This window comes from Sphingomonas faeni (assembly GCF_040407505.1).
Lineage (GTDB): Bacteria > Pseudomonadota > Alphaproteobacteria > Sphingomonadales > Sphingomonadaceae > Sphingomonas > Sphingomonas faeni_E.
The window spans coordinates 1-55,880 of record NZ_JAPZPQ010000010.1 but is presented as its reverse complement, the minus strand read 5'-3'; the positions used below and the strand labels follow the sequence as shown (position 1 = coordinate 55,880).

Sequence of the window (55,880 nt, the reverse complement as noted above, 5' to 3'; positions counted from 1 at the left end):
CAACCTGATCTCGGGTCAGGTCTCGATCAAATACGGCCTGCGCGGTCCGAATCACGCGGTCGTCACCGCCTGCTCGACCGGCGCGCACGCCATTGGCGATGCAGCGCGGATGATCGCGATGGACGACGCCGACGTGATGCTCGCGGGGGGCGCGGAGGGCACGGTCTGCCCGCTCGGCATCGCCGGGTTCGCACAGGCGCGTGCGCTGTCGACCAACTTCAACGATTCGCCAGAAAAGGCCTCGCGTCCGTATGACAAGGACCGCGACGGCTTCGTGATGGGCGAGGGCGCTGGTGTGTTGGTGCTCGAAGAGTACGAGCACGCCAAGGCGCGCGGCGCGAAGATGTATGCCGAGGTGATCGGCTACGGCCTGTCGGGCGACGCGTACCACGTGACCGCACCGCATCCGGAAGGCGACGGCGCGTTCCGCTCGATGCAGATGGCGATCAAGAAGTCGGGCCTCAAGCTTGAGGACATCGATTACATCAACGCGCACGGCACTTCGACGCCGCTCGGCGACGAGCTCGAACTGGGCGCGGTCCGTCGCCTGTTCGGCGATGCGATCTCGGGTCTGTCGATGTCGTCGACCAAGTCGGCGATCGGTCATCTGCTTGGCGGTGCCGGCGCGGTCGAGAGCATCTTCTGCATCCTGGCGCTGCGTGACCAGATCGTCCCGCCGACGCTGAACCTCGACAATCCGAGCGACAGCTGCGTGGGGGTCGATCTCGTGCCCCACGTGGCCAAGAAGCGTGAAGTCCGCGCAGTCCTGAACAACTCGTTCGGCTTCGGCGGCACGAATGCGTCGCTGGTGATGACGAAGGTCCGCTAAAAACCTTGTTCCCCCGCGAAGGCGGGGGCCCAGACTGGGTCCCCGCCTCGCGGGGATCCAAGGAGTACCAATGCGTAAGGTCGGCTGTCTCGGATTGATCATTGGCCTGGCGGCAGTCGTAGCGCTGTTCCTGGTCGTCCAAGGCTGGGGCGGCGCTGGCCCAGCACCGCGTACGCTGACGGTGCAGATCGGCGAAGGCAGCACATTGGCCGGCGCTGCCACCGAACTCGAAAAGGCCGGCGCGATCCCGTCGGCCCGACGCTTCCGTTTGTATGCGCGCGTGTTCGGCTCAGGAGACCCGATCAAGGCCGGCGAATACCGCATCGCGCCACACACCAGCCAGTCCGATATCCTCAAGCTGATGCAGGGCGGCAAGGTCGTCCAGCGCCTCGTCGTCGTCCCCGAAGGCTATCCTTCCGTCCTCGTCTACGACGCGTTGATGAAGGCCGACGGCTTGACCGGCACCGTACCCGTCCCGGCGGAAGGCTCGATCCTCCCCGACAGCTACGCCTTCCAGGCCGGCGACACCCGCGCATCGGTCGTCACGCGGATGCAGGCGGCGATGAAGACCTACCTCGCCACCGCTTGGGCCGCGCGCAAGCCCGGTATCGCGGTGACGACGCCCGAACAGGCGATCATCCTCGCCTCGATCGTCGAGAAGGAAACCGGCAAGCCCTCCGAACGCCGCACCGTCGCCGCGGTCTACGGAAATCGCCTGCGGGGCGGCATGCCGCTTCAGGCGGACCCCACGGTGATCTACCCGATTACCAAGGGCCGCCCGCTAGGTCGCCGCATCCTGCGCTCGGAGCTGCACGCAAAGAACGGCTACAACACCTATGCCGAAGCCGGCCTGCCGGTCGGCCCGATCGCCAACCCAGGCCGCGCTTCGATCGACGCGGTGCTCGACCCGGCGCAGACCCAGGCGCTTTACTTCGTAGCAGACGGCACCGGCGGCCACGTGTTTGCGAACACGCTGGCCGAACACAACGCCAACGTGAAGAAATGGTACGCCATCCGCAAAGCCCGCGGCGAAATGTGATCCGCCCGTCGCTTCTATCGAGCGACAGGTATAGTCACGCTAACCGGCTGCACCGGTATGATGGCCGGGATCGCGATGATCCCTGCCATCATACCCGCGGCGCTCCACCAGAAGCGCCGCTGCTTGAAATCGATCACGGCTTTGGCAAAGCAATACAACGCTACCAAAGCAATGAGACCGAACAGCATCACGACTGGCGTAACGCGTTAGCCGCACGAGCCTTGATCTCGATCTCGGCCATGGTCCCGCCGGTCACCCAGCTTCCTCCCACACACAACACCGGCTTGAACGCCAGCCACTCGGGCGCGCTCGCCTCGGTGATACCGCCGGTCGGGCAGAAGCTGCACTGATAGAACGGCGCGGCGAGAGCCTTGAGCGCCTTCAACCCGCCATTCGCTTCGGCCGGGAAGAACTTGAAGTGCGTCAGGCCCAGGTCGAGCCCGGTCATGATATCCGCCGCGTTGGCGATCCCCGGCAGGAACGGGATGCCGCTCTCGATGATCGGCGTGGCGAGGCGTTCGGTCAGCCCCGGCGACACGATGAATTCCGCACCCGCATCGCGGACCTGCGCGAACTGCTGCGTGTTGACGACGGTCCCCGCGCCGACGATCGCGCCCGGCACCTTCTTCATCTCGGCGATCGCCTCTAGCGCGGCGCCGGTGCGCAACGTCACCTCGAGCACGCGCAAGCCGCCCGCGACCAGTGCCTCGGCGAGCGGTCGCGCGAGCGCGGCGTCCTCGATCACCAGCACCGGGATGACGGCGCTGGTCTGCATGATGTCGGAGATAGTGGCGGTCATTGGGTATGTTCCTGTGCGAAGGCGGCCGCGGCGCCGAACAGGCCGGGCTGGGGATGGGTGATGAGCTTGACGGGCATCGCCGCCATCATGCCCTGGAAGCGGCCCTTGGCGACGAAGCGCTGGTCAAAGCCCGAGCGAATCAGGCGATCCTTGATCCGGAAGCCGAGCCCGCCTGCGATCACGACCGCCTTGGCGCCCTGTGCGAGCGCGAGATCGCCCGCAACCGCGCCGAGCGCGAGGCAGAACCGGTCGAGCGCGGCGAGCGCGATCGAATCGGTGCCGTCGATCGCCTCGGTCCAGATCGTCTTGTCGTCATGGCTGGGAACCGCGCGGCCCTCCAGCGCGGCAAGCGTCTCGTAGATCGCGACGATGCCGGGTCCGGCGACGACGCGCTCCGCCGAGACGCGCGTGAACGTCTTTCGCAGGCGCTTCAGCAACGCGTCCTCGATCCCGTCGAGCGGCGCAAAGTCCATATGCCCGCCCTCGGTCTCGAGCACCTGATAGCCGTCCTTGCGTCGCAGCAGCTGCGCGACGCCGAGCCCGGTGCCGGGTCCGCAGATCGTCGTGATGCCCTCGGACGGCAGCGGCGTATCGGGCCCGCAAAGGTGGATGAAATCGCTGCTCGGCACCTGCGCGACTGCATGGCCGACCGCGCCGAAATCGTTGACCACCACCCACTGGTCGGCCTTCAGCCGCTCGGTGATCAGCGACTTGCGGATGATCCACGGGTTGTTGGTCAGCCGGATCACGTCGTTCGCGACCGGCGACGCGACCGCGATCGCGAGCGCGCGGGGGAGGGGGCGGCCAAGGCCAGCCTCGAACGCCTGATACGCGGTCTGGAGCGAAGCGTGGTCTGCGGTCTTCAGCGTCGCCGGCTCGCCGAGCGACACGACGCGGCCGTTCTCGACCTCGGCGATCGCGAAACGCGCGTGCGTTCCGCCGATATCTGCCGCTACGATTTCCATATCGTCTCTCCTAACCCCCTGCCGTTCGTCCCGAGTAGCCATCGAGCTTGTCGAGATGGCATATCGACGGACATGCCACGGGGGTGTCCTTCGATACGAGCTCTCGACTTCGCTCGATCCCTACTCGGGACGAACGGAATTGTTACAGCCCGGCGCCCGCCAGCATCGCCGACGCGCCCTTCTCGGCCTCGTCGGCAAGCCCGCGGAACATCCCGAACAGCTCGCGGCCCATGCCGCTCACCGGTGGCGGTATCGCGACCATCTCGCGCGTCGCCCACACGTCCGCGTCGACCAGCGCCTCGAGCGTCCCGTTGACGGCGTCCACCCGGATCATGTCGCCATCGCGGATCAACCCAATCGCGCCATCTAGTAGCGCCTCGGGCGAGCAGTGGATCGCGCACGGCACTTTCCCGCTCGCGCCCGACATCCGGCCGTCGGTGACCAGCGCCACCTTGAACCCGCGATTTTGCAACACCCCCAGCGGCGGCGTCAGCTTGTGCAGCTCTGGCATCCCGTTAGCGCGCGGCCCCTGGAAGCGGACGACGACGACGACGTCCTTCTCCAACTCGCCTCGCTTGAACGCCTCGATCACGTCGAGCTGGTCGTCGAACACCATCGCGGGCGCCTCGACGATCCAGCGTTCGCGCTCGACCGCCGACACCTTGATGCACGCGCGGCCGATATTGCCCGCAAGAATCCGCATGCCGCCATCCGGCGAGAACGGCGCGGTCGCAGGGCGCAGGATCGTCTCGTCGCCGCTGTCCGGCGTATCGCGCCAGCCGAGCGTGTCGCCCTCGACGACTGCAGTCTTCGCATAGGCCGACAAATCCTCGCCACCGATCGTCATGATGTCGCCGTGCAACAACCCTTCGCCGAGCAGTTCGCGGATCACATAGGGCATGCCGCCCGCTGCCTCGAACGCGTTCACGTCCGCCGAGCCGTTGGGATAGACGCGCGCGATCAGCGGTACTGCGCAGGAGAGGCGGTCGAAATCCTCCCAGTCGATGATGATCCCCGCCGCGCGAGCGATCGCCGGCACGTGGAGCAGATGGTTGGTCGAGCCGCCCGTCGCGAGCAGGCCGACTGCGGCGTTCACGATCGCCTTCTCGTCGACGCAATGCCCGAGCGGTCGATACGAATCGCCCCGCGCGCCGATCTTCGCCAACCGGTGCACCGCCGCCCGCGTCAGTTCCTGCCGCAGCTTGGTACCCGGATTGACGAACGCCGCGCCCGGCATGTGGAGGCCCATGACCTCCATCATCATCTGGTTGGTGTTCGCGGTGCCGTAGAAGGTGCACGTGCCCTTCGAATGATACGCGCCGATCTCGGCTTCGAGCAGTTCGTCGCGCCCCACCAGCCCCTCGGCGAATTTCTCGCGGACGGCGGCCTTGGCCTTGTTGGGAAGCCCGGTCGGCATCGGGCCGCCGGGGATGAGCACCATCGGCAGATGCCCGAAGCGCAACGCCCCCATCAGAAGCCCGGGGACGATCTTGTCGCAGATGCCGAGCAACGCGGCACCCTCGAACGTGCCGTGCGACAGGGCGATCGCCGTGCTGAGCGCGATCGTATCGCGGCTGAACAGCGACAGCTCCATGCCCGGATAGCCTTGCGTCACGCCGTCGCACATCGCTGGCACGCCGCCCGCGACCTGCGCCGTCGCGCCGGCCTCGCGCGCCCAGATCTTCATCAGCTCGGGGTAGCGATAATAGACGGCGTGTGCGGAAAGCATGTCGTTATACGCGGTGACGATACCGATGTTCATGCCGGCATCGGCCTTCATCGCGTCGCGGTCTTCCTCGGTTCCGGCATAGGCGTGCGCGAGGTTCGCGCAGCCTAAGCCCGGACGACGGACCTGCGCCGCCGCTTCGCGCTCGATCAGCGCGAGATAGGCGGCGCGGCTGTCGCGCGAGCGCTCGATGATCCGGTCGGTGACCGCGGAGACGACGGCGTTCAGCATGGTCACGGCGCCCAGTGCACGTCGACCGGCAGCTCGACTTCGGCGAGCACGCGGCCGATCGGATAGGACGACGATGGCCCCTGTTCGATCGCCTGCTCCAGCACCTTCTTCTTCGCGTCGCCGGTGATCATGATCATCAGCGCCTTCGACGATGCGATGGCGGCAGCCGACAGCGTCACACGCGCCAGCGGAGCCTCGGGCGGCAGCGGGTCGGGCATCACGCCGAGCGCACGGCGTTCCTTGGGACCGCTCAGCGCCTCGTCGTAATCCGGACCGGGGAAGATCGACGCGGTATGCCCGTCGCCGCCCATGCCGAGCAGGCAGAAGTCGAGCGGCCAGTGCAGGTCCTGCATCAGCGCATCCGCCGAACGGCCGGCTGCCTTGTAGTCCGACATCGCCTCGGGAACGATCGGCTTCACGCGCGCGCCCTTGGGCAGGAAGATCTTCGCCAGCGCGGTGACGTTGGACAACGGATCGCCGAGCTTCACGATACGCTCGTCGCCGGGAATGATCGTGACCTTCTTCCAGTCGAGCTTGGCCTGCGCCAGCTTTTCATATGCGGCGAACGGCGTCTTGCCGCCCGCGAGCGCGATCACCGCCGAGCCGCGCGCGTCGAGCGCACTCTCGATGACGAACTGGATATCGCCCGCGACTGCGTTGGCGAGCTCGTCGGAATCCTCGTAATCCCACCATTCGATTTCGGTCATAAACTTGAACTCACTCAGAAAATTGCTGTCAAAAATGCCGTTCGTGCCGAGTAGGGATCGAGCGAAGTCGAGATACCGTATCGAGGTACAATGCCACAATCGGGCCGATCCCTCGATACGCCTTCTCGAATTCGCTCGAAGGCTACTCGGGACGAACGGAAGAAAACAAACTCAGTCGTCCTGCCAGGTCACACCGTCGCGCTCGGTCAGTGCGATCGCCGCCGACGGACCCCAGCTACCCGACGCATAGCTTTTGGGCTTCATCGCGTTGGCCTTCCAGCCCTCGCGGATCGCGTCGATCCAGGTCCATTGCGCCTCGACCTCGTCACGCCGCACGAACAGCGTCTGGTCGCCCTCGATCAGGTCGAGCAGCAGCCGCTCATACGCGATCCGCCTACGTGAGCCGGCGAACTCGGCATCCATGCTGAGGTTCAGCGGCACTTCGCGCAGGCGGACGCCCTCGCGGTCGAGACCCGGTTCCTTCGCCATCACCAGCAGCTGGATATACTCTTCTGGCTGGAGGCGGATGATCAGCATGTTGGGCTGCAACAGCCCGCCACGGCCTGCGAACATCGAGTGCGGCACCGCCTTGAACTGGATCGCGATCTCGCTGCGGCGAGTCGCCATGCGCTTGCCAGTGCGCAGATAGAACGGCACGCCCTGCCAGCGCCAATTGTCGACATGCGCCTTGATCGCGACGAACGTCTCGGTGGTGGAGGGTTGGCCGAGTTCGTCGGAGTAGCTCTTGACGAACTTCCCCTTGACCGCGCCTTCGCCATACTGGCCGGTGACGGTGACGTGCGGCACTTCCTCGGGCTTGATCATGCGCAGCGAGCGGAACACCTTCGACTTTTCGTCGCGGACGTCGGTGCCCTCGAAGCGTGCAGGGGGCTCCATCGCGATCAGCGCGAGAAGCTGGAGCATGTGGTTGGCGACCATGTCGCGCAGCGCACCCGCGGTCTCGTAATAGCCAGCGCGCTCTTCCAGCCCGACGGTCTCGGAGATCGTGATCTGGACGTTGTCGATCCCTTGCGCATTCCACACCGGCTCGAAGAACGAGTTGCCGAAGCGCAGCGCAAGGATGTTCTGGACGGTTTCCTTGCCGAGGTAATGATCGATCCGGTAGGTCCGGTCCTCAGGAAAGGCCTTCGCCACCGAGTCGTTGATCTCGCGGCTTGTCTCCAGGTCGTAGCCGAGCGGCTTCTCAAGGCCGACACGGACGGTCTCGCCAGCCAGGCCGACCTTATGCAGTCCCTCGATCGCGGCTTCGAACAGCGACGGCGCGGTCGAGAGGTAGATCGCCAGCCCGCCCGAGATATCGCCGATCTTGTCCGCCAGCGGCTGGAAACTCGCGGGATCGGACAGGTCGGTCGGCTGATAGAAGATCCGGTCGAGGAATGTCCCGATCGCAGTTTCGTCCTTGCGATCCTCGGGCAGGAACTCGTCGAGCGCCTTCTTGGCGAACTTGCGGTAATCCTTGTCGTCATGCTCATGACGCGCGGCGCCGGTGATCGTCAGCTCCTCGGGCAGCAGCCCGTCGGCGTGCAGGCCATAGAGCGACGGCAGCAGCATGCGCTGCGCGAGATCGCCGGTCGCGCCGAACAGGAGCAGCTTGGCTACGGGATTACGGTGCATGGAAGCTCCTGGATTTGCCGATGGACCGGGCGGAAAACGCCGGTCCTAGAAAACGAGACCGGCTACGGGATCGACCCCGGCCATGATGTTGAGGTTCTGGACCGCAGCACCGCCGGCGCCCTTGCCCAGATTGTCGAGCGTCGCGACCAGCCGCGCATGACCGACCGCGTCGTTGCCGCAGACACGCAGCGTCAGACGATCGGTGCCTGCGTTCTCCTCGATATCGACCGAGCCGATATCGCCGGGAGCAACCGAAACGAGCTTCGAGCCATCGAATGCCGCGCGCAGCACGTCTTCGATCGCGGCGAGCGTTGGGCAGCCGGGCAGGGCGTGCAGATGTAACGGCACTTCGACTACCATGCCGCGATAGGTGTTCGCTACGGCAGGGGCAAAGATCGGCGCGTGGTTGAGACCCGCATGCTGCGTCATCTCTCCGATATGCTTGTGCGCGAGGCCTAGCGCATAGGCGCGGAAGGCCGTCGCCGGCTCGCCATTCTCGAACGCCGCGATCATCGCCTTGCCGCCACCGGAGTAACCAGAGGTCGCATTGACGCTTAGCGGGAGGTCGGCGGGGATAAGACCGGCCGCGACCAGAGGCGCAACGAGCGCGAGGAAACCAGTGGGATAGCAGCCGGGGTTCGACACGCGCATCGCGGTAGAAATCTTCTCGGCCTGGCCTGGCAACTCGGGGAAGCCGTAGGTCCAGCCGGCAGCGACGCGGTGTGCGCTCGATGCGTCGATCACACGCGTGCGGGCATTGTCGATCAGCGTGACGGCTTCACGCGACGCGTCGTCCGGCAGGCAGAGGATGACGAAATCGGCATCGTTCAGCGCCTCGCGCCGTGCCGCCGGATCCTTGCGCCGGTCCTCCGCCAGCAACGCCAGCGTGATGTCGGTCCGCCCGGCAAGCCGTTCGCGGATCTCGAGACCGGTGGTGCCGACCGCGCCATCGATGAAGACAATGGTCATGCCGCGTCCGTCGTCGAAAGATCGAGTGCCGCTGTCTCGACATAACCGACCAGCCCGCTCGGGCGCGCAACGCCCCAAGCGGAAACGCCGGCAATCTCCAGCACTTCGAAACTGTCGCCAGGGTTGAGGTCGACCATCGTATCGCTCGCTTCGTCTCGTCCGCTGCGCAACAAAGCTGTGCGCGCGACGGGCCGTATCATCGGCACGGCATAGTGTGGAGCGAATACGTATTCGGCGAGGCGAATGTCGGCGATATCGCGGCGAACCGCGTGGGTACGCGGATCGAGGTCGACCGAGCGGCCCGTCAGCGAAAAGCTCGTGCGGGCCTGGTCGTCGAACGGCTCAAGCGTGAGCGGTTGCGTGCCCATTGGAGCTGGCTGGGGCGGGGCTGTCGCCGATGAATTGCCCGAACTCTTCAAGAAAATCTGCCCCTTCGGTCGTGCGCGCGACGAAGATGTTGCGCTTGTCGCTATCGTCGCGTTGCCGGCGCAGATAGCCGAGGGCACCCAATCTGTTCAAGGCGCGCGTGACGACCGGCTTCGATACGTTCAGCGCACGGGCCAACCCGCGCACCGTATGCGGCCCCGGTTTGAGATAAACGAGCAAAAGAAGCGCCATCTGACGATTGGTCAGATCGGGTTCACCCGAGCGGACATAATCCACCAGAGCGGTCATCCAGGTCGATAAGGTATTGGCTGCCATTGATGCCACAGCGTTGATCCGCCATCTGAATTTATGTGCACGATACCCAGTCATGAGCGTCATTACGGGTTCACAACGCCGCCCGGACGTCATGTTTCCGTAGTTTTGCGATTGCCTTGCGATATGCGGAGGCAGCGCCGCGGTCGATCGCCCGGTTGATCGAAACCGCGACGTCGCCTATGTGCGCGCCTTCGCAAAAGTTCCGGGGTTTTCCGCGCAATGTTCGCCTTTCTGCTCGTCATCCACGCGATCATCGCGGCCGCCCTCGTTACGGTGATCCTCATGCAGCGCTCGGAAGGCGGCGGTCTGGGCATGGGCGGCAGTCCGTCGGGTCTAATGTCGGCCCGCGGCGCGGCCGATTTCCTGACCCGCGCGACCGGCGTCCTCGCGACGATGTTCGTGCTGTTCTCGATCCTGCTCGCGGTCCTCGCGGCGAATCACCGGACGACCACGATCGACACGTCGCTCGCCCGCACCCCGGCGGCGGCAACGGCCGTTCCGACCGCGCAGCCCAAGGGTGATGCGGCTCCGTTCGCCGGTGGCGCCGAGAACGCCGGCGTCCCCGCCGGCACGACCAAGCCGGCCGACAACGGCGCGGTCCCGCTAGCCAACTAAACACTCCATTCGCCGATAAAAGGCCCCTGCGTGATCCGCGGGGCTCTTGTCGTTCGTCCCCAACACACGCTACGAGACTCTTCCCATGGCTCGGTACATTTTCATCACCGGGGGCGTGGTTTCGTCGCTCGGTAAAGGTCTCATGGCGGCATCGCTTGCCGCTCTCCTCCAGGCGCGCGGGTATACCGTCAGGATTCGGAAGTTCGATCCGTATCTTAACGTCGATCCCGGCACGATGTCGCCGTATCAGCACGGCGAGGTCTATGTGACCGACGACGGCGCCGAGACCGATCTCGACCTCGGCCATTACGAGCGCTTCACCGGCGTTCCATCGCGCCAGTCGGACAACGTGACCTCGGGCCGCATCTATCAGCAGATCATCACGCGCGAGCGTCGCGGAGATTACCTCGGCGCGACCGTGCAGGTCATCCCGCACGTCACCGACGCGATCAAGGCATTCGCGCGCGCCGAGACCGACGATATCGACTTCGTCCTCTGCGAGATCGGCGGCACCGTCGGCGATATCGAATCGCTGCCGTTCATCGAGGCGATTCGTCAACTCAAGAACGAGGAAGGTCGCGGCAACGCGATCAGCATCCACGTCACCCTGGTGCCGTACATCGCCGCCGCCGGCGAGCTGAAGACCAAGCCGACGCAGCATTCGGTCCGCGAACTCGCCGCGCTGGGTGTGCAGCCCGACGTCCTCGTTTGCCGCTGCGAACATCCGCTGCCGCCGTCGGAACGCGCCAAGATCGCGCTGTTCTGCAACGTCCCCGCCAGCGCCGTCATTCCCGCGCTCGACGCTAAGAGCATCTACGCGGTGCCGCTTCAGTATCATGGCGAAGGACTCGACATCGAAGTGCTGCGCGCCTTCGGCATCGAACCCGCCGAGGCGCCGGACCTGTCGCGCTGGACCGAGATCATGGACCGCCTGACCAATCCTCAGGGCGAGGTCACGATCGGCGTGGTCGGCAAATATGTCGGCCTCCAGGATGCGTACAAGTCGCTCAACGAAGCTTTGGTCCACGGCGGCATCGCGAATCGCGTGAAGGTCAACGTCCGCTGGATCGATGCCGAGCTTTTCGAGAACGCAGAGAGCGACATCGCCGGACAATTGGAACCCTGCGACGCGATCCTAGTCCCCGGCGCGTTCGGCGAGCGTGGCGCGGAAGGCAAGATCGCATCCGTGAAGTTCGCCCGCGAGCGGAAAATTCCGTATTTCGGAATCTGCTTCGGGATGCAGATGGCCTGCGTCGAAGGCGCGCGCGATCTCGCCGGGATCCCCAATGCTTCATCGACCGAGTTCGGCCCGACCGACGAACCGGTGGTCGGCATGATCACCGAATGGATGGGCCGCGAAGGCCTCGAGACGCGTGCGGCCGAAGGCGACATGGGCGGCACGATGCGGCTCGGCGCCTATGACGCGAAGCTCGACGGCAACAGCGTGGTGGCGTCGATCTACGGCGGCACCGAGATTTCGGAGCGTCACCGTCATCGCTACGAGGTGAACACCGGCTACAAGGAAGCGCTGGAGCAGGGCGGCCTCGTCTTCTCGGGCATGTCCCCCGACGGCACTCTACCCGAGATCGTCGAACGTCCGGATCATCCCTGGTTCGTCGGCGTCCAGTTCCACCCTGAGCTGAAGTCCAAACCCTTCGACCCGCACCCGTTGTTCGCGAGCTTCATCGAAGCCGCCGTCAAGCAGAGCCGCCTGGTCTAAAGGGCAATCCTCCCCCGCCAGGGGGAGGTGGCTGGCACTTGCCAGACGGAGGCGGAGGAAAGGGACCACGTTGGTGGCGTGTTCCTCCCCCTCCGTCACCTTCGGTGCCACCTCCCCCTGGCGGGGGAGGATCAGATAGAACCTCAGAGTAGCTGGGAATTCGGCCGAGCCCCTCCGTCATGCCGGGCTCGTTCCGGCGTCCACGACCCCGCACAACCGAAAGCCGTTAGTTCGCGGAACCGTGGACCCCGGAACCAGTCCGGAATGACGGATCACTCTTGGCATCGTCCAGTCAAAAAAACCTGAACCGCGAGCGCCGCGAAGCCCGGCTTTCTTCCCCCCAAGACAAGCCCGCATTGAACATCCCCCGAATTAATAGACTTTACGCGCAAAGGTTCAGGGGAAAACATTCATGTCGCTTACGCTTGCGCTGCTGCTGGCCGGTCAGGTCGCCACCGTCCCAACGCCGTCCGACCAGTCGACCGTTCCGCAGGCGCCCGCTGGCGACCAGGCGAGCGGACAGGCTAGTGGCCGCCTCGGCAACCAGCAGCAGGGCGCCGGCGGAGATGTCGTCGTCACCGCGCGTCGTCGCGCCGAGACGATCCAGACCGTCCCCATCGCGATGTCCGTCATCGGCGGCACCGCGCTCGCCGAGACCGGCGCGTATAATGTCAGTCGCCTGACCCAGCTACAGCCTACGCTGCAATTCTACTCGACCAACCCACGCAACTCTGCGGCCAACATCCGCGGCCTCGGCGCGCCGTTCGGCCTGACCAACGACGGGATCGAGCAGGGCGTCGGCATCTATGTCGACCAGGTTTATTACAGCCGGATCGCCTCGGCGACGTTCGACTTCACCGACACCGAGCGGATCGAAGTTCTGCGCGGGCCTCAGGGCACGCTCTACGGCAAGAACACCACCGCCGGCGCGATCAACATCACGACCCGCAAGCCCAGCTTCACGCCCGAGGCGCGGATCGAACTGACCACCGGCAACTACCAGTTCATCCAGGCCAAGGCGTCGGTGTCCGGCCCCCTGATTCCCGACAAGCTCGCGATCCGACTGTCGGCTTCGGTAACCGAGCGCGACGGCACGATCCACAATGTCGCGACTGGCAAGGATCTCAACGCGCAGGATAACAAGAGCGTACGCGGACAGCTCTACTGGAAGCCGACCGACAATCTCGATCTGGCCTTGTCAGGCGATTACGGCCAGCAGAACCCGAATTGCTGCGTGCAATACTACGTGCGCACTGGCGCGACGCAGCGGCCGCTTACCCGGCAATATGCCGCACTCGCCGCCGCACAGGGCTATGTCGTGCCATCAACCAACGCGTTCGACCGGGTGACCGACGTCGACACGCCGTTGCGCGCGAAGCAGGAACTGGGCGGCGTGTCGCTGCTCGGCAATCTGGATTTGGGCGCGTCGACGATCACCTCGGTCAGCGCATGGCGGTTCTGGAACTGGGATCCATCGAACGACCGCGATTTCATCGGCCTGCCAATCACCACTGTGTCCGCCAATCCATCGCAGCAGACCCAGTACAGCCAGGAACTGCGGATCGCCTCGAACGGCAAGCACACGCTCGATTACGTGCTCGGCGCATTCTACTTCTACCAGACGATCGACACGCAGGGCTTGCAGGTTCAGGGGCCGGCGGCGAGCGCATTCTTGCTCAACCCGACCAGCGCGGGCGGCCGCAATCCGGCGACGCTGAACGGCCTGACCTCGCGCAATACGATCGGCTTCAAGAATACCAGCGCGGCGCTATTCGGCAAACTCACCTGGAACGTCAGCGACCGGTTCCAGATCGCGCCGGGCCTGCGCTTGAACTACGACAAGAAGAAGGGCGACTACGTCTCGGTCGTCACCAACGGCACCGGTACGGCGCTGACCGCGGACCAGCGCGGCGTACTCGCGCCGCAGAGCTATCAGCCCGACTTCGATAACTGGAACCTGTCGGGCGACGTCACGGCGGCCTACACCGTGACCTCTGACATCCACGCCTACGCGACCTACGCGCGGAGCTACAAGTCCGGCGGGATCAACCTGTCCGGCTTGCCGCTCGACGGCAGCAACAATCCGATCCTCTCGGCCGCAACGGTGAAGCCCGAGAAGGTCAATCATTACGAGCTCGGCCTGAAGACGCAGTTCCTTGATCGCCGATTGACACTCAACCTCGCCGGTTTCTGGACCGAGATCAGCGATTACCAGGCGACCGTCACCAACGGCCAGCTCGGGGTGTTGCGCGGCTATCTTGCCAATGCCGGCAAGGTGCGGACCCGCGGACTCGAATTCGATTCGGCGTTCCGTCCCACCGATCGGTTCAGCGTCTACGCGAACGGTGCGTACACCGATGCGAAATACGTCAAGTTCGTCGATGCGCCGTGCCCGCCCGAACTGTCCGGCGGGACCACCGCCGATGCGACGCATCCTGCGAGCCCTGCCGGTCAGGCAGGAACGTCGACGACACCGTCCTACAGCCCCGCCAACTGCGACATCTCCGGCCAGCGGCTGCCCGGCGTGTCGAAATGGGCGTTCTCCTACGGCGCCGAATATGATTTGCCGGCCACGATCGGCGGGCTCGATGGTCAGGTGTATTTCGGCTATGACGGCAGCTACCGTTCGACCTTCTCGTCCAACCCGTCGCGCTCGCTCTATACCGACATCAAGGGCTACGCGCTCAGCAACTTCCGCCTGGGGTTCAAGGCGAAGGACAGCTGGAACGTGTTCGGCTGGCTGCGTAACGCATTCGACCACAACTATTACGAAGTGCTCGCGCTACAGTCCGGCAGCACCGGTCTGGTCGTCGGCCAGCCCGGCGATCCGCGTACCTATGGCCTGACCGTGTCGCGATCGTTCTGATCGCGACACGTGTTTCGTCACGACGCGTTCAGGTTGGGTGCGATAGGTGTTGAATACGGACCGGAGGGACGTCGCAGTCGGAAGCTCCCGATGTCCCTTCGGTTCCGGATCCACGACATCTTGCTGCGTATCAGCGGCCTCTTGCGCACCGCCTTCACTGCGCGCAGTCTGTTGCCACGAAACAGGCAGGGGCGGCGACATGTTCTTCGTACGACAGGGGCCCTTGTGGTTTCGCATGACGACGGGCGTGCTCGTTCTCTGGGGTCTCGTCGGATGTTTCATGTGCCTGCAACAGCTTAGGCTCGGCGCCGACGCGATGGGGCAGGCGAGCGCCTATGACCGCGCGCTCTACGCAGCGTTGCCTAATTGGTATGATCCGTTGTTTGCCGTCGCGGTCCTGACCGGCCTGATCGGTGCGGTGCTGCTGTTCATGCGGCGCGCCAACGCGCGTCCGTTCCTGATCGCGTCGCTGGTGGCGACGATCGCGCAGTTCGGCTGGTTGTTCACCTCGACCGACATCGTCGCGCACAAGGGTGCGAGCGAGACGCTGGGCTTGCCCCTCGTCATCATCGCGGTCGCGGCGTTCACGCTCTGGCTCGTCGGCCATGCGCGGCTAAAGGGCTGGGCAGTATGACGCGCACGACACTGGGCGAGCGCGACGCCGCACGCTATTAGCGCCGCCATGTCCACGACCTACACCCTCGACACCGCGACGAGTCGCGCCAACCCGACGCCCGCGCCGCTCAAGCGCCTGACGATCCCCGCGATCCGCCGCCAGAAGGGCAAGACGCCCCTCGTCATGCTCACCGCCTACACGGTGCGGACGGCGCAACTTCTCGATCCCCACTGCGACATGCTGCTGGTCGGCGACAGCCTGGGGCAGGTGATCTACGGCCTGCCCTCGACCGTGCCCGTCACGCTGGACATGATGGCGGCGCACGGCGCTGCGGTGGTGCGCGGCAGCTATCACGCGGTGGTGGTGATCGACATGCCGTTCGGCAGTTACGAAGCATCGCCCGAAAAGGCGTTCGAAAGCGCGGCGTTTCTCCTGAAGCAGACCGGTGCGGCGGCGGTGAAGCTCGAAGGCGGTACTGCAATGGCGCCGACCGTCAGGTTCCTGACCGAGCGCGGCATTCCGGTGATGGGTCATGTCGGCCTGACTCCACAGGCGGTCAACGTCCTCGGTGGTTATGGCGCGCGGGGCCGGACGCCCGAGGAAGCCGCCAAGATCGTCGCAGACGCGCAGAGCATCGCCGAGGCCGGCGCGTTCTCGCTGGTGATCGAAGGCGTGGTCGAGCCGATCGCGATCGAAATCACCAACTCGATCGCGTGTCCGACGATCGGCATCGGTGCATCGGCGCAGTGCGACGGACAGGTGCTGGTGACCGAGGACATGCTCGGGATGTTCGAGCGTACCGCGAAGTTCGTGAAGCGGTTCGCCGACATCGCCGACACGATTTCCTCCGCGACGCAGACCTATGCCGACGATGTCAGATCGCGCGCATTTCCGGGCGCCGAGCAGGTCTACGCGCCCAAGGATTGATCCGCTTCCGTTTCGGTTCCGGCGCGGCTAAGGTCCGCGCCGCCCACCCCCTCACTATTTCCGGAGCATTCCTTGGCCCTCCCGCCGAAAACCGATCAAGCATTCCTGCGTGAGGTCGACGAAGAACTGCGACGCGACCAGCTCGCCGGGTTTTGGACGAACTGGGGCATCTGGGTCGGGGCCGCCATCGTCGCGGCACTCGCCGCACTCGCCTGCTTCCTCTACTGGCAGCATTACAATGGCGAGGCCGCGGGCGTCGAGGGCGAGCAGCTCCAGGCCGCCTACGACTCGCTTGGCGCGAACAACGCCGCAGCCGCTGCGAAGCCGCTTGCCGAACTCGCCAAGTCGAACCGCGACGGCTATCGCGCGCTGGCGATGTTCACGCAGGCCGACGTCCTCCTCCAGAAGGATGACCTGAAGGGCGCCGCCGCCAAGCTGGGCGCGATCGCTGCGGACACGTCGCTGGCAAAGCCGTTCCGCGATCTCGCGCTGGTTCGCCAGACCTCGGCTGAGTTCGACACGCTGAAGCCACAGGTCGTCGTCGAGCGGCTTCGGCCGCTGGCCGTGCCCGGTGGTCCGTGGCTCGGCAGCGCGGGCGAGATGGTCGCGATTTCCTATCTCCGCATGAACCAGCGCCAGCAGGCGGGGACCATGTTCGGCCAGGTCGCGCGCGATACCGGCGTGCCCGAGACGATCCGTCAACGCGCGGTTCAGATGGCTGGCGTACTGGGTGTGGACGCTGTTGCCAGCACGGGCGCTACTGCCAGGGTGATCACCCCGGCTGCATCAAACGAGGATACCAAGGCGCAATGATGAAGACATATCGGGTGACGGTCGCCGTCGCCGCGCTGGTGGCGCTCAGCGGTTGCGGGATTTTCAAGGGCGGCGGCAACAAGAAGACGCCGACGGTAGGCGACCGCGTTTCGATCCTGGTGTCGGAGAACGAGGTCGAGACCGACAAGACGATCGCCGACGTCCAGGTCCTGTTACCGGCCCCCGCGGTCAACGACGCCTGGGCCCAGCCCGGCGGCAACCCTGCCAAGTCGATGGGCCAGCTTGCGCTCGGCGATCAGCCGAAGCGCGCCTGGCAGATGACCATCGATGGTGGCTCGAACCGCGAACGTCTCGGCGCGGCGCCGGTCGTTGCCGACGGCAAGTTGTTCGTCACCGACGTCACCGCGACGATCCATGCCTTCACCGCCGATACCGGCGCCTCGCTGTGGAGCGCGGGGATCACCGAGGGCAAGCTCAACAAGGCGGCACGCTTCGGCGGTGGTGTCAGCTATGACGACGGCAAGCTCTACGCCACCGACGGCGTCGGCGACGTCGTCGCGATGAGCGCTGCCGACGGCGCGATCTTGTGGCGTGCCAAGCCCGGCGCGCCGCTCCGCGGATCGCCGACCGTCGCCAACGGCGCGGTCTATGTCCTGACGCAGGACAATCAGGTCTTCTCGCTCAACCAGGCCGACGGCAAGGTCCAGTGGGTCCAGTCGGGCACGCTCGAGACACAGGGCGTGTTCGGCGTCGCGGCCCCCGCCGTGAGCCAGGGTACCGTCGTCGCCGGCTTCTCCAGCGGCGAACTCAGTGCGTATCGGTACGAGAACGGCCGTATCCTGTGGCAGGACGCGCTGTCGCGCACCTCGGTCACTACGTCGGTGTCGAGCCTGTCGGACATCGACGCCGCGCCGGTGATCGACGGCGGCCGCGTCTATGCGGTCGGGCAGGGCGGCCGCATGGTCGCGCTCGAGCTGTCGACCGGACAGCGTCTGTGGGAGCAGAACTTCGCCGGCATCTCGACGCCGTGGATCGCGGGCGAATGGCTGTTCGTGGTGACCGACGATGCCAAGCTGGTCTGCTTGTCGCGATCGAACGGCAAGGCTCGCTGGATCGCCCAGCTGCCGCGCTTCCAGAACGAGAAGAAGCGCAGCAACGCGATTACGTGGTTTGGTCCGATCCTCGCCGGCAACCGCTTGGTCCTGACCAACTCGCGCGGCGAGATTAATTTCGTCTCGCCGACGGACGGTACGGTAAGTTCGACGATCGAGACCAAGACGCCGTTCTCGCTGCCACCGATCGTGGCGAACTCGACGCTCTACACGCTCGACCAGAAGGGCAAGGTCACCGCGTACCGGTGATCGAAGCTCCCTCTCCCCGTCGGGGAGAGGGAAGGGGCCCGCACGGCGAAGCCGGGTGGGAAGGGTGAGGGGAGTGAGGCTCGGATCGCTCCCCTCACCCTTCCGTCGCCCAAGGCTCCTCCCTCCCTCTCCCCGAAGGGGCGAGGGACTAGGTGACCTTTGGCGCGACACGCGCTAAGGCCCCCTCATGTCCAAACTCCCCGTGGTCGCAATCGTCGGCCGCCCAAATGTCGGCAAGTCGACCCTGTTCAACCGCCTCGTCGGCAAGAAGCTCGCGCTGGTCGATGACCGGCCCGGCGTCACGCGCGACCGTCGCGAAGGTGACGCGTCGCTGATCGGCCTCGAATTCCGCATCATCGATACCGCCGGCTACGAAGACCACGACGCGCAGACTCTGCCCGGCCGGATGCGCCAGCAGACCGAAGCCGCGGTCGAGCAAGCCGACGTCGCGCTGTTCCTCTTCGACGCGCGCGCCGGCATCGTGCCACTCGACGAGGAGATCGCGCGCTGGCTCCGCACCGCCGACGTCCCCGTTCTTCTCGTTGCCAACAAGGCCGAAGGTCGTGCAGGCGAAGACGGTATTCTCGAATCGCTCGCACTAGGCTTCGGCGACCCGGTCCAACTGTCGGCCGAGCACGGCGAAGGTATGGGCGACCTGTTCGAAGGCCTGCTCCCGCTGCTCGAAGGCAAGGAAGAGCCGCCCGAGGAACAGCCGGACAACGAATATGAGGGCCCGCTGAAGCTCGCGATTGTCGGCCGCCCGAATGCGGGCAAGTCGACGCTCGTCAACCGCATTCTCGGCGAAGACCGCATGATCACCGGCCCCGAAGCCGGCATCACGCGCGATTCGATCAGCGTCGATTACGACTGGCACCCGACCGGCGGCGAAGCGCGCAAGGTTCGCCTGATCGACACCGCGGGCATGCGCAAGCGTGCCAAGGTGCAGGACAAGCTCGAGAAGATGTCGGTCGAGGATGCGCTCCACGCGGTCGACTTCGCCGAGGTCGTCGTGCTGCTGCTCGACGCCACGCTCGGCCTCGAGGCGCAGGACCTCCGCATCGCCGACAAGGTGCTGCAGGAGGGCCGTGCGCTCGTCATCGCGCTCAACAAATGGGACATCGCGGAAAGCGCGTCGTCGTTGTTCAACGGCGTCAAGCGTGCGCTCGAAGATGGACTGAGCCAGGTCAAGGGCGTCACCGTGATGACCGTGTCCGGTGCGACCGGCAAGGGCATCGACCAGTTGCTGCAAGCGTGCTTCGACACGCGCGACGCATGGTCGAAGCGTGTCGGCACCGGTGAACTCAACCGCTGGTTCGAGCGCGCGATCGAGGCAACGCCGCCACCTGCTCCGGGCGGCAAGCGGATCAAGATGCGCTACGTCACCCAGGTCAAGACACGCCCGCCGAGCTTCGTCATCTTCGGCACGCGCGTCGATCAGCTCCCGGCTAGCTACGAGCGCTATCTGGTCAATTCGATGCGCAAGGATCTGGGCTTCGGCGCGGTTCCCGTCCGGTTGATGTTCCGCGCGCCGAAGAATCCGTACGACGACGGCAAGGGCGGCGGCGGCCACTAGGCGTGGTGTCGGGCGAGGTCCGTATCGACGCCAGGGGCATGCTTTGTCCTTGGCCTGCGGTGCGGCTCGCCCGCGCGTTGCGCGTCGGTGCGACCCGCGTCGAGGTGATAGCGGATGACCCTCAAGCCCCGACCGAACTCGCGGCGGTCGCGGCGTCCGCCAATGCGACGATAGAAATCGTTTTGGATGTATCCAATTCAATCTTTGTCGTAACTTGTCGTTAGTATCACAACACTGTGTTTACCTAGGTTATGTATGATACAGCTCTGACCTTCATGGCGCTATTTGCTTAACGGGAGAAGGCGACAGTGGCGTTCGAGGGAAGCACCCTGATCAATTGGCCCGCGTTCGTGCAGGCCCGCAACGAACTGGGCGCGGGATTTGGCCGCATCCTCGGATATTTTCGTGAGGACGGCGTGAAGTCGGTTGCCGCGATCGAGGCGGGGATGCGCGCGCTCAATGCGGCGGCAATGGTGATTCCCGCGCATACGCTCAAGGGTGAAGCACGACAGTTCGGAGCGGAGCCGCTCGCCGATCTGGCCGAGGCTATCGAGACGATCGCGCGCGATTGTTTGGAAATGCAGGACACGCCCGACGAGGCGCTGGAGCATATCGTCCGGTTGCGGCCGCTGTTCGTCGAGACGCTGACGCTGCTGGAGCGCGAGGCCAATCCGGTCGCAGTGCGCAAGCCCATTGCGGGCGGTGGGTTTGGTCGTCGCGCCGTACCGACCGGGTTCGGCGGGGAATAAATTCGTCGCCAACTGGCGGACAATGCTGCCCTGTCACCCCACCTTTCGGCGAGATGACAGGGGGGTGGGTCAGGCCTTCAGATACGGCGCCGCGCCAGCTTTGGGCGAATCATGTTCCGAGATCGAGTTGAGCTGGATGTAGTTGTGGATGCCCATCCGCGCGATCATCTCGAACTGACGCTCGAGCGTATCGACATGCTCTTCCTCGCTAGCGAGGATGCGGGCGAACAGGTCGCGGCTGATATAGTCCTTGACCTCTTCGCAGTACGAAATCGCACCCTTGAGCTGGACGGTCGCCTCGACTTCGAGCGCGAGGTCCGACTTCAGCACTTCCTCGACGGTCTCGCCGATGCGGAGGCGGCCGAGCAGCTGGAAGTTCGGCAGGCCATCGAGGAATAGGATGCGCTCCGACAACCAGTCGGCGTGCTTCATCTCGTCGATCGATTCCATCCGCTCGTACTGGGCGAGCTTGTAGACGCCCCAATGCTCGAGCATCCGGTAATGGAGCCAATATTGGTTGACCGCGGTCAGCTCGTTCTTGAGCGCCTCGTTCAGGAATTCGATTACTTGGGGGTCGCCGCGCATGGCCATATCTCCGTCACCTCTGAGGAGCATGTAGCGGGCTGACCCAGATTAGCACAACCCCCAAAAATGGCGGTTTTCCGGGCTTTCTTAGCTGTTGCGACGCTTATGCAGCCGCGCGTTCCTCGTCGATAATCGCTCGCGCTATCGATGTGCACTGGCCGCATTTCGGTTTCCGGCCCATCGAACGGAAGGCCTGGCACGGTGTCGTGCAACCGCCGCGTGCGCAGTTGCGAACGTCGGATTCTCGTATGGCATTGCAAACGCAGACGACCATGGGAACTCCCTAGTTGTAAGCACGGGATACGGATAATGCGAACCACTCGCAAGCCCTTTTGCGTCTTATTCGCAAATAGCGTCATCGGTTGGCCGTGAATGCCGAACCGCGCATCGGCTGCCACGCGAAGCGAGAGAGGCTGCGCCATAGCCATTCGAGCGGGCCGTAGCGGAAGCGGTCGAGCCACGGCTTCGACCAGAGTAGCATCAGCAACCAGATCGGCACGACGACGAGGTATAGCTGAGCGCGGGAGAGGTCGCCGTACAGTCCGAAGCCGTAGCCGTAGAAGATGGTGGTGCAGATCAGCGTCGTGCCGAGATAGTTGGAGAACGCCATCCGTCCTGCCGCGGAGACGCGAGTCGTCAGCCAGCCGCCGGGTCGTGCGAACAGGATGATCGCGGCCGCATAGCCGATGATCGTAAGTGGCCTGAGCGGGGTGGCAAGCGTCAACCACGACAGGGCGACATAGCGCGCGTCGAACCCGTGGGCGATGTCGAACGCCGCGATGGCCGCATAGCAAATCCAGCCGAGTCCGATCCCGACGACCGCAATCACCGTGTAGCGTCGCCGCGACCATTCCCCCGTCAGGAACCCCGATCGCAGCCCCGCCATGCCGAACAGCATGAAGCCTAGCGTTTCCGGACCAGTGGCGGTGAGGGACGTGATCGGCCCAGCGGCGTGCGTCCAGCGCCACGCGACCAGATCGCGCCATCCGCCACGTCCGATGGCGAGTTCGCGGGTGACGGAGGCGGGGGAGGGCTGGCCGAATTGATCCGCCAACAGCTGCCAGTTCGTGATTACGCGCGCCGTTGCGCCCGGCCGGTGCGCGGCGCCGTGGAGGTCGAACGTGTAGGCGACGAGCGTCGTCAGCTCGACCGTCTGGAACGCGATGCAGGCGAGCCCGACGCCGATCATCCAGCGGATCGGCAACCGGGCGAACATGTACGCGATCGCGCCGACCAGTGCGTAGTGAGCTAGGATGTCGCCCCACCAGAGCATGTACAGATGCGCGATGCCGAACACGAACAGCCATGCCATGCGGCGTAGGTGGACGGTCGCCGGGTCTTCGCCGCTCGCCTCGGCCCGGTCGATGACCAGCAGCATCGACGCGCCGAACAGGAACGAGAACAGCCCGCGCATCTTGCCGTCGATGACGATGAAGGTGGTGGTCCAGGCGATCAGGTCGGGCGTGCTTGGCCAGCCCATCGAGGCGGGGGTCATGTAGGCGAATTCGGGAAAGCCGAATGCGGCGATGTTTGAGGCGAGGATGCCCATGACGGCGATGCCTCGGATGAGGTCGAGCGTTGCGATTCTTGTGGGGGCGGGGGTCATGCGGAACGCCGGAAGTGCACGAAGTGCAGACGCTGGTGCAGCATTTCGCGGGAGCGTTGTGCTGGTTGGAATGCGGGGCTTTTGATGCCGGCGGTCGTCATGGCGTCGGCGCCGTGGAGGACGTTGAGCGTGGCCATTTTGGAGGGGGTGGGGGTCATGCGAAATGTCGGAAGTGCACAAAGTGCAGAGGCTGGTGCAGTATTTCGCGGGGGCGTTACAGGGGGTGAGCCATGACGTGGTCGCGTTTGGCTGCACTGTAAGAGTGGTCGGTGTTGGGTGGGTCGGACGGACTTGGGCGGTGCTTGATCGACGCTTGGGTTCGGGCTCGGCGTCTTGGTAGCGCGGCAGGAGAGTAATGCGGTCATGGTTCGACGCTGGCATATCGCGGTGGTGTAGGACAGGGCGGTTTGACGGGTGTCTTAGGTAGCGTGGCGTGTCGTTTTGGTGGATCCGTCAGCTGGTCGGTGATGTGATCCACTTGTCGTTTCTGCGTGATGCCCTGCCGCACATCGCCTGTCGTTCTCCGAGCCGCTCCGCCTCCGCCGTCACCCTAGCGGAAGCTGGGGTATTGCTGTTGGCGAGCGCTGTGGTCCGATGTGGGAGATCCCATCTTTCGCTGGGATGACGGAGCGGGGGGCGCGCCGAACTCTGCTTTAGCTCGATCGGACGACATTCTTGGCTTGTTGTTCTCCCGCGAAGGCGGGAGCCCAGACTGGGTCCCCGCCTTCGCGGGGAAACATTCTATGTTTGAGGTTGGTGTCTTACCGCAAAGGACAACCACCCCGGCGGAGGCCGGGGCCCAATTGGGGGACGGTTGTAACTGGGGGCAGCGCTTCGTTACTGCGGCTCTCCCAGTTGGGCCCCGGCCTTCGCCGGGGTGGTTCCTCCTTGTTGGGCGCGCGCGCTCAATCGCCGCCGCCCAGCACATCATGCCAGTGCTGCATCCACGCCCATCAGCTTCGGGAAGAACCCCTCGTGCGCGGTGCGCAACGTATCCAACGCGATCACGTCGTCGCGGTCGGGGCGTTCGAAGATCAGGCGCTTGCCGCCGGTGCGCCCCAAGGGTTCGGCTTCGACGTCCGCCGCATGCGCGGCGCCGAGGAAGTCGAGCAGCGAATGATCGTCGACGGTGACGATATAGACGCCCTGATCCTCCGCGAAGAACGAGCGTGCGCAGTCGAACGGCTGCTTACGGTCGATCATTGCGCCGATCCCGCCGGCGAGTGCCATCTCGGCCAGCGTCACGGCGATGCCGCCGTCGGAGACGTCGTGGACCGCGGTCAGATGGCCCAACGCGATCGCTTCGCGGATCAGGTCGCCGACACGGCGCTCGGCAGCGAGATCGACCGGCGGCGGCGGGCCGGCGTCGAGCTGTTCGCGGCCGTGGCATTCGCGTAGCCAGAGCGACTGGCCGAGATGGCCGCCGCGCGTGCCGACCGCGAGGATGATGTCGCCCGAGCCCTTGAACGCGATCGTCGCATTCTTCTGCCAGTCCGCCAGCAGGCCGATCGCGCCGATCGCCGGCGTCGGCAGGATCGCCGAGCCACCGCCGGTCGCCTTCGATTCATTGTAGAGCGAGACGTTGCCCGACACGATCGGGAAGTCGAGCGCGATGCACGCGTCGCTCATGCCTTCGAGGCAACCGACGATCTGGCCCATGATCTCGGGGCGCTGCGGGTTGGCGAAGTTGAGGCAGTTGGTGACGGCGAGCGGCAGTGCGCCGACCGCGGTCAGGTTGCGCCACGCTTCGGCGACCGCCTGCTTGCCGCCCTCGACCGGGTCGGCGAAACAGTAACGCGGCGTGCAGTCGGTGGTCATCGCCAGCGCCTTCTGCGTGCCGTGGACGCGGACGACCGCGGCATCGCCACCGGGGCGCTGCACCGTGTCGGCACCGACCATGTGATCGTATTGTTCCCAGATCCAGCGGCGCGAGGCGACGTCGGGCGAGCCCATCAGCGTGAGCAGGTCGGCGGCGATGTCGCTGCTGTGCGGCGCGTTTTCGAGCGGCGCGGGCTTGGGCGTCGGGACGTGCGGGCGATCGTATAGCGGTGCTTCGTCAGCTAAAGGCCCGAGCGGGATGTCGCAGACGGTCTCGCCCCTGAAATTCAGCACCATCCGGCCGGTATCGGTGACGCGGCCGATCACCGCGAAATCGAGCTCCCACTTCTTGAAGATCGCCTCGGCCTCGGCCTCGCGGCCGGGCTTGAGGACCATCAGCATGCGCTCCTGCGATTCCGAGAGCATCATCTCGTACGGCGTCATGCCGGTCTCGCGCTGCGGCACGTCGTCCATCGTCAGCTCGATGCCGACGCCGCCCTTCGACGCCATCTCGACCGCGGACGAGGTAAGGCCCGCGGCGCCCATGTCCTGGATCGCGACGATCACGTCGGTCGCCATCAACTCAAGGCAGGCTTCGATCAGCAGCTTCTCGGTGAACGGATCGCCGACCTGCACGGTCGGGCGCTTGGCGTCCGAATCCTCGCCGAAATCGGCCGAGGCCATCGTCGCGCCGTGGATGCCGTCGCGGCCGGTCTTGCTGCCGACATAGACGATCGGATTGCCGATGCCGCTGGCGGCCGAATAGAAGATCTTGTCCTGGTCGGCGATCCCGACGGTCATCGCGTTGACCAGGATGTTGCCGTCATACGCCGAGTGGAAGTTCACCTCGCCGCCGACGGTCGGGACGCCGACGCAATTGCCGTAGCCGCCGATGCCGTGGACGACGCCTGAGATCAGGTGGCGCATCTTGGGGTGATCGGGCCGGCCGAAGCGCAGCGCGTTGAGGTTGGCGATCGGCCGCGCGCCCATCGTGAAGACGTCGCGCAGGATGCCGCCGACGCCGGTTGCCGCGCCCTGATATGGTTCGATATAGGACGGGTGGTTGTGGCTCTCCATCTTGAAGATCGCCGCCTGGTTGTCGCCGATATCGACGACGCCGGCGTTCTCGCCGGGGCCGCAGATGACGCGGGGGCCCTTGGTGGGCAGTTTCATCAGGTGGATCTTGCTGGATTTGTAGCTGCAATGCTCGGACCACATGACCGAGAAGATGCCGAGTTCGACCATGTTCGGCTCGCGGCCGATGGCGCGCAGGACGCGCTCATATTCTTCGGGGGACAGGCCGTGGTCGGCGACGATCTGCGGTGTGATCTCGGTCATGGGGCGGCAGATAGCGGTGCCGGCGGTCCGCGTCACCCTTTGTACGTCAGATTCCTGTGGCGGAGCAGCGCGAAAGGTTTCGGGGGCAGTCCATACACGTCTCGACCGGTTCGTTTCGGACCCAATCCCGCTGGACTCGACAGTCGTCCCGTGAGGAACTCCAGTAACGGATCAGCATGGATCCGGAGGAGGAAATACTCATGACCGAGCCGGTTGGATATTACCAAGTAAAGCTGGACGTCAAGCATGGCGGATTTGCAGGCGCGCCGACGCTTCATCTCGATCTCGGCGTGAATGCACCGACCGGACAAATCTCCGGATCGGCGCAAATCACGCAAGCATTGCCACCACCTTACGGCACGACCGTCATTCCCCATGTCATGGGTGCGATCCTGCACACCGGGTTCGGGCACGACACCTTGCTCGTGCACGTCACCGGACAATATGTCGTGTCGGTGCCACCACCCGGAATCGGATCGTATCTCGCCCACTTCAGCGCCGCGCTGGCCGTGGCGAAGGATTGGAACGGCAAGGGTTCGTTCGAATATAGCGGCCACGTCATCACCGACTGTACGGTGAAGAACGTGTCCGCAGGCTGACGTTATACGTAAGGCGGCTGCGTGTAGCCCTTGGGGCTGAGCGTGAAGATCTCGCAGCCGTCTTCCGTAATGCCGATCGAATGCTCGAACTGCGCGGACAGCGAGCGATCGCGCGTGACCGCGGTCCAGCCGTCATCGAGCAGCTTCACATCGGGCCGGCCGATGTTGATCATCGGCTCGATCGTGAAGATCATGCCGGGGCGAAGCTCGGGGCCGGTGCCGGGCTTGCCGACATGGACGACCTCGGGGGCGTCGTGGAACAGGCGGCCGACGCCGTGGCCGCAGAAATCGCGGACCACGCCGTAGCGGTGCTTCTCCGCGTGACGCTGGATCGCGTTGGCGACGTCGCCCATGCGGTTGCCGGGCTTGGCGTGCTCGATGCCGATCATCAGGCACTCGTAGGTGACTTCGACGAGGCGGCGCGCCTTGATCGGCACGTCGCCGATCAGGTACATCCGGCTCGTGTCGCCGTGCCAGCCGTCGAGCAAGGGCGTGACGTCGACGTTGACGATATCGCCCGATTTCAGAATCTTCTCGCTCGGGATGCCGTGGCAGACGACGTGGTTGATCGAGATGCAGACGCTGTGCGTGTAACCGCGATAGCCGAGCGTCGCGGGGACGCCGCCGCCGGCGACGATGAAGTCATAGATCAGCCGGTCGATCTCGGCTGTGGTCACGCCCGGCACCATGTGCGGGACGATCATGTCGAGCGTCTCGGCGGCAAGCCTGCCCGCCTTCATCATGCCTTCGAAGGCGGCGGGGCCGTGGAGCTTGATCGCGCCGGTGCGCGCGTCGGGCTGGTCCGAGGTGACGGTTACATATTCGGTCATGACGCGCGATATAGCGTGGCGGGCGCGGTTTTGCGAGGCTATGCGAGGGGCATGACCCAAGACCCGGCACAAGAACGCATCTGGACGGCCGCGCTGACGATCATCGGCGACGAGATCCTGTCGGGCCGCACGCAGGACAAGAACGTCGCGCAGATCGCGGCCTGGCTCAACGTGCAGGGCATCCGCCTCGCCGAGGTGCGCGTGGTCGCCGACAAGACCGAGGCGATCGTCGAGGCGGTGAACATCCTGCGCGCGCGCAACGATTACCTGTTCACGACCGGCGGGATCGGGCCGACTCACGACGACATCACGGTCGATGCGATCGCCGAGGCGCTGGGCGTCGCGGTCGAGCATCATCCGCGCGCGATGGCGGTGCTTGAGGCGTATTACGCGACGCGTGGCGGGCTCACCGAAGCGCGCGCAAGGATGGCGCGAGTACCGGTCGGGGCGGACCTGATCGACAACAAGGTGTCGGGCGCTCCTGGCATCCGGATCGGCAACATCTTCATCATGGCGGGCGTGCCGCACATTACGGCCGGAATGCTCGATGCACTGACGGGTACGCTGGAGGGCGGGCGCCCGGTGGTCTCGAAGACGATCGGGTGCTGGGTCGCAGAGAGTGAGGTCGCGGATATCCTGCGCGATGCGGAGAAGACGCATGAGGGCGTCGCGATCGGGAGCTATCCGTTTTTTCGCGACGGCAAGACGGGCGCGAACTTCGTGGTGCGGAGTTCGGACGAGGCGCTGGTCGACCGCTGCCTCGCGGACCTGACGCGTGATCTGGAAGCGACCGGTCGCGTGGTCACTGCGCAGGGTATCTAGTTAATCCCACTTCGGGGGGAATGCGTCACGCGCCCCATTCGGGACCTTCGGGGTCGGGGTAGAACGCGTCGGGATCGAACGACGTCGGGCCAGATCTTGTCGGCGTGGGCGCTTCGGGATCCGGCAGGGTCGGCGCGCCGCCGCCGAAGCGGATGCGGACATAGCCGAAGCTGCCGATCAGGGCTTGGAATACGGCGACATGCTCGTCCTCCTGCATGCGCCGTCCGATCAGCGGTGCGCGTTCGGCCGAGAGATAGCCCATCTGCACGCCTCGCCCGCTGAAGACGGCAACGGCGTTGGCATCATGCGGGTTCTTCGGTTCGCGACGCAGGTCGACCGGTTCGCCGGGCGCGCAGAGCATAAGTTACATGCGGCGGTTGCTCTTGCTCCGGTCCGCGTTCGGGAAGTCGATGCCGACCACGTTGCACGTCAATTCATCCATGCCACGTGATAGCTTGGTAACGGCGCGTGCGTAAGGCGTGGCGCGAAGCGTCCGCGGGGCAAGCGTCCAACGCACCGCCGATCAGCTTTTGGAATGGCACGCTGGTGGAGCCGGAGGATGGCCCCCCTAACTCCATATTGCTATTGCATGGCGTGACTTGAAAAGGGCGTAAATGCGTTGGCTTCTGCCCTTCGATTCTCGGATCGAGGAGCCGAAAGCGCCGTTTACGATACGCAAATTATCCTGCGATGGTGGGGCACTCGGATATTCACACTCCGTGCCAGCGGACCGGCTTAGGCAAGTCGATAACCGCATAATCGATCTGGAGCACGCGTCGACGACGTGGAGGATTAGCGGCGCCCGTTGTCGCGTAGAAGCAGACATCGCCGCGGTTCGCCAGACACAGAGGCTCGCCGCGGTCCTCGACGATGTGCTCGATGCTCGCTTCCCGCAGGCGACCGGGCCGGTGAGATCCTGGCACGATCCGGAGCGGAGCATTTGTTGTGTCGACCGGGTCGAGATGGACGCGGGTCGTGACCATCCGCTCTAGGATCGCGAAGGGCGGTTCGACTTGGTTGAGGCCGGCCTTTACCGTCCAGGGGCCAAACCCGTCGATATCAGCATAATGCTCTACGAGGATCGTGCGGTCCTGATGCCATCCCAGCGCCCAGTTCCGGGCCGCCGTCTTGTCGAACAGCACGGCTTGAACGGTGCGCGCGTCGGAGCCCAACGCCGATGCGGCGATGCTGCTGTTCGATCGAGAGCCACGCAGGTTTATCCAAGGCTCTCGCAAAGATGTGTGCGCCGTCTTCTTCGAACCGAAGATCGATTTCCAGGGCTGGGTCTGCGGGGTCATGCGATCAGGCTGGCGGGGTGCCCGATCCGCCGTTGAGTGCCGCGGGATGTTTGTGAGCATCGGTGGAGGTGGTTCGGGCAGGCGCCGCATCCGCGCTGCTCCCGTTGAGCATGCCATTCAACGAACTGCCGTTCATGCCGAGTTCCGCCATCAGGCCGTCGATGAGCGGGCCGCCGACGCGGTAGCGCATCGCCGCCGCGACCGCAGCATCAGCGAGATTGCCCTGGCCACCGCCAGATGCGCCGTCGCTGCCGCCGTCACCGTGAAGCCCGCGCGCATCGAGGATGCTGATCTTGTCGATGTTCTCCATCGGCTTGCTGGCCGCAGCGATGATCGCGGGCAGGGCTTCGAGCATTGCGCGGCGGATCAGCAGCGCGGTCTGCGCGTCGCTGAGCAGATTGGTTGCTTCGTTGAGCGATGCCTGACCTGCGGCATCGACCTTGAACGCTGCCTCGCGACCTTCCGCGCGGGCCTTCTCGGCATCGGCTTCGGCAGTTGCTTCGGTGCGCAACGCACTCGCGCGGGCCTCTGCGGCTTCCTTCTCGGCGGTCGCGGCGACGGTTATGCCGACGGCCTCTTCCTGCGCGCGCTGGGTGGCGGCAATCACGGCGACGTTCTTGTTGCGGTTGGCGATCTCAGTTGCCTTGGCCGTGGCGACGCTTTCCTCCGCCCGCACGGCGAGTGCGCGTGCTTCGTTGGCGGCGGCGGTGGCGGTCGATTCCTCCTCGGACTTCTGCGCAGTCTGCACAGCGGTCGTGATCCGCGCGATCTCGATGGTGCGGTCGCGCTCGATCGTAGCGGTCTGGATCGCACCGTCGCGCGCGATTGTGGCGGTCTGAATCACCTTGTCGGCTTCGGTCTGCGCGACGGTCTGCGCCTCGGTGGCTGTGATGCGGGCGATCTCGGCCAGACGGGTCTGCTCGGCTTCGGCGGTGGCAATGGCCGTTGCCTGTTCGGCGCGGCGGGCGGAGAGCGTCTGTTCCTGCGTCAGGCGTGCCTGTTCGGCGGCCTGTGCGATCTCGAGCGACTGGTTGTTGGCGTCGAGGTTACGCTGCTCGATCTCGACGCGGTTGGTCGCGACGATGTCGTTGCGGATCTTCTTGCGCTCCTCGATCGTCCGGGTGAGCACGGTCAGCCCCTCGGCATCGAACGCATTGTTCTCGTTGAAATGCTCGAACGCGGTCTGATCGAAATGCGTGATGCTGACCGACTCGAGCTGGAAGCCGTTCATGTCCAGATCGGTCATCAGCGCCTCCTGCACCTTCTGGATGAAGTCGGCGCGGTTGGCGTGGAGGTGCTCCATCGTCATCGTCGCGGCGACCGAGCGCAGCGCGGAGACGAGCTTGCCGTCAAGCAGCGACTTCACCGCGTCAGGGCTGTTGACCGAATCGCCGAGCGTCTGCGCGGCGGCGGCGATCGACTCCGCGTCGGGTTTCACCTTGATGTGGAACAGCCCGACGACGTCGACCCGCAGCTTGTCGAGGGTGATCAGCGCATCCTTGTTAAGGCGCGACACCTCCAGCTTCACGGTCGTCAGGCGGACCTGCATCAGTTCGTGGAGCACCGGGATGACCATGATGCCGCCGTTGAGCACGACCTTCTCGCCGCCGAAGCCGGTGCGGATCAGCGCCACGTCCTTGGTCGCGCGGCGGTAGAGCCGGGTCAGGATGATGCCGATCACGACGAGTGCGAACAGCACGATGCCGGCGTAGATCAGGACGTTCAGAAGCTGTGCGGGCATGAAACCCTCCCCGGTTATGCGTTGGTTAGATCGACCGCAAAAGCGCGTTGGCTTCGGGCAGTGCGTAGAAGAGTTTGCCGTCGCGGCGGACGATCAGCGCGGTCTCGCCAGCGGCGATCGCGTCGGTGTCGTCGTGCGGCTCGACCATGATGAAATGCGCCTGCCCGTGCTGGTCGACGATCTTTGCGCGGGCCGGCGATCCGCGGCGGGCGGTGCCTTCGAGGATCGTACCGCGGCGCCGCAGGAAGTCGTCGGTCGAGATCACGCTGGTCTCGAAGCCGGGCATGATCCGGGCGAGGCCGTTGGCGGCGAGCGTGTTGAGCAGGCTGCCGGCGATCAATGCACTGCCCGAGGCGAGGCCCCAGTGCAGCGGGGCGCCGGCCAGCGCGGTCGCGCCCTGCTGGATGGCGATCCCGGCCAGCGTGAAGCAGCCAAGCAGTGAGGTCAGCCAGATCAGGATCGGCAGTTCATGGCCGAGCCCGAGCCAGTCGAGCACACCGCCGCCATCCGCTTCGGCATGGACGTCCGCGTGGAGATCGAGATGGCCGAGCCCGAGGCCGATCGCCTCGATCAGCCCGATCCCGATCATAATGACGAACGCGATCGCGAAGGGCGCGTAGGCGGGCGTCAGGAAGATCGCGAACATGGGCCGTGGCGCTGGAGAGGACTCTGGTTCTGCATCGGCGAACAGGTAGCGGACAGACGACAACGCTTCGTTACGAAACGCCGACCGATCCGGTCTTTGCACTCCATGCGTCGATACTCCCCGGAGCGAGGCTAGCTCTACGCCGAGGCGTTCGCAACGCGGGTTGCGGGAGATCGGCCGGGTTTCGATCCATCCTCTGCACAGGATCTGCACGACAAGCGAACGGACTGCACACGGACCTCGCGATCAGATGATCACAGAGCCACGGCAAAGCCAATCCTCGACAATCGGGGAGTGCGAGATGAATCGTCATGGAAGTCTGGTGGCCAAGCTCGGCTCTGCCCTGGCGCTGATCGTCCTGGCGGAGATACTGATCGCCGATGGCAATGGCGCGGTCGTGGGTGGGTTTGCATTCGCCTGGATCATCGCCCTGGTCCTGACGCGTAGGGTGATCTGGAACGACGGGGCGGCGCTACTGGCATTGATTGCCGGCGCCGGATTGGCGGTGGTGCTCGTCGACGATCCGAGCGTCCTTGGCTGGGTTCTGTTCTGGACGGCGATCTCGCTTGCCGCGCTCCTGCCGCGCCACCGGTTCGACGATGCGCTCGCTTGGATGCGCAGGCTTGGCTGGCACGCGATGTCCGCCGTCGTTGCGCCGCTGAAGGATGCTGCGCGGCTGTCGATGGTCCACCAGCGTCGAGGGCCGCCCTCCGGCGGCATCCGCGCGATCGGGGCTGTCGTCGCCTTGCCCTTGGTGGGCGGCGCGGTTTTCGTTGGGCTGTTCGCTAACGCCAATCCGCTGATCGGTCAGGCATTCTCGCGGATCGTGCTGCCGGATCCGTGGGCGGTGACATGGCGGACGGTGTTCGGGCTCTGTGTGCTGGTTACGGTCTGGGCAAGCTTGCGGCCAAGTCGGCGCACGACGCGGGCATCGCGTATCGACGAACGCTCGATCGGCATGGCGTTCGAGCCGGGGGTCGCGACGCTGATCCTTTCGCTCGTGACGTTCAATGCGATTTTCGCAGTCGAGAATGCGCTCGACATCGCTTTCCTCTGGAGCGGCGCGGGACTGCCTGCGGGCGTGACGATGGCGGACTATGCGCATCGGGGCGCGTATTCGTTGATCGTGACCGCATTGCTCGCCGCTATGTTCGTACTGCTTGCATTACGTCCGGGCAGTGCTGCCGCGGCGAGCCCGCTGGTGCGGCGGCTGGTGACGGTGTGGATCGTGCAGAACCTGCTGCTGGTCGCGTCGAGTGCATTGCGAACGCTCGATTATGTCGACGCCTACGGGATGACGGTACTGCGACTGTCCGCGCTTGCGTGGATGGGCCTCGTGGCCACGGGACTGGCGCTGATCGGCTGGCGACTGTTGGCACGCAAGTCGGCGGCGTGGCTGATCAACGCCAATGCGCTGGCGGCTGTCACGGTTTTGGTGGCGGCGAGCGTCGTCGATCTTGGCGCGACCGCCGCGGCGTGGAATGTCCGCACGACGCTCGCCAGAGGCAAGGCGGGACCGCCGCTCGACCTCTGCTATATGGCGCGGCTGGGGTCATCGTCGCTGGTCTCGCTGGCGATGCTGGAGCGGCATGCGAAACGAGCCGGTCTGCGCGACCGGCTGGCCTATCTGCGGTGGGAAAACCAGACCGAAACTGCGGACGCGCAAGCCGATTGGCGTCGCTGGACGCCGCGCAATGCAAGACGGCTTGCGACCGTCCGGGCGATGTTCGGTACCAATGCACCGCGTTTGCAGTCCGCGCCGGACGGACGGAACTGCGCCGGGCTGATCCTGCCGCCGCTCTCGGTGGAGGGTCCGTCAGCGCCGTCGTCCGCTCCAGCGCCGCAGATGCCTTCGCCTGGCATTCCTGCACCAAAGCCGTTGACGCTGGGTGCGCAACAATGATCCTGTGCCCGATGCCTCGCACCATCCTGGTCGTCGACGACGATCCTCATATCCGCCAGCTGCTCGTGTTCGCGTTCGACAAGGCCGGGCTCGGCGCGATCGAGGCGGCGGACGGCGAGGCCGCGCTGGCGCTCGTCGAGACGCATGCGCCCGACCTGGTCGTGCTCGACATCAACATGCCGCGGATGGATGGGCTGGAGGTGTGTCGACGCCTTCGTGGTGCAGAGGGCAGGGCGGACATACCGATCCTCTTCCTGTCGAGCCGCGACGACGAGATCGACCGGGTGCTCGGCATCGAACTCGGCGCCGATGATTATGTGGTGAAGCCCTTCTCGCCGCGCGAGGTGGTAGCGCGCGTCATGGCGATCCTGCGTCGTACCGCAGCGCGGGCACCGAACGTCGAGGACGGGCGCAACGTGTCGCACGGTCGGTTGCGGCTCGACCTGGAAGGTTGGCGCGCGCTCTGGAATGAGATCGAGATCGCGCTGACCGTGACCGAGTTCCAGATACTGCGGCTTCTCGCGTCGATGCCGGGTCGGGTGTTCAGTCGCGACGCGATCATCGACCGGCTGCATGGCCCCGGTTTCGCGGTCACCGACCGGACGATCGACAGCCACATCCGCAATCTGCGCGGCAAGTTCGCGAAGGCTGGCGCCGACGACCTGATCGAGACGCGGGCAGGGATCGGCTATCGTCTCGGATCGTGCAGAGGCGCGTGATCGGCAGGGTCAAGGACTGGGCAAAACGCCACTGGCCCCGGTTGCGGTTGCGCACGATCTTGTTCGCGACGCTGTTTCTGGTCGCCGCGCTCCCAGGTTTCGGTGCGGTGTTCCTGCGCGTCTACGAGAACACGCTCGTGCGCCAGACCGAGGCCGAGCTGATCGCGCAGGGTGCGGCGCTGTCCGCGACCGCTGCGGCGCTCTGGCCTGCCGCACCGCCCGGTCGTGTTGCGCATCACGAGGTTACAGTCGACGACAACCCCTACGTGCAGGCGCCCGCATCCGGCATCGACCTCAGCACGACGCCGATTCGTGCAGAGCGGCCACCGGTCGCGGCTGGCCCTAGATCATCGCCCGATGCGGTAGTCGCCGCCACGCTCCTTTCGCCGATCTTGGACGCGACGCGGTCCACCACGCTGGCCTCGATCATCCTCCTCGATCGCAACGGCAGCATCGTCGCCGGAAGTTCGGCCGTCGGCAGCTACGCCGCACTCCCCGAAGTTGCCGCAGCACTTGCTGGGCGCGCCACGACCGTGCTCCGCCGCAACGGGGCATACCGCGCGACGTACCGCTTCGAATGGCTGTCCCGAGCCGCAGCGATCCGCGTCCATTACGCGCTCCCGATCATCGTCGGCGACCGCGTGGTGGGCGTGCTCCTGCTGTCACGGTCGGCGCGCGCGCTGTTCAGGGGCCTGTACGAAGATCGCGGCAAGATAGCGCTTGGTATCGCCGCGATCTTCGGGATGCTGGTGGTGCTGAGCGGCATCATCTCCCGCGGCGTGACGCGCCCGATCGAACAACTCGGCGCGGCGACGCGCGCAGTCGCTAGCGGACGCGGTCGTGTCCCCGATCCGCCACCGACCGCGGCGATCGAGATCCAGGGTCTCTACGCCGATTTTGCGGTGATGGCGGCGGCCATCGAGCGTCGTTCGCGCTATCTGCGTGATTTCGCCCACGCGGTCAGCCACGAGTTCAAGACCCCGCTTGCCGGCATCCGCGGCGCGGTCGAATTGCTTCAGGATCACCCGGACATGGCGCCGGAGGATCGACGTCGTTTCCTCGCGAACGCCGATGCGGATGCCCGCCGTCTCGCGCTGCTGGTCACGCGGCTGCTCGATCTCGCACGCGCCGACATGGCGGAGCCGGGCGAAGAAAGAACCGATGCCGCTCAAGTAGTAACGCGGGTTGTAGAGGCTTCGCGAACGGCTGGTTTCTTTATCGAAATCGTGGGCTCGGACGTGCTGGCCTTTGTAACTGCACCAGCAACGACTTTGGAAGTCGTACTCGGGACGCTACTGGAAAACAGTAGGCAGGCAGGCGCAAAATCCGTGAAAATCCAGTTGTTGGCGACGGATACTCAATTGGAAATTCGAGTGAATGACGACGGACCCGGCGTTCCACCCGCTGATCGAAAGCGGCTGTTCGAGCCCTTCTTCACAACCAAGCGCGATTCAGGCGGGACTGGCCTCGGGCTCGCAATATCCCGTTCTCTAATTGAAGTTCAAAAGGGCAGTCTAAGTATATTGGGTAGCGAGTTAACTACCTTCGTTATCTGTCTTCCCTTGGCGCATTAGTAAACGAGAAGCGTAGATTCGCCCCAAGCCGATCATTCAAACGAACTTTGGCGTGGCACTCAAGATAATCGATCATCTTATCCCCGCATTACGAATGCGACCGTTTCTAGCAAAAACCGTAGAAACCATGGGTTATTGTTGGCATTATAGGCATCAAAAAGACAAAATCGACGCATCGGCGATACCAGGATTCGGCACGCGTCACCACCGATGCGCCGCGTCGTGCCCGCCAGCGAACCAAGCAAGCCACGACCACCCATGTGATTACAGTTCGACCATAGCCCGTAAGTTACTCTCATATAGCTCGGAGCCGATTGCCCCAATGAGAACGTGATGATTAGCCTGCCTTATCGCGTTGGGAGCTCTACTATCTTGCGATTACTGCGGATGCCGTCCCGCATCCACGCAGCCAAACCGGGCTTGTTTTGTATGCCATGTACCCTCCCCATCCAGTATGGTCGCGTTCGAGCGATGCGCGAAGCGAGCGTGGCTGATGACCCAACGAAGGGAGGCTGACCCTCAATTCGAGCAGGCGCCCTGGTCAGAAAGCTTTCGGATCGATCGTCATCTGCTTGCCCTTCATCGTACCGCTGCGTTTGCCGCTTCCGACCAGATCCCACACCTGCTTGGGCGAGGGCAGGGCTGTGAACGACGGAAAGACGGACGTCGTGCCTTCGACATCCTCCAACGACACCGCATAGGTCCCGCTCTTGTCGATCTGGCCCATCACCGAAGGATAGACGCTGACGACCCGACCAGCATCGTAGAGTGCCATGATGTAACCACCCGAGCTCGCGCTCGACCGATACACGCCGTATTCGGTGCTCGCGCTGCCGTCACGACACCAGCTCGGTTGTGGCACGGGCGGAGTCGGCTTCTCCTCCGTTTTTGCCTTCGCTGCCATGGTGCTGGCCATCAGGGACATCAGCAGGTCGCCACCGTTCGGTTTGGCCTGTTTGGCCTTGGTGAAGGTCAGCGGCGTGGCGCAAGTCTTGACGGGCGCGGCCGCGATGGTTGCGGTCGTAGTGGGGGGCGGCCAACGGACGGCCTTGATCACCTGTTGCAGGCTGGCGTTGAGCTGGTCCGCTGTCAGTGTCTTCGCACTCATGCGGATGCTGACGATCCATTCGCCAACCGGTATGACCGAGAGGGCGGTGCTCCGATATGCGCCGCCGGGTGTGGCATATACCTGGCGCAGGGACGTTGCCGTCCCGCTGTTCGCTGCGGCGAAGGCAATCGGATCGGCGCTCGCCGGGGCGGCATGGCGGAAGATGTCGCGGGTTTCGAGTGCGGTCTGCGACCGATCGAACCACAACGCCACGTCGGGAATTGCCGGGTGGAAGAGGTAAATTGTCGCGAACACGCTCTTGTCCGCCACGTCATATTGCGCAGCCACGTCATGCTCGGTCTCGGTCGCATCGGTGAGCGTGGTGCGCGAAAGACCGGCCAGTTGCGGCATAAGGATCAGGCCGGTTTCGGCATGTTTCCAGCCCTTGTCGGCCGGCACGCTAAGGTCCCGCGCCTCGATAGGCGTTGCGATGATCAGCGCCAATATCAGCACCCACTTGTTCACGCGCGTTCCCCCTTTTCAGGGATCATGTGCTAGGTTCGCTTCGGCGGCAAGCATGTGCGGAGGCGCTCCTTTCAGTCGACCGGTGGACCAAAGACGGACCAGCCGGTGCGCGCGTTGAGCATCTCGAGCGCACGCACGCCGAGCATCGAATTGCCGTGCTGGTCCAGATTGGGCGACCACACCGCAATCGAGGCAATGCCGGGCGCGATCGCCAGGATGCCGCCGCCAACGCCGCTCTTGGCGGGAAGGCCGACACGGACGGCGAAGTCGCCCGAACCGTCGTAATGGCCGCACGTCATCATCAGCGCGAGCGTCGTTCGCATGCGCTTGGCGCGATCGTCCGTAGCGTTGGCAGCCATGCGCGTATCGGCCAGGTAGCATCCGGCCTGTGCAAGCCCGACGCAATCCACGCTGACGGCGCACTGCCGCGCATAAGCGTCCATGATCGCGTCGATCGGCGAGCAGACATTGTCGTGATGCATCATAAAATGAAGCATCGCGCGGTTGAGGTCGCCGCCCTCGTTCAATACCTCCGGGTCGAGCATCACCGCCGCTTTCGACGTAGCATCTTTGATCCCGCCCTTCACGAGATCGAGCACGGCATCCCGGGCACTATCGCCGAACTGCTCGACCAGCATGTCGACGACGACCAACGCGCCGGCGTTGATGAACGGATTGCGCGGAATGCCTTGGGTTCGCTCAAGATCGATCACCGAGTTGAACGGATCGCCCGAGGGCTCGCGCCCGACTCGTTCGAACACCGTATCGCCAAGCTTCTCCAGCGCCAGGCTGAGCGCAAAAACCTTCGAGATGCTCTGGATCGGGAAGGTTTCGGGTGATCCTGCCCGGATCAACGAGCCATCGACCATCGCGATCGCCATCCCGAACGGTCCGGGTGTTAGACCGGGCGTCTTTGCGTCCGCCGCGTTCTCGACAGCCTTTGCGTCGGCCTGGATCTCGGCGGCGATTTCGGTGGAGATCTGGTCGAGTTTCATTGCTGCGTGGCTCCCTGTGAGGCTCGACAACGATCCCGCGGCGTTCGGTCTCCCTCATGTCCTCCTGCTGGGCGAGCGGTCGCCATAGACGTATGATGCGTGCCACGACGATGCCGACCGATACGCGGTCGTGATCGAAAATAAGTCGACCTTGAGGTGCGGTTGAGTGAAGAAGATTCTGTTCGTGTTCAGTCAAAACCGCCTCCGCAGCCCGACCGCCGAACAGGTCTTCGCGTCGCGCCCCGATCTCGAGGTCGACTCCGCTGGTACGAACAACGATGCCGAGAACCTGCTGACCTCGGAGCTGGTCAGGTGGGCCGATGTCATCGTCGTGATGGAGAAAATCCACCGCAGGAAGTTGCAGCAACGGTTTCGATCGTCGCTCAACGGTAAGCGCATGATCTGCCTCGACATACCGGACGACTATGCGTTCATGGACCCGGCATTGATAAAGCTTCTGCACGCCCGGCTGGATCGCCACCTCCCCGTTAGCTAATGATCCGACCTCAGGCGCTGGCAGGGGCACCGGACATTGAGAAGTGATAGGCGCGATCCGTCTTGACGATGTTACCGATCGGGATCTTGAGGCTCCTTAATTGAACCCCATGTCTTTTATTCCCGATCGGGAAGAATGGTTTGTCGTGTCGAGGCGGGTATCCGCTATCTTCCCGATCAGGATGATATTTAAAAGCTTCGCCACGACGCACGAACTTGGCGCCGCAGTCCGCGCCGCCCGCAAGGCGCAAGGCCTGCGCCAGGAGGAACTCGCCGGTGTCGCGGGCGTGGGCACGCGGTTCGTAATCAAGCTCGAAGCGGGCAAGCCGACGATCCAGCTTGGTAAGGCGATGGCGGTACTTTCCGCACTCGGGTTGATGTTGAGCCTCGATGGTCTGGAGCCTTGACCGACCGCGCGCTTGTCGTGTGATGGGATACAATCCACTTGTGGCATAAGCGCCGAGCGTGGCCGAAGCGCAGATCGATGCAACTACCGGACACAGCAAGCAGGGGGGGCAGGTGCAAGCTATACCCATGTGCGCCCCGAAAGAACCTGCGCGAAGTCACTGCTTTGACAGAGGCGTTCTGGGAGCCGGCAGGCGAGTTCACCGATTCTCATGTGCGTTATAAACATGATGCCAACGTCGTTGCGCTGGCGGCCAATCGACTACGGCGTTGAGTTGAGGAAAGCGGTCCGAACGGCATAAGGTTGATGCCTCGGTGATGTCACTATACGCAGCGGGCATGAACACGATCGTGTCCCTCCCACCCTACTTTAATTTCGGTACTTTGTACTGGTTCACAAGGCCGGTCATTAATTCGGAAGGTGAGCCAATAAGTGAATTCGTAACTTTCGATTTCAGAGGCCTTCGGTTCATTGACGGATCGGGCTTAACGGTGTTCTGCAACACGATTGAGTGGCTTATTGCTTGTGGAGTCGGCGTACATTTCACGAACCACGACGAAGCCAACAAGGTACCGATATCCTATTTAGATTCGTGCGGCTTTTTCCGCCAATATCTGGGCTGCGCCTTAGACTCGTCGTGTGCCGTTCGATCCACGACGCTACCTTTTGAGCGAGTAGAGTTGGCACATTCGTTTGGCTGGCTAGAGTATACATTTGCCCCGTGGATAAGCAGAGTGCTAGGTGTCGTTCCGGAAGCCGTCGGGAGTATCCGCACATGCGTCGGCGAAATCTTCAATAACATACGTGATCATTCTGCCCTGAATATTGGTTTCGTTCATGCTCAGCATTATCCAAAGTTAGGCGACGTCAGGGTGACCCTATCGGATTTTGGGAGAGGGATACCGTCCACGATTCGTGAACGGGTCGGGCCAATGAATGATGCAGCGGCGATTTTGCAGGCCTCCCGCGCGGGCGTGTCTGCGATGAGTCGGCCTAACAATCGAGGGGTCGGACTAGATCTGCTGATTGATAACGTCACTGCCAATCAGGGTGAGGTGACCATATATTCATTTTCCGGGCGGCTTTTTGCTAAACGTGGTAGTGATGGCCGACCGGAACGGATCGCCACACTGGGGAACGGGAGTTACCCTGGAACGCTGGTGGATATCCGTCTCAGGACAGATTGCTTTGTAGGAGACGACGTAAGTCGGGAGGAATTGGAATGGTAATAGTAGCTCTGGATCATGTCCCGCACTGTTACACTCACGAGGACGGAGCGGTAATTTACGGCCTCGTAGCCTCCGCCCTTACGCGGGAACCACGCGTCACCCTATCGCTGGCCGGTGTCACGGATGTCCCATCTTCGTTTGTGAATGCAGCATTGGTGCCGCTTCTGGATCGTTACGAGTTCGACGAAATCAAGCAGCGACTGGTAATAACCGATGCCACGCGGATCATCGCGGACGTTGTTCGGCGGTGCTTCGGAGCGGCAACTCGGCCACCTCGCGTAGTAGCTTAAGTCGCGATTATGCCTTGCCGACAGGGACACCCTATAAGTGAGATGCAATACCAGCATGATGCCAGGGTGGTTGTAGAGACCTCAACGCGGGTATAGCTGATTACGACATGCCGAATAATTTGAGTATCTTGCGCTGGTGGAGCCGAAGGGAATCGAACCCTTGACCTCTGCAGTGCGATTGCAGCGCTCTCCCATCTGAGCTACGGCCCCGCGCAGTTGGCCATAGGCCAGGATGGTGATCTAGCGGCTCGATTTGGGCGTTGCAACCGGGTTGGTGCGACCGCGCCAACTGACCTCCGGCGCGTCGTCGCAACGCAGCGTCGTGTCGCCGTCAAGCCGCCGCAATCGCAGGAACATTCCGCCAGTTTGGCGCTTGTAGTCCTCGGAATGTACGACCCCGCGATCGACGGGGCCGGCAGCCGCAGGACAGCAATTAGGAGGTTCCTATGGTCTACGAACGCAACACCCGAGATCGCCAGTCGGGCGACTATTACGGTCGGCCGAATTCGAACGATTACGGTCGCGATTTCCGCGCAGACGGTGGCGGCTATGGTCGTTCCAGCGCGCGTGAATATGAAGCCGCCGGCGAATATGATCGCGACGACAACCGTGGCGGCCGCGGCCAGGGATATCAGGGGCGTGACGACCAGGGACGCGGCGACCAATATGGTCGCGAGCAAGGTGGTCGTGATTATTACGGCGGCCACAATGACCGCTCGCAACCCTCGGGCGGCGATCGCTATGGCCAGTCGCGTTACGGCCAGGGATATGGCCAGCAGGATTACGGGCAGCAGGGCTATGGCCAGCAGCGCTCCGGCCAGGGCTATGGGCAACAGTCCTACGGCCAGCGCAGCCAGGGTTCGGGCGATACAGAATATCACGGCAGCTATGCATCGGACGGCCGCCGCTTCGAGGACGTAGGTCGCAACCGCGACGCCGATGACGATAACCGCAACTTCTCGCGCGGCGGCAGCCGAAACGAGGGGCGTGACTATGGTCGCCAGCCACAGGGCTATGACTATGACGATCGTGGGTTCATCGCGCGCGCAGGCGACGAAGTTCGCTCGTGGTTCGGTGACGATGAGGCCGAGCGCCGCCGCGAAGCCGATGCGCGCTATGACGAGCGGTCCTATGGCAACTCCGATAACCGCGCGTTCGGCAATCGGTCGTCGAACACGCATGACGACCATTACCATAGCTGGCGTAGCACGCAGATCGCAGCGCTTGACCGTGATTATGACGAGTATCGCAACGAGAACCGCTCGAAGTTCGAAAACGAGTTCTCGTCGTGGCGCAATGAGCGCCAGGGTCAGCGTAGCTCGCTGTCGCAGGTTACCGAGCATATGGAAGTGGTCGGGTCTGACGGCAGCCATGTCGGCACGGTCGACAAGGTGAAGGGCGACCGGATCCTGCTGACCAAGAACGACCGCGATGCGGGCGGTGTGCACCATTCGATCCCGTCGCGCTGGATCAAGACCGTCGACGGCAAGGTGACGCTGTCGAAGTCGGCCGATGAGGCCAAGGCGGCGTGGAAGGAAGAAGAGCGCAACTCGGCGATGTTCGACTACGGCGATCGCACCGGCGGCGACAAGAAGGATGTCGGCACCAGCGGTTATGCTTCGAGCTCGCAGACGGGTAGCACCGGGACCGGCACGGCATCGACCACGGGCACGACCACCGGCGGCACCACCACTGGCACAACGTCGGACGCGCTCGGCAAGTCGGGTTCGACCACGTACTAACTTGTTGAAAGCGTTGGCTGGCGTCGCATGATGTCAGCCGGAAAGGGGCCCGGGCGGACACGTCCGGGCCTTTTTGTAGGTTGCGTTGAGTGTGTGTTTCGCCATACCCGCAACACGAATAATCAAGACAGGAGCAAGTTTATGGCCCGTGCATGGAGCCTGAAGGCACGTCCGCAAGGCATGCCGAAGCATACCGACTTCGCCATGATTGATCTCGACACGGCCGCGCTCGGCGCCGGCGAGGTGCGGATCGCCAATCGCTGGCTGTCGGTCGACCCGTACATGCGCGGGCGAATGAACGACGTGAAAAGCTATGTCCCGCCGTTCGCGTTGGGCGAGGCGATGCAGGGCGGCGCGGTCGGCGAAGTGGTCGAGAGCAACGACGACGGCATCAAGGTCGGCGACATGGTGCTGCACATGGGGGGGTGGCGCGACGAGGCGGTGATCCCCGCCGCACAGGTGCAGAAGCTGCCCGCGCTCGACGTGCCTCCGCAGGCGTTTCTGGGTCAGCTCGGCATGCCGGGGATGACCGGGTATTTTGGCCTGCTCCAGGTCGCCGAAGCCAAGGCTGGCGACACGGTGTTCGTGTCGGCGGCGGCGGGTGCGGTCGGATCGACCGTCGTACAGGTCGCCAAGGCCAAGGGCATGACGGTGATCGGGTCGGCCGGCGGCGCGGAGAAATGCGCGTGGGTGAAGTCGCTCGGTGCGGATGCGGTGATCGACTATAAGAGCGACGTGCCGGTGGTGAAGGCGCTCGGCGAGGCTGCTCCGAAAGGTATCGACGTGTATTTCGACAACGTCGGCGGCGAGCATCTCGACGCGGCGCTGGCGCATGCGAACATGCATGCGCGGTTCGCGGTGTGCGGGATGATCGACGTGTACAACAGCGGCGCGGCGACGCAGCTGAAGTATCTCGCGCGGCTGATCGGTAACCGCGTGCAGATCCGCGGGTTTATCGTCAGCGACTACATGAATCGCGCCGAGGAGTTCTACAAGGACATGGGCGGGATGCTGGCGGCGGGGACGCTGAAGCGTCAGGAGACGGTGCACGAGGGGCTCGAGACGATGCCGGATGCGTTCCTGGGGTTGTTCTCTGGTGGGAATACGGGGAAGATGCTCGTTAAGGTTTGAGCTTACCTTCTTCCATTCCAGTACCTACCCCCCCCCCCCCGGCGGAGGCCGGGGTCCAATTGGAAAGGTCGCAGTAACGGAGCGTAACGCCCGTCATTGGCGGCCCCCAATTGGGCCCCGGCCTTCGCCGGGGGGGAAGCAGTATCTGACCACCCGACTGAAATGACGATCAGGTCGATCCGCGGGTCTACAGCCACTTCGCCTGTTTGAACTTCACGTACAGCGCGGCGCAGACGACCGCGATCACGCCCAGCACGACGAAATACCCGTATTCCGTCTTCAGCTCGGGCATGTTCTCGAAGTTCATGCCGTAGATCCCGGCGATCGCGGTGGGGACGGCGAGGATCGCGGCCCAGGCGGCGAGCTGGCGGGTGATCGCGCCGGTGCGTTGTTGTTCGAGCAGGTTGCTGAATTCGAACACCGACGTCAGCACTTCGCGCAGGCCCTCGACCATCGTCTGGACGCGGCGGACGTGATCGAGCACGTCGCTGAAATACGGTTTCGCCTCGGTGTCGATGCAGGGGAGGTCGAGGCGGACGATCTTGCCCGCGACCTCGCCCATGGGTCCGAGGATGCGCTGGAAGCGGATCATCTCGCGTCGGAGCCCGAAGATGCGGACGATCTCGTCACGGCCGAGAAACGCGTCGATCGTGCGTTGTTCCATCGCCAGCACCTCGTCCTCGATGCTTTCGACGATCGGGAGATAGCCGTCGACGACGTAGTCGAGAATCGCGTGGAGGACGTAATCGACGCCGTTGATCAGCAACGTAGGCGCGGCTTCGAGCTGTTCGCGGAGTGCCTTGTGCGAGCGTGCCGAGCCGTGGCGGACGCTGATGATGTGACTGTGGCCGACGAAGATCGCGGTTTCGCCATATGCGATCTTGTCGTCCTCGAGCTGGGCGGTGCGGGCGACGACGAAGAGCTGATCGCCATAGACGTCGACCTTGGGCAGCTGGTCAGCCTTGATCGCGTCCTCCACAGCCAGCGGGTGAAGGTTATACTGGTCCTTCAGCGTCCGCATCTCGGCGTCGGTCGGGTCGCAGATGCCGATCCAGACGAACTCGGAGCGATCCGCGGGGCAATCGACCTTTTCGTCGATCGAGACCGCGCGGACGCGTTTGCCATGGCGATAGAGATACGCGGCGACGACCGTCATGGAGCCTCAGGGATTACGCTAACGAGGCCGCGCCGGTATCAGAACGCCGGGAGCACCGCACCTCGATAATGCTGTTCGATGAAGGTCTTGGTCGCCGGGCTGCGCAACGCGGCGATCAGTTTCACGACGCGCGTGTCCTTCTCGCCGCCCGGCAGGCCGACGACGAAATTGACGTAGGGGCTGTTCTTGTCCTCGATCGCGAGCGCGTCGCGGACCGGGTTGAGCTTCGCGTCGAGCGCATAGTTGGTGTTGATCAGCGCGAGATCGACCTCGCCGAGCGTGCGGGGCAGGGTGGCGCCCTCCAGTTCCTTGAACTGCAGGTTCTTCGGGTTGGTGGCGATGTCGTTGAGGCTCGACAACGGATTGGTCGGGTTCTTCAGCGTGATCAGCCCGGCCTTCTGCAGCAGCAGCAGCGCGCGGCCACCGTTGCTCGGCTCGTTCGGGATCGCGACCGTCGCGCCGTTCGGGATCTGCGCGATCGACTTCCACTTGCGCGAATAGGCGCCGAGCGGTTCGACGTGGACGCCGGCATAGGTCACCAGATGCGTGCCGCGTGAAGCGTTGAACTCGTCGAGATACGGCTTGGTCTCGAAATAGCTGACGTCGATCTGCTTCTGCTCGACCTGGAGGTTGGGCTGGACGTAGTCGTTGAAGACGCGGATCTGGAGGTCGACGCCTTCCTTGGCGAGCGTCGGCTTGATCGACTCCAGGATTTCGGCATGCGGCACGGCGGTCGCGGCGACGGTCAGCGTCTTGCCGTCGTTGGTTTTGGTGCCACCGCAGGCGGCGAGCGCGAGCAGCGAGAACGAGGCGAGCAAAATGCGGCGGTTCATGGCGATTCCTAGCGGCGGGTGAAGTGGCGGGCGAGCGCGTCGCCGGCATATTGGATGATCTGGACGAGCACGACCAGCAGCACGACGGTGACGACCATCACGTCGGTCTGGAAACGCTGATAGCCGAACCGGATCGCGAGATCGCCGAGGCCCCCTGCGCCAACCACGCCCGCCATCGCGGTGAACGAGACGAGCGCGACCGCGGTGACGGTGGCGCCTGCGATAAGGCCGGGCAGCGCCTCGGGGATCAGCGCGCCGGTGACGATCTGGCGCGTGGTGGCGCCCATCGCCTGCACCGCCTCGATCGTGGTGCGGTCGACTTCCTTGAGCGATCCTTCGACGAGGCGCGCGTAGAACGGCGCCGCGCCGACGACGAGCGGCGGGATCGCGCCGGCGACGCCTAGCGAGGTGCCGACGAGCATCACGGTGAGCGGGATCATCACGATCAGAAGGATGATGAAGGGGACCGAGCGAAGGATGTTGACGATGATCCCGAGCACGGCGTTGGCGATTCGGTTCTGCGACAGGCGGCCGCGGTCGGTGAGGTAGAGCAGGACACCGAGCGGCAGGCCGAACACGATCGTGAGGATCAGCGATCCGCCGAGCATGATCAGCGTGTCGAGGCACGCCTGGCCGATGTCCGACCAGTCGATGTTGGCGAAGAAGCTCATGCCGCCAGCGCCGCCAGCATGCGCCGTGTCGCGGGGTGAGTGGCGTTGGCGAAGATGGCGGTAACCTCGCCGGTTTCGACGATGCGGCCGCGTTCGAGGACGGCGACGCGGTCGCAGACATAGCGGACGACGTCCATTTCGTGCGTGATCAGGACAATCGTCAGGCCGAGGTCTCGGTTCAGCTCTCGGAGAAGGGTGAGGACCGAGCGGGTGGTTTCGGGATCCAGCGCGCTGGTCGCTTCGTCGCAGAGCAGGATGTCGGGGTCGGTGGCGAGCGCGCGGGCTATGCCGACGCGCTGTTTCTGGCCGCCGGAGAGTTGGGCAGGGTATTTGGCGGCGTGATCGGCCAGGCCTACGCGGTCGAGCAGTGCGGCTACCTTGGTCTCGCGTTCGGCTTTGGATACGCCCGCGAGCACGAGCGGGAACGCCACGTTTGCCGCGACCGTGCGCGACGACAGCAGGCCGAAGTTCTGGAAGATCATGCCGATCCGGCGGCGCAGCGCGCGCAGGTCCGCCGCCGACAGTGCCGCGACGTCGACGCCATCGACCTCGACCCGGCCCAACGTCGGGCGTTCGAGCGCGTTGATAAGGCGGATCAGCGTCGACTTGCCTGCGCCGGACTGGCCGATGACGCCGAATACGCCGCGCGCCGGGATTTCCAGCGATACGCCGTCTAGGGCCGCCGCTTCGCTTGCCGGGTAGGTTTTAACGACGTCGGTGAGGCGGATCATGCGGTGCCCATGACCTGCGCGGCGAACCGCTCCATTTCCTCGGCCTGCGGGCTCATCTGGAGCAGCAGCAGGTCGAGACCGGCGGCTTCGTACTCCGCGACACGCTCCTTCAACTGCTCGGGCGTGCCGACCAGATTAGGACGCAGGCCGCGGTTGGAGACGGAGTATTCCTGGATCTTCAGCTCGCGTTCGAGCTGCGTGCCCGACAGCCACTGGTCGAAATTCGCATAGCCCGCGGGGAGTTCGGTGACGCTGGTGATGCGTTCGAGCTCGCGCTTAGCCTCGGCTTCGCTGTCGCGGACGATCGCGTAGGCGGCCATGCCGTATTGCATCGGCGCGCCGCCAGCTGCTTCGCGTCGCGCGGCCATGTCGGCGATCTTCGGGGCGATAGCGTCGGCGGGGTCGCCGTGCATGACATAGGCGTCGCACTGCGCGGCGATCATCGCCTTGGCCTTCTCGCTTTCGCCGCCGGCGTAGACGGTCGGGCGCTTGGCGGGCTTGGGCGAGCAGATCGCCTGTTCGGTGGTGTAGAACTGGCCCGCGAAGTCGAACCGCTTCTGCGTCCACAGCCCGTCGACGACGGTCAGCCACTCGGCGGTGCGCGCGTAGCGATCGTCGTGCTGGTCGAACTGGAGGCCGTATTGCTTCGCCTCGTCCGCCCACCAGGACGACACGACGTTGAGCGCCAGCCGCCCGCCCGAGATCCGGTCGATGTTCGCCGCCGCCTTGGCGAACAGCGCGGGGTGGTGGAAGTTCGGGCGGACCGCGACCATCAGCTCGATGTTGTCGGTCACCGCCGCCAGCGCCGCCGCGGTCGACCATGCATCGAGTGCGGGCTGTTCGATACCCTTGATGTCGTTGAGGTTCAGCTCGGCGATCAGCGTCAGGTCGTAGCCCCAGCGCTCGGCATTCTGCGTCAGCGCCTTGGTGTAGGCCCAGCTCGCCTCCATGCCCTCGTCGGGGACGTTGCGAAGCCAGCCGCCGAAGACGGGAGTCCAGTAACCATAGCGCATCAGCGGGCCTTTTCGATTTGTTCGATCAGGTAATCGACGAGGCGGTCGTGCGGATCCCAGCCGAGCATTTCGAGGGGCTTGGCGACGAAGTTCGACAGTGCGTTGATGTCGTAGAAGCGCGCGACGCCGTCGCGGTCGTCGATCATTACTTCCACGCCGCCGACGTCGAGATCGACCGCGCGGGCGATCGCTTCGGCGGCGCCCTTCAAGGTCTGCGAGGGCTCGACCGCGGCCATCTTGATGCCCGAGCCGGGGACGACGCACGCATCTGCCGGGCAGAGATCGAATGCGCCGCCGCCTGCGACTTCGATCGCGTAGAGGAACTTGCGGTCGAGCGTCTCGATCCGGGTGATCGCGCCGTCGCGGACGGGAACGTATTCCTGGACCAGCAGCACGCCGTCGACGCTGCTTGGGAGGCCGGCGTCGGCTACGGCGGTGCGCAACTCTTCGAGGCTGTCGAAGCGGATTATGCCGGCGCCCGATCCGCCGATGTTCGCCTTCACGACCAATGGGAAGCGGAGCGTCTGCGCGGCCGGGACGACGTCGGCGGCGCGGTGGACGACGCGCGTCTCGGGGATTGCGAGGCCGAGCGAGGCGATCAGCGACAATTGCCGCGCCTTGGAGGCGTCGATCGCGAGGACGTCTGTGCCGTTGATCACGCGCGCGCCGGTGCGGCGCCAATGATCGAGCATCGCCATCGTGTCGAAGATCGGATGCTCGTCGTTGCGCAGGAAGCTCGACATCGCGATGCGGTTGAAGACGATGGGGGCGGGGGCGCTCTGGTCGGCGGGGTTCCAGAAGCCGTCGGGTTTGGCGCGCGAGAAGTCGACGCCACGGCGATCGAGGGCGGCGAACAGCGGTTCGAACCAGAGCGGGTGCTCGTAGAGAATGGCGAGATCGGTCATCGCTTCCCGGATACGCATTGCGTGCGGGCGTGCAAACCCAAGCAAAACTTTGCCGCGCGCAATATCGTGTCGCGGGGCCGCTGACAGCGAGTGGAGGACGCGGTAGCGTGGGGTATGATTTCCAGATTCGTCACGCTCGCTCTTGCCGTCCTCGGCGCGGTTTCCGTCTCCGCGCAGGAGGCTCCGCCGGCGTCGCCGCCCGTTGCTCCTGCGACCGTCTCGATCGTGATGACGACGAGCGAGGGGCCGATCACGCTGGCGCTGGAGAAGGAGCGTGCGCCGCTGACGACTTCGAACTTCCTGCGGTATGTCGACCAGAAGCGGCTCGACGGGGTGACGTTCTACCGGGCGATGAAGCTGGGGGCGGACGCTGGGTTGATCCAGGGCGGGCCGCAGGGCGAGGTGAAGCGGTTGTTGCCGCCGGTGAAGCATGAGCCGACCAGCCAGACCGGGCTGTCGCATGTCGATGGGACGATCTCGATGGCACGGTTTGCGCCGGGGAGCGCTACGGCGGATTTCTTCATCACGGTCGGGCCGGTGTTATCGCTCGATGCTAATCCGGCGGGGAGTGGGGATACGGCGGGGTTCGCGGCGTTTGGGCATGTGGTGGAGGGGATGGACGTGGTGAAGCGCATTCTTGCTGCGCCGACGTCGCCGACTGCCGGGGTTGGGGTGATGAAGGGGCAGATGATCGCTGCGCCGGTTAAGATTTTGACGGTGCGGCGGGCGAAGTAAGGCCACCCAGTTCCACCCCGGCGGAGGCCGGGGCCCAATTGGGGAACGTTGCTAACGTAGGACCGCCAGCGGTTACTCCGGCCTGTCCAATTGGGCCCCGGCCTTCGCCGGGGTGGTGTGAGGATAGGTCACCCCTCCACTAAATTGTTTCCCCGCGAAGGCGGGTACCCAGTCTGGGCTCCCGCCTTCGCGGGAGAACAAGGGGGTGGGTGGTGCCGCTAGTCGAGGGCCCTCAGGCGGGCGCCATAACTCGGATGATCCCAGCCGCGACCTTTGCCGTTACCGGCGTCTTCGCCAGCACCTCGCCATCGATCGAGATCGGCAACGGCGGGATCGTGTTGATTTTCAGGCTCTTCCCCCGAAAATCGCGCACCTTTTCGTGGCGGGACTCGAGCCGGAACACGCTGGCATACCAGTTCTGCACCAGTCGCCGCTTCACATGCCCCATCACCGCCTGCACGACGATCTCGCCCGAATCGACCGCCGCCGCGTCGACCAGCTCGGTGCCGCCGTGATACGGCCCGTTCGAGATCCGCACCTCGACGACGCGGATCTTTACCGCGGTCGGGCCCTCGCCGACGATCAGCGTGAACGGGCGGAAGCGCATGTATTGATACGTCGCCCACGCCAGATAGCCGACCTTGCCGAAGATCTTCTTCAACCCGTGCGGGACCGTCTCGGCGATCTTCGGACTGATGCCCATCGCCGCGCAGTTCGCGAAATAATCGCCGTCGATCATGCCGAGATCGATGCGACGTGGCTTGCCGGTCCGGATCACCTCCACCGCGCCCTCGATATTCAGCGGAATGCCGAGCGTGCGGGCGAAACTGTTGGCGGTGCCGAGCGGCAGGACGCCAAGGATCACGTCGTGACCCACCATCAAGTCGACCAACCCGCTGACCGTACCGTCGCCGCCGCCGAGGATCAGCAGGTCCGGCTTCTTCGCGAGCGCCCGCAATACCGTCGCCTCCAGGTCCTTCGGATCCTCGACGGCATGCGCGTCGACCTCATAGGGCAGCCCCGACATCGCCGCACACGCGCGCTTGAACAGCTTCTGGCCCTTGCGCGACTTGGCATTGACGACGAGCGCGGCGGACGTGATCGTATCGTTCGACATAAGGCCCCCAACGCACGGCATGCGGTTTCGCACCCGTAACGCTTCTCCCGTAAAACTTGATCCGTCGCCGCGCATCCCGCAAAGCCCGCCGCATGACCGCAAGCTATCCCGCGCTTCGCCTTCGTCGCACCCGCGCCTCCGCCTGGAGCCGCCGCCTCCATGCCGAGACCGTGCTGACTCCCGCCGACCTGATCTGGCCGCTGTTCGTGACCGAGGGAGCCGGCGTCGAGCAACCGATCGCCAGCCTGCCCGGCGTGTCGCGCTGGTCGGTCGACGGGATCGTCGCGCGGGGGCGCGAGGCGCGCGACCTCGGCATCCCGTGCATCGCGCTATTCCCGTACACGCAGGTCGAGCGCCGGACCGAGGACGGGCGGGAGGCGCTCAACCCCGACAACCTGATGTGCCAAGCAATCCGTGCGCTGAAAGACGCGGCGCCCGAGGTCGGCGTGCTGACCGACGTCGCGCTCGATCCCTATACGAGCCACGGCCATGACGGGCTGGTCGACGCGGCTGGCTATGTCGTCAACGACACGACCGCCGAGATGCTCGTCGCGCAGGCGCTCAACCAGGCGAACGCGGGCGCCGATATCATCGCGCCGTCGGACATGATGGACGGCCGGATCGGCATGATCCGCAGCGCGCTCGAGGCGGAGTCGCACCACAACGTCCAGATCATGTCCTACGCGGCCAAGTACGCCAGCGCGTTCTATGGCCCGTTCCGCGATGCGGTCGGTTCGCGGGGGCTGCTGAAGGGCGACAAGAAGACGTACCAGATGGACAACGCCAATGCCGAAGAGGCCTTGCGCGAGGTCGCGATGGACCTGGCGGAGGGCGCCGACACGGTGATGGTCAAGCCCGGCCTGCCGTATCTCGACATCATCGTCCGCGTGCGACAGGCGTTCGAGGTGCCGGTGTTCGCGTACCAGGTGTCGGGCGAATACGCGATGATCGAGCACGCCGTCGCAGCTGGCGCGGCGGAGCGCGACGTGATGGTGCTCGAGACGCTGATGTCGTTCAAGCGCGCCGGCTGCTCGGGTGTGCTGACCTATCACGCGGCGCATGCGGCGAAATTGCTCGGCGGATGATCGAGACCGAACGGCTGATCTTGCGCGGCTGGCGTGATGACGATGCCGCCTTGCATCATGCGATGTGCGCCGATTCGGCAGTGATGGCGTATCTGGGGTCGGCGCCGTCGCCGGCCGACTCCGTCGCGGTGGTGGCACGCCAAAAGGCGATGTTCGCCGACTATGGCGCGTGCTTCTGGGCGCTCGAACGACGGGATACCGGCGGGTTCATCGGCTGGTGCGGGATCAAGCCGGGCCCGGTCGGTACGCCGATCGAGGGGAAACCCGAGATCGGCTGGAGCCTTGTCCAGACCGAGTGGGGGCAGGGCTATGCGCGGGAGGCCGCGGAGGCTTCCCTCGCCTGGAGTTGGCGTGAGATGGACTTGCCGACGGTCTGGGCGATCACCGTCCCGGCAAACGCGGCCAGCCGCGCGCTCATGGAGCGGCTCGGGATGACCCGCGTGGTCGACGGCGATTTCGATCACCCGAAGCTCGCCGAAGATGACCCGCTTCGCCGCCACATCCTCTACCGGATCGACTGCCCCGCTTATGTCTGAGACCGTATCGATCGAAGACCAGCCGCTGATGGCGCGCTGGTGCCGGACGATGTTCGTGGCGACGATCCTGACGGGGTCGTTCCTGCTGTTCCTCGTCCAGCCGATGGTGGCGCGGATGGCGTTGCCGCGGCTGGGGGGCGCGCCGGCGGTGTGGAACTCGGCGATGCTGGTGTACCAGGCGTTGCTGCTCGCGGGCTATGCGTATGCGCATTGGCTCGGACGTGTCCGACCGCGGGCGCAGGCGGCGATCCACCTTGGGGTGCTGATCGCTGCGGCGTTGTGGTTGCCGATCGGGTTGATCGCCATGGACCTGCCGGCGGACGCGTTGCCGGCCTTGTGGGTGCCATGGCTGCTCGGATTGTCGATCGGGCCGTTGTTTTTTGCGGTATCCGCGCAGGCGCCGCTGATCCAGCGCTGGTTCAGTGCGGCGAGTGGCGGCGGCGATCCGTATGCGCTGTATGCCGCGTCGAACCTCGGCAGTTTCGCGGGGCTGATCGCGTACCCGTTGCTGGTCGAGCCGCTGATGGCGGTGCACGGCCAGAGCTTGTTGTGGAGCGGCGGGTATCTGCTGCTGATCGTGCTGGTGCTCGCCTGCGCCACGCGTCTGCCGAAGACCGCAGCAGTCGATCATGTTGCCGCAACCAGCGCGCCGCCGGGCGCGCGGCGGATCGCGCATTGGATCGGGTTGGCGCTCGTGCCGTCGGGAATGATGCTGGCGACGTCGACCTATATCACCACCGATATCGTTGCGATGCCGCTGCTATGGGTGATCCCGCTCGGGCTGTATCTGCTGAGCTTCAGCGTGGCGTTTGCGAACGATCGCTGGCTCGCCGACCTGCTGACGCGGATCGCGCCGATCACGATCCTGCTGTTCGGCGGGGTCATCATGGGCGGGGTCAACGAGCGGCCGTTCTTCAGCGCGGGGATCGCGCTGGTGCTGTTGTTCATGATCTCGGTGGCGCTGCACACGGCACTGTATCGCAAGCGGCCGGCGCCCGATCGACTGACCGGCTTCTATCTTGCGATGTCGGCGGGTGGGGCACTTGGCGGCGTGTTCGCTGCGCTGGTGGCGCCGGTGGTGTTCGACTGGACGTATGAGTATCCGCTGCTGATCCTCGCGGCGGGCGCGCTCGTGCCGCAGATGTATCTGTTCGGACGGTTCCGCGCGCTGTGGATGGGCAAGGGACCGGCGAAACACGTCGCGTTGCTCGCGATCGTCTGCGCGTTGGTCATCCTTACCGGGTTGCGGATCGGCAATCCCGATGGCGTGTTCGGCGAGGGGCGGCAGGGCCTCGTCTTCCTGGTGATAGCGGCGATCGGATTCGTCGCGATCGGCGCGCGGCGGCCGTACATGGTCGTACTGGCGGGTGCGTTGGTACTGTTCGGCGGGTATCGGTCGCTCGAGTTCTCGCTCGATCCGGGCGCGCGGGTGCGGAGTTATTTCGGCGTCTATACCGTGCGCAACACGCCGGGGCCGAACGGCGGCACGCGCGAACTCGATCATGGGACAACGGTGCACGGCATCCAGTTGCGCGGTTCGCCTGAGCGCGAGCGGACGCCGACGACCTATTACGCGGTCGGATCGGGCGTGGGGCAGGCGATGCGAGCCGCGCCTGCCTTGTACGGCCCGCAGGCGCGGATCGGTGTGGTCGGGCTCGGGACGGGGACGCTTTCCTGCTACGCCCGACCGGGGCAGCGCTGGCGGTTCTACGAGATCGACCCGGCCGTGGTACGGATCGCGCGCGATACCGGGCAGTTCACCTATCTGTCGCGGTGCCTGCCCAAGTCGGAAATCCGGATGGGCGATGCGCGGATCGCGCTGTCGCATGATGCGGCGGATAGTCTCGACCTGCTCGCGCTCGATGCGTTCTCTTCGGATTCGGTACCGATGCACCTGATGACGCGCGAGGCGTTCGCGACCTATGGCCGGGTGCTGTCGCGAAACGGCCTGTTGCTGGTGCACATCTCCAACCGGTTCATCGATCTGGAGCCGGTGATCGCGGCGGCGGCGCGCGAGGGCGGGTGGAGTGCGGTCGAGCTGAAATACCGCCCGTCGAGCTTGCTGGTCGATCGGGCATCGGCGTCGGACTGGGCGGCGTTGTCGCGCGATCCGCGTGCGATTGCCGCGTTGCGAGCGGGTGATGTTGAGTGGGCGCCGCTGGTGCCGCGCAAGGGCTTCACCGCATGGACTGACGATTATTCGACGATCCTGCCGTTGCTGAAGGGGTTCTAGCCGTCTGATCCTCCTCCCTGTCGGCAGAGGATCAGCAACGGATCAAGCGGCTGGGAGGCTTGCCTGGATGCGCGTGATCGTGGCGCCTTGGCGATCGTTTTCCGCCTGTGCCTTGTCGCGGATCGCGGCCAGCGCGGGATAGTCGGGCTGCAGCTTGGCGGCGCGGTCGGTGGCGCGTTGCTCGATATCGGTCACTAGTGCGGACGATTGTGCGCGCCAGTCGTCGAGACCGGCGAGAGCGGTTTGGGCCGCGAGCCATGCGTCGCTGCCGACTGCGGCGCCGCGTGCGGTCCGTGCGAGGGCCTCGGTCTTGGCTGCGTCGCGCGTGAAGCCGGCGGCAATCGCATCGAGCTTGCCCGAGATTGTCCGGAGATCCGCATCGAGCGCTGGATCGGGCGCGGCCACCGCGGTCTTCACCTCGGGCTCGGCGAATCCGAGCTTCTCGACCGGGCGCAAGCCGAGCGACGGATAGGCGGTGGTATCCTTGCTGCACGCGGACGCCGCGAGCAGGGCGAGTAGCGACAGCGAGCGGAGCGGAGCGGCGAGTTTCATGCTCGCCGCTCTATGCGTCCGCGCCGCGCGACACAACTTTATCGCGGCAAACCCTTGCGCCCCCGAAAATGCCTGCTATCAGCGCCCCTCCAGTGCACCCATAGCTCAGCTGGATAGAGCATCAGACTACGAATCTGAGGGTCGGGCGTTCGAATCGCTCTGGGTGCACC

56 protein-coding genes and 2 tRNA genes (1 of these 58 running past the window's edge) are annotated in these 55,880 nt (G+C 64.7%); 28 read left to right on the top strand and 30 right to left on the bottom strand.

From position 1 onward, the window contains the following. Both fabF and mltG read left to right on the top strand, forming a co-directional pair. Positions 1–829: the 3' portion of a beta-ketoacyl-ACP synthase II gene (gene fabF / locus O6X71_RS19870; RefSeq protein WP_056050875.1), read on the top strand. The gene continues 434 nt to the left of window position 1, outside the view; only the last 829 of its 1,263 coding nucleotides appear in the window; its start codon lies beyond the left edge, outside the window; the stop codon is at positions 827–829. A gap of 70 nt (positions 830–899) precedes the next feature. Further along, on the top strand, positions 900–1,868 hold the full coding sequence (gene mltG, locus O6X71_RS19865; protein WP_353467395.1) for an endolytic transglycosylase MltG: 969 nt from the start codon (positions 900–902) through the stop codon (positions 1,866–1,868). Between the two features lie 14 nt (positions 1,869–1,882). On the opposite strand, the gene O6X71_RS19860 is transcribed toward mltG, so the two are convergent. The 9 genes from O6X71_RS19860 to O6X71_RS19820 all read right to left on the bottom strand — a co-directional run bounded on the left by O6X71_RS19860 (position 1,883) and on the right by O6X71_RS19820 (position 9,575). After that, positions 1,883–2,056: a hypothetical protein gene (locus O6X71_RS19860; protein WP_353467394.1), complete on the bottom strand. Its 174-nt coding sequence runs from the start codon at positions 2,054–2,056 to the stop codon at positions 1,883–1,885. Next, complete coding sequence (gene eda / locus O6X71_RS19855) at positions 2,056–2,667, bottom strand: bifunctional 4-hydroxy-2-oxoglutarate aldolase/2-dehydro-3-deoxy-phosphogluconate aldolase (protein ID WP_353467393.1); 612 nt, start codon at positions 2,665–2,667, stop codon at positions 2,056–2,058. The genes O6X71_RS19860 and eda overlap by 1 nt, the downstream gene beginning before the upstream one ends. Continuing rightward, entirely contained in the window at positions 2,664–3,632 is a 969-nt protein-coding gene (gene glk, locus O6X71_RS19850; protein ID WP_056486103.1) for a glucokinase, read from the bottom strand. Before glk ends, eda begins: the two co-directional genes overlap by 4 nt. 142 nt (positions 3,633–3,774) lie before the next feature. Further along, positions 3,775–5,589 carry a phosphogluconate dehydratase gene (gene edd / locus O6X71_RS19845; protein ID WP_332755288.1) on the bottom strand — a complete coding sequence of 605 codons (1,815 nt, stop codon included), beginning with the start codon at positions 5,587–5,589 and terminating at the stop codon, positions 3,775–3,777. Positions 5,590–5,591: 2 nt separating this feature from the next. Next, positions 5,592–6,296 (bottom strand): 6-phosphogluconolactonase, encoded by a 705-nt coding sequence (pgl, locus tag O6X71_RS19840; protein WP_132739130.1) that lies wholly within the window; start codon positions 6,294–6,296, stop codon positions 5,592–5,594. Positions 6,297–6,467: 171 nt separating this feature from the next. Further along, a complete protein-coding gene (gene zwf / locus O6X71_RS19835) occupies positions 6,468–7,931 on the bottom strand; it encodes a glucose-6-phosphate dehydrogenase (protein WP_353467392.1) in 1,464 nt (487 codons plus the stop codon). A gap of 45 nt (positions 7,932–7,976) precedes the next feature. Further along, complete coding sequence (argC, locus tag O6X71_RS19830; protein ID WP_353467391.1) at positions 7,977–8,900, bottom strand: N-acetyl-gamma-glutamyl-phosphate reductase; 924 nt, start codon at positions 8,898–8,900, stop codon at positions 7,977–7,979. Further along, on the bottom strand, positions 8,897–9,268 hold the full coding sequence (locus tag O6X71_RS19825; protein ID WP_353467390.1) for an SH3 domain-containing protein: 372 nt from the start codon (positions 9,266–9,268) through the stop codon (positions 8,897–8,899). Before O6X71_RS19825 ends, argC begins: the two co-directional genes overlap by 4 nt. Continuing rightward, positions 9,243–9,575, bottom strand: a complete 333-nt coding sequence (locus tag O6X71_RS19820) for a MarR family transcriptional regulator (RefSeq protein WP_353467416.1) — start codon at positions 9,573–9,575, stop codon at positions 9,243–9,245. Before O6X71_RS19820 ends, O6X71_RS19825 begins: the two co-directional genes overlap by 26 nt. A gap of 246 nt (positions 9,576–9,821) precedes the next feature. Between O6X71_RS19820 and secG the strand changes: the two genes are divergently transcribed. The 10 genes from secG to O6X71_RS19770 all read left to right on the top strand — a co-directional run bounded on the left by secG (position 9,822) and on the right by O6X71_RS19770 (position 20,803). Further along, a complete protein-coding gene (secG, locus tag O6X71_RS19815) occupies positions 9,822–10,217 on the top strand; it encodes a preprotein translocase subunit SecG (protein WP_056050855.1) in 396 nt (131 codons plus the stop codon). 85 nt (positions 10,218–10,302) lie between these two features. Beyond that, positions 10,303–11,937, top strand: a complete 1,635-nt coding sequence (locus tag O6X71_RS19810; protein WP_056062632.1) for a CTP synthase — start codon at positions 10,303–10,305, stop codon at positions 11,935–11,937. Positions 11,938–12,349: 412 nt separating this feature from the next. Then, positions 12,350–14,803 (top strand): TonB-dependent receptor, encoded by a 2,454-nt coding sequence (locus tag O6X71_RS19805; RefSeq protein ID WP_353467389.1) that lies wholly within the window; start codon positions 12,350–12,352, stop codon positions 14,801–14,803. A 199-nt stretch (positions 14,804–15,002) separates the two neighbouring features. Then, positions 15,003–15,437, top strand: a complete 435-nt coding sequence (locus tag O6X71_RS19800; RefSeq protein ID WP_353467388.1) for a hypothetical protein — start codon at positions 15,003–15,005, stop codon at positions 15,435–15,437. 48 nt (positions 15,438–15,485) lie between these two features. Beyond that, positions 15,486–16,346 (top strand): 3-methyl-2-oxobutanoate hydroxymethyltransferase, encoded by an 861-nt coding sequence (gene panB, locus O6X71_RS19795; protein ID WP_353467387.1) that lies wholly within the window; start codon positions 15,486–15,488, stop codon positions 16,344–16,346. A 72-nt stretch (positions 16,347–16,418) separates the two neighbouring features. Next, positions 16,419–17,159: a tetratricopeptide repeat protein gene (locus O6X71_RS19790; RefSeq protein WP_353467386.1), complete on the top strand. Its 741-nt coding sequence runs from the start codon at positions 16,419–16,421 to the stop codon at positions 17,157–17,159. Next, a complete protein-coding gene (locus O6X71_RS19785) occupies positions 17,156–18,481 on the top strand; it encodes a PQQ-binding-like beta-propeller repeat protein (protein ID WP_353467385.1) in 1,326 nt (441 codons plus the stop codon). Before O6X71_RS19790 ends, O6X71_RS19785 begins: the two co-directional genes overlap by 4 nt. A 187-nt stretch (positions 18,482–18,668) precedes the next feature. After that, complete coding sequence (gene der / locus O6X71_RS19780; RefSeq protein ID WP_056062647.1) at positions 18,669–20,054, top strand: ribosome biogenesis GTPase Der; 1,386 nt, start codon at positions 18,669–18,671, stop codon at positions 20,052–20,054. Between the two features lie 2 nt (positions 20,055–20,056). Continuing rightward, positions 20,057–20,278, top strand: a complete 222-nt coding sequence (locus O6X71_RS19775) for a sulfurtransferase TusA family protein (protein ID WP_353467384.1) — start codon at positions 20,057–20,059, stop codon at positions 20,276–20,278. Positions 20,279–20,362: 84 nt separating this feature from the next. Beyond that, positions 20,363–20,803, top strand: a complete 441-nt coding sequence (locus O6X71_RS19770) for an Hpt domain-containing protein (protein ID WP_353467383.1) — start codon at positions 20,363–20,365, stop codon at positions 20,801–20,803. A gap of 69 nt (positions 20,804–20,872) precedes the next feature. On the opposite strand, the gene bfr is transcribed toward O6X71_RS19770, so the two are convergent. The 5 genes from bfr to purL all read right to left on the bottom strand — a co-directional run bounded on the left by bfr (position 20,873) and on the right by purL (position 26,150). Beyond that, positions 20,873–21,388, bottom strand: a complete 516-nt coding sequence (bfr, locus tag O6X71_RS19765; protein ID WP_120299669.1) for a bacterioferritin — start codon at positions 21,386–21,388, stop codon at positions 20,873–20,875. 103 nt (positions 21,389–21,491) lie between these two features. Then, positions 21,492–21,662, bottom strand: coding sequence for a (2Fe-2S)-binding protein (locus tag O6X71_RS19760; protein WP_082441433.1), 171 nt, complete (start codon positions 21,660–21,662; stop codon positions 21,492–21,494). Positions 21,663–21,743: 81 nt separating this feature from the next. Then, the gene (locus tag O6X71_RS19755; RefSeq protein ID WP_353467382.1) at positions 21,744–22,994 is read right to left on the bottom strand and encodes a DUF418 domain-containing protein; all 1,251 of its coding nucleotides are present in this window, start codon (positions 22,992–22,994) and stop codon (positions 21,744–21,746) included. Next, entirely contained in the window at positions 22,991–23,131 is a 141-nt protein-coding gene (locus O6X71_RS19750; RefSeq protein WP_353467381.1) for a hypothetical protein, read from the bottom strand. Before O6X71_RS19750 ends, O6X71_RS19755 begins: the two co-directional genes overlap by 4 nt. A 790-nt stretch (positions 23,132–23,921) precedes the next feature. Continuing rightward, positions 23,922–26,150, bottom strand: a complete 2,229-nt coding sequence (purL, locus tag O6X71_RS19745) for a phosphoribosylformylglycinamidine synthase subunit PurL (RefSeq protein ID WP_353467380.1) — start codon at positions 26,148–26,150, stop codon at positions 23,922–23,924. Between the two features lie 200 nt (positions 26,151–26,350). Here purL and O6X71_RS19740 point away from each other — a divergent pair, with 200 nt between their 5' ends. After that, complete coding sequence (locus tag O6X71_RS19740) at positions 26,351–26,749, top strand: DUF1842 domain-containing protein (protein WP_353467379.1); 399 nt, start codon at positions 26,351–26,353, stop codon at positions 26,747–26,749. Between the two features lie 2 nt (positions 26,750–26,751). On the opposite strand, the gene map is transcribed toward O6X71_RS19740, so the two are convergent. Next, a complete protein-coding gene (map, locus tag O6X71_RS19735) occupies positions 26,752–27,579 on the bottom strand; it encodes a type I methionyl aminopeptidase (RefSeq protein ID WP_353467378.1) in 828 nt (275 codons plus the stop codon). 51 nt (positions 27,580–27,630) lie between these two features. Between map and O6X71_RS19730 the strand changes: the two genes are divergently transcribed. Then, entirely contained in the window at positions 27,631–28,401 is a 771-nt protein-coding gene (locus O6X71_RS19730) for a competence/damage-inducible protein A (protein ID WP_353467377.1), read from the top strand. A 25-nt stretch (positions 28,402–28,426) separates the two neighbouring features. On the opposite strand, the gene O6X71_RS19725 is transcribed toward O6X71_RS19730, so the two are convergent. The 4 genes from O6X71_RS19725 to O6X71_RS19710 form a co-directional block, all read right to left on the bottom strand. After that, entirely contained in the window at positions 28,427–28,762 is a 336-nt protein-coding gene (locus O6X71_RS19725) for an HIRAN domain-containing protein (RefSeq protein ID WP_353467376.1), read from the bottom strand. 349 nt (positions 28,763–29,111) lie between these two features. Beyond that, on the bottom strand, positions 29,112–29,699 hold the full coding sequence (locus O6X71_RS19720; RefSeq protein WP_353467375.1) for a phytanoyl-CoA dioxygenase family protein: 588 nt from the start codon (positions 29,697–29,699) through the stop codon (positions 29,112–29,114). Between the two features lie 4 nt (positions 29,700–29,703). Beyond that, positions 29,704–31,440, bottom strand: a complete 1,737-nt coding sequence (locus O6X71_RS19715; RefSeq protein WP_353467374.1) for a flotillin family protein — start codon at positions 31,438–31,440, stop codon at positions 29,704–29,706. Between the two features lie 25 nt (positions 31,441–31,465). Further along, positions 31,466–32,086 carry an OB-fold-containig protein gene (locus tag O6X71_RS19710; protein WP_353467373.1) on the bottom strand — a complete coding sequence of 207 codons (621 nt, stop codon included), beginning with the start codon at positions 32,084–32,086 and terminating at the stop codon, positions 31,466–31,468. A 301-nt stretch (positions 32,087–32,387) separates the two neighbouring features. On the opposite strand from O6X71_RS19710, the gene O6X71_RS19705 reads away from it, so the two are divergent. The 3 genes from O6X71_RS19705 to O6X71_RS19695 are packed head-to-tail and all read left to right on the top strand — an operon-like array spanning position 32,388 to position 36,282. Continuing rightward, the gene (locus tag O6X71_RS19705; RefSeq protein ID WP_353467372.1) at positions 32,388–33,989 is read left to right on the top strand and encodes a DUF4153 domain-containing protein; all 1,602 of its coding nucleotides are present in this window, start codon (positions 32,388–32,390) and stop codon (positions 33,987–33,989) included. A gap of 11 nt (positions 33,990–34,000) precedes the next feature. After that, positions 34,001–34,708: a response regulator transcription factor gene (locus O6X71_RS19700; RefSeq protein ID WP_353467371.1), complete on the top strand. Its 708-nt coding sequence runs from the start codon at positions 34,001–34,003 to the stop codon at positions 34,706–34,708. After that, positions 34,705–36,282: a sensor histidine kinase gene (locus O6X71_RS19695; protein WP_353467370.1), complete on the top strand. Its 1,578-nt coding sequence runs from the start codon at positions 34,705–34,707 to the stop codon at positions 36,280–36,282. The genes O6X71_RS19700 and O6X71_RS19695 overlap by 4 nt, the downstream gene beginning before the upstream one ends. A gap of 541 nt (positions 36,283–36,823) precedes the next feature. Here O6X71_RS19695 and O6X71_RS19690 read toward each other — a convergent pair. Continuing rightward, positions 36,824–37,855: a hypothetical protein gene (locus O6X71_RS19690; protein ID WP_353467369.1), complete on the bottom strand. Its 1,032-nt coding sequence runs from the start codon at positions 37,853–37,855 to the stop codon at positions 36,824–36,826. A 71-nt stretch (positions 37,856–37,926) separates the two neighbouring features. Beyond that, positions 37,927–38,850, bottom strand: coding sequence for a glutaminase A (gene glsA / locus O6X71_RS19685; protein WP_353467368.1), 924 nt, complete (start codon positions 38,848–38,850; stop codon positions 37,927–37,929). Positions 38,851–39,016: 166 nt separating this feature from the next. Here glsA and O6X71_RS19680 point away from each other — a divergent pair, with 166 nt between their 5' ends. The 4 genes from O6X71_RS19680 (at position 39,017) to O6X71_RS19665 (ending at position 41,270) form a co-directional block, all read left to right on the top strand. After that, positions 39,017–39,346: a low molecular weight protein tyrosine phosphatase family protein gene (locus O6X71_RS19680; RefSeq protein ID WP_353467367.1), complete on the top strand. Its 330-nt coding sequence runs from the start codon at positions 39,017–39,019 to the stop codon at positions 39,344–39,346. Positions 39,347–39,527: 181 nt separating this feature from the next. Further along, positions 39,528–39,752: a helix-turn-helix transcriptional regulator gene (locus tag O6X71_RS19675; RefSeq protein ID WP_353467366.1), complete on the top strand. Its 225-nt coding sequence runs from the start codon at positions 39,528–39,530 to the stop codon at positions 39,750–39,752. A gap of 337 nt (positions 39,753–40,089) precedes the next feature. Beyond that, complete coding sequence (locus O6X71_RS19670) at positions 40,090–40,980, top strand: hypothetical protein (RefSeq protein WP_353467365.1); 891 nt, start codon at positions 40,090–40,092, stop codon at positions 40,978–40,980. Next, positions 40,974–41,270, top strand: coding sequence for an STAS-like domain-containing protein (locus O6X71_RS19665; RefSeq protein ID WP_353467364.1), 297 nt, complete (start codon positions 40,974–40,976; stop codon positions 41,268–41,270). The genes O6X71_RS19670 and O6X71_RS19665 overlap by 7 nt, the downstream gene beginning before the upstream one ends. A 134-nt stretch (positions 41,271–41,404) precedes the next feature. On the opposite strand, the gene O6X71_RS19660 is transcribed toward O6X71_RS19665, so the two are convergent. Further along, positions 41,405–41,480: transfer RNA gene (locus tag O6X71_RS19660), tRNA-Ala, on the bottom strand. A gap of 236 nt (positions 41,481–41,716) precedes the next feature. On the opposite strand from O6X71_RS19660, the gene O6X71_RS19655 reads away from it, so the two are divergent. Together O6X71_RS19655 and O6X71_RS19650 are read left to right on the top strand one after the other, a co-directional pair. Then, positions 41,717–43,012 carry a DUF2171 domain-containing protein gene (locus O6X71_RS19655; RefSeq protein ID WP_353467363.1) on the top strand — a complete coding sequence of 432 codons (1,296 nt, stop codon included), beginning with the start codon at positions 41,717–41,719 and terminating at the stop codon, positions 43,010–43,012. A 141-nt stretch (positions 43,013–43,153) separates the two neighbouring features. After that, complete coding sequence (locus O6X71_RS19650; protein WP_353467362.1) at positions 43,154–44,143, top strand: NADP-dependent oxidoreductase; 990 nt, start codon at positions 43,154–43,156, stop codon at positions 44,141–44,143. A 187-nt stretch (positions 44,144–44,330) separates the two neighbouring features. Here the strand turns inward: O6X71_RS19650 and O6X71_RS19645 are convergent, their stop codons facing one another. Genes O6X71_RS19645 through O6X71_RS19620 form a run of 6 tightly spaced genes read right to left on the bottom strand, consistent with a single transcriptional unit; the run spans position 44,331 to position 49,452 of the window. Next, positions 44,331–45,299, bottom strand: coding sequence for a magnesium and cobalt transport protein CorA (locus O6X71_RS19645; RefSeq protein ID WP_333928462.1), 969 nt, complete (start codon positions 45,297–45,299; stop codon positions 44,331–44,333). A 38-nt stretch (positions 45,300–45,337) separates the two neighbouring features. Further along, on the bottom strand, positions 45,338–46,132 hold the full coding sequence (locus O6X71_RS19640; RefSeq protein ID WP_353467361.1) for a MetQ/NlpA family ABC transporter substrate-binding protein: 795 nt from the start codon (positions 46,130–46,132) through the stop codon (positions 45,338–45,340). Positions 46,133–46,140: 8 nt separating this feature from the next. Next, complete coding sequence (locus O6X71_RS19635) at positions 46,141–46,803, bottom strand: methionine ABC transporter permease (RefSeq protein WP_353467360.1); 663 nt, start codon at positions 46,801–46,803, stop codon at positions 46,141–46,143. Continuing rightward, positions 46,800–47,534: a methionine ABC transporter ATP-binding protein gene (locus O6X71_RS19630; protein WP_353467359.1), complete on the bottom strand. Its 735-nt coding sequence runs from the start codon at positions 47,532–47,534 to the stop codon at positions 46,800–46,802. The genes O6X71_RS19635 and O6X71_RS19630 overlap by 4 nt, the downstream gene beginning before the upstream one ends. Then, positions 47,531–48,547 carry an LLM class flavin-dependent oxidoreductase gene (locus O6X71_RS19625; protein ID WP_353467358.1) on the bottom strand — a complete coding sequence of 339 codons (1,017 nt, stop codon included), beginning with the start codon at positions 48,545–48,547 and terminating at the stop codon, positions 47,531–47,533. The genes O6X71_RS19630 and O6X71_RS19625 overlap by 4 nt, the downstream gene beginning before the upstream one ends. Then, the gene (locus tag O6X71_RS19620; protein WP_353467357.1) at positions 48,547–49,452 is read right to left on the bottom strand and encodes an ATP-grasp domain-containing protein; all 906 of its coding nucleotides are present in this window, start codon (positions 49,450–49,452) and stop codon (positions 48,547–48,549) included. The genes O6X71_RS19625 and O6X71_RS19620 overlap by 1 nt, the downstream gene beginning before the upstream one ends. Before the next feature lie 114 nt (positions 49,453–49,566). On the opposite strand from O6X71_RS19620, the gene O6X71_RS19615 reads away from it, so the two are divergent. Next, a complete protein-coding gene (locus tag O6X71_RS19615; protein WP_353467356.1) occupies positions 49,567–50,187 on the top strand; it encodes a peptidylprolyl isomerase in 621 nt (206 codons plus the stop codon). Positions 50,188–50,419: 232 nt separating this feature from the next. Here O6X71_RS19615 and O6X71_RS19610 read toward each other — a convergent pair whose 3' ends face one another. Then, positions 50,420–51,304 carry a diacylglycerol/lipid kinase family protein gene (locus tag O6X71_RS19610; protein WP_192974499.1) on the bottom strand — a complete coding sequence of 295 codons (885 nt, stop codon included), beginning with the start codon at positions 51,302–51,304 and terminating at the stop codon, positions 50,420–50,422. 92 nt (positions 51,305–51,396) lie between these two features. On the opposite strand from O6X71_RS19610, the gene hemB reads away from it, so the two are divergent. The 3 genes from hemB to O6X71_RS19595 are packed head-to-tail and all read left to right on the top strand — an operon-like array spanning position 51,397 to position 55,158. Continuing rightward, a complete protein-coding gene (gene hemB, locus O6X71_RS19605) occupies positions 51,397–52,389 on the top strand; it encodes a porphobilinogen synthase (RefSeq protein ID WP_133031746.1) in 993 nt (330 codons plus the stop codon). Next, the gene (locus O6X71_RS19600; RefSeq protein ID WP_353467355.1) at positions 52,386–52,925 is read left to right on the top strand and encodes a GNAT family N-acetyltransferase; all 540 of its coding nucleotides are present in this window, start codon (positions 52,386–52,388) and stop codon (positions 52,923–52,925) included. Before hemB ends, O6X71_RS19600 begins: the two co-directional genes overlap by 4 nt. Further along, positions 52,918–55,158 (top strand): spermidine synthase, encoded by a 2,241-nt coding sequence (locus tag O6X71_RS19595; RefSeq protein WP_353467354.1) that lies wholly within the window; start codon positions 52,918–52,920, stop codon positions 55,156–55,158. The genes O6X71_RS19600 and O6X71_RS19595 overlap by 8 nt, the downstream gene beginning before the upstream one ends. A gap of 42 nt (positions 55,159–55,200) precedes the next feature. Here the strand turns inward: O6X71_RS19595 and O6X71_RS19590 are convergent, their stop codons facing one another. Continuing rightward, the gene (locus tag O6X71_RS19590) at positions 55,201–55,710 is read right to left on the bottom strand and encodes a hypothetical protein (RefSeq protein ID WP_353467353.1); all 510 of its coding nucleotides are present in this window, start codon (positions 55,708–55,710) and stop codon (positions 55,201–55,203) included. 94 nt (positions 55,711–55,804) lie between these two features. Between O6X71_RS19590 and O6X71_RS19585 the strand changes: the two genes are divergently transcribed. Beyond that, positions 55,805–55,878, top strand: a tRNA-Arg gene (locus O6X71_RS19585). Positions 55,879–55,880 lie beyond the last annotated feature (2 nt).

Coding starts and splice junctions, on each gene's coding strand:
- O6X71_RS19655 (WP_353467363.1), top strand. CDS start 41,717: ATGGTCTACGAACGCAACACCCGAGATCGCCAGTCGGGCGACTATTAC.
- O6X71_RS19645 (WP_333928462.1), bottom strand. CDS start 45,299: ATGACGGTCGTCGCCGCGTATCTCTATCGCCATGGCAAACGCGTCCGC.
- O6X71_RS19755 (WP_353467382.1), bottom strand. CDS start 22,994: ATGACCCCCGCCCCCACAAGAATCGCAACGCTCGACCTCATCCGAGGC.
- glk (WP_056486103.1), bottom strand. CDS start 3,632: ATGGAAATCGTAGCGGCAGATATCGGCGGAACGCACGCGCGTTTCGCG.
- O6X71_RS19810 (WP_056062632.1), top strand. CDS start 10,303: ATGGCTCGGTACATTTTCATCACCGGGGGCGTGGTTTCGTCGCTCGGT.
- O6X71_RS19625 (WP_353467358.1), bottom strand. CDS start 48,547: ATGCGCTATGGTTACTGGACTCCCGTCTTCGGCGGCTGGCTTCGCAAC.
- O6X71_RS19630 (WP_353467359.1), bottom strand. CDS start 47,534: ATGATCCGCCTCACCGACGTCGTTAAAACCTACCCGGCAAGCGAAGCG.
- glsA (WP_353467368.1), bottom strand. CDS start 38,850: ATGAAACTCGACCAGATCTCCACCGAAATCGCCGCCGAGATCCAGGCC.
- edd (WP_332755288.1), bottom strand. CDS start 5,589: ATGCTGAACGCCGTCGTCTCCGCGGTCACCGACCGGATCATCGAGCGC.
- secG (WP_056050855.1), top strand. CDS start 9,822: ATGTTCGCCTTTCTGCTCGTCATCCACGCGATCATCGCGGCCGCCCTC.
- O6X71_RS19710 (WP_353467373.1), bottom strand. CDS start 32,086: ATGTTCGCGATCTTCCTGACGCCCGCCTACGCGCCCTTCGCGATCGCG.
- O6X71_RS19805 (WP_353467389.1), top strand. CDS start 12,350: ATGTCGCTTACGCTTGCGCTGCTGCTGGCCGGTCAGGTCGCCACCGTC.
- O6X71_RS19665 (WP_353467364.1), top strand. CDS start 40,974: ATGGTAATAGTAGCTCTGGATCATGTCCCGCACTGTTACACTCACGAG.
- O6X71_RS19620 (WP_353467357.1), bottom strand. CDS start 49,452: ATGACCGATCTCGCCATTCTCTACGAGCACCCGCTCTGGTTCGAACCG.
- O6X71_RS19590 (WP_353467353.1), bottom strand. CDS start 55,710: ATGAAACTCGCCGCTCCGCTCCGCTCGCTGTCGCTACTCGCCCTGCTC.
- mltG (WP_353467395.1), top strand. CDS start 900: ATGCGTAAGGTCGGCTGTCTCGGATTGATCATTGGCCTGGCGGCAGTC.
- argC (WP_353467391.1), bottom strand. CDS start 8,900: ATGACCATTGTCTTCATCGATGGCGCGGTCGGCACCACCGGTCTCGAG.
- O6X71_RS19700 (WP_353467371.1), top strand. CDS start 34,001: ATGCCTCGCACCATCCTGGTCGTCGACGACGATCCTCATATCCGCCAG.
- der (WP_056062647.1), top strand. CDS start 18,669: ATGTCCAAACTCCCCGTGGTCGCAATCGTCGGCCGCCCAAATGTCGGC.
- O6X71_RS19715 (WP_353467374.1), bottom strand. CDS start 31,440: ATGCCCGCACAGCTTCTGAACGTCCTGATCTACGCCGGCATCGTGCTG.
- O6X71_RS19750 (WP_353467381.1), bottom strand. CDS start 23,131: ATGGCCACGCTCAACGTCCTCCACGGCGCCGACGCCATGACGACCGCC.
- O6X71_RS19640 (WP_353467361.1), bottom strand. CDS start 46,132: ATGAACCGCCGCATTTTGCTCGCCTCGTTCTCGCTGCTCGCGCTCGCC.
- map (WP_353467378.1), bottom strand. CDS start 27,579: ATGACCGAATATGTAACCGTCACCTCGGACCAGCCCGACGCGCGCACC.
- O6X71_RS19635 (WP_353467360.1), bottom strand. CDS start 46,803: ATGAGCTTCTTCGCCAACATCGACTGGTCGGACATCGGCCAGGCGTGC.
- O6X71_RS19785 (WP_353467385.1), top strand. CDS start 17,156: ATGATGAAGACATATCGGGTGACGGTCGCCGTCGCCGCGCTGGTGGCG.
- hemB (WP_133031746.1), top strand. CDS start 51,397: ATGACCGCAAGCTATCCCGCGCTTCGCCTTCGTCGCACCCGCGCCTCC.
- O6X71_RS19675 (WP_353467366.1), top strand. CDS start 39,528: ATGATATTTAAAAGCTTCGCCACGACGCACGAACTTGGCGCCGCAGTC.
- O6X71_RS19725 (WP_353467376.1), bottom strand. CDS start 28,762: ATGCTCTGCGCGCCCGGCGAACCGGTCGACCTGCGTCGCGAACCGAAG.
- O6X71_RS19720 (WP_353467375.1), bottom strand. CDS start 29,699: ATGACCCCGCAGACCCAGCCCTGGAAATCGATCTTCGGTTCGAAGAAG.
- O6X71_RS19820 (WP_353467416.1), bottom strand. CDS start 9,575: ATGACCGCTCTGGTGGATTATGTCCGCTCGGGTGAACCCGATCTGACC.
- O6X71_RS19825 (WP_353467390.1), bottom strand. CDS start 9,268: ATGGGCACGCAACCGCTCACGCTTGAGCCGTTCGACGACCAGGCCCGC.
- O6X71_RS19670 (WP_353467365.1), top strand. CDS start 40,090: ATGAACACGATCGTGTCCCTCCCACCCTACTTTAATTTCGGTACTTTG.
- pgl (WP_132739130.1), bottom strand. CDS start 6,296: ATGACCGAAATCGAATGGTGGGATTACGAGGATTCCGACGAGCTCGCC.
- purL (WP_353467380.1), bottom strand. CDS start 26,150: ATGACCGAGATCACACCGCAGATCGTCGCCGACCACGGCCTGTCCCCC.
- O6X71_RS19730 (WP_353467377.1), top strand. CDS start 27,631: ATGACCCAAGACCCGGCACAAGAACGCATCTGGACGGCCGCGCTGACG.
- O6X71_RS19740 (WP_353467379.1), top strand. CDS start 26,351: ATGACCGAGCCGGTTGGATATTACCAAGTAAAGCTGGACGTCAAGCAT.
- O6X71_RS19615 (WP_353467356.1), top strand. CDS start 49,567: ATGATTTCCAGATTCGTCACGCTCGCTCTTGCCGTCCTCGGCGCGGTT.
- O6X71_RS19595 (WP_353467354.1), top strand. CDS start 52,918: ATGTCTGAGACCGTATCGATCGAAGACCAGCCGCTGATGGCGCGCTGG.
- zwf (WP_353467392.1), bottom strand. CDS start 7,931: ATGCACCGTAATCCCGTAGCCAAGCTGCTCCTGTTCGGCGCGACCGGC.
- O6X71_RS19705 (WP_353467372.1), top strand. CDS start 32,388: ATGAATCGTCATGGAAGTCTGGTGGCCAAGCTCGGCTCTGCCCTGGCG.
- bfr (WP_120299669.1), bottom strand. CDS start 21,388: ATGCGCGGCGACCCCCAAGTAATCGAATTCCTGAACGAGGCGCTCAAG.
- O6X71_RS19800 (WP_353467388.1), top strand. CDS start 15,003: ATGTTCTTCGTACGACAGGGGCCCTTGTGGTTTCGCATGACGACGGGC.
- O6X71_RS19610 (WP_192974499.1), bottom strand. CDS start 51,304: ATGTCGAACGATACGATCACGTCCGCCGCGCTCGTCGTCAATGCCAAG.
- O6X71_RS19600 (WP_353467355.1), top strand. CDS start 52,386: ATGATCGAGACCGAACGGCTGATCTTGCGCGGCTGGCGTGATGACGAT.
- O6X71_RS19760 (WP_082441433.1), bottom strand. CDS start 21,662: ATGGTCGTCTGCGTTTGCAATGCCATACGAGAATCCGACGTTCGCAAC.
- eda (WP_353467393.1), bottom strand. CDS start 2,667: ATGACCGCCACTATCTCCGACATCATGCAGACCAGCGCCGTCATCCCG.
- O6X71_RS19650 (WP_353467362.1), top strand. CDS start 43,154: ATGGCCCGTGCATGGAGCCTGAAGGCACGTCCGCAAGGCATGCCGAAG.
- O6X71_RS19860 (WP_353467394.1), bottom strand. CDS start 2,056: ATGCTGTTCGGTCTCATTGCTTTGGTAGCGTTGTATTGCTTTGCCAAA.
- panB (WP_353467387.1), top strand. CDS start 15,486: ATGTCCACGACCTACACCCTCGACACCGCGACGAGTCGCGCCAACCCG.